The organism is Bacteroides oleiciplenus YIT 12058, assembly GCF_000315485.1.
Lineage (GTDB): Bacteria > Bacteroidota > Bacteroidia > Bacteroidales > Bacteroidaceae > Bacteroides > Bacteroides oleiciplenus.
In genome coordinates this window covers 461373-519043 of the sequence record NZ_JH992940.1, presented here as the reverse complement: position 1 = coordinate 519043, position 57671 = coordinate 461373, and the positions used below count along the sequence as shown (strand labels likewise).

The 57671-nt window shown below is 43.7% G+C and carries 50 protein-coding genes and 1 tRNA gene (2 of these 51 cut by a window edge); 31 read left to right on the top strand and 20 right to left on the bottom strand.

The features are described 5' to 3' along the window. Positions 1-981, bottom strand: partial view of an HlyD family secretion protein gene (locus tag HMPREF9447_RS02065; RefSeq protein WP_009127598.1) — the 5' portion only. The gene continues 12 nt to the left of window position 1, outside the view; only the first 981 of its 993 coding nucleotides appear in the window; the start codon lies at positions 979-981; its stop codon lies beyond the left edge, outside the window. 39 nt (positions 982-1020) lie between these two features. Next, a complete protein-coding gene (locus tag HMPREF9447_RS02060; RefSeq protein WP_009127596.1) occupies positions 1021-2457 on the bottom strand; it encodes a TolC family protein in 1437 nt (478 codons plus the stop codon). A 446-nt stretch (positions 2458-2903) separates the two neighbouring features. On the opposite strand from HMPREF9447_RS02060, the gene HMPREF9447_RS02055 reads away from it, so the two are divergent. The 5 genes from HMPREF9447_RS02055 to HMPREF9447_RS02035 all read left to right on the top strand — a co-directional run bounded on the left by HMPREF9447_RS02055 (position 2904) and on the right by HMPREF9447_RS02035 (position 10467). Further along, the gene (locus HMPREF9447_RS02055; RefSeq protein WP_009127592.1) at positions 2904-4466 is read left to right on the top strand and encodes a cobyric acid synthase; all 1563 of its coding nucleotides are present in this window, start codon (positions 2904-2906) and stop codon (positions 4464-4466) included. Then, complete coding sequence (locus HMPREF9447_RS02050; protein ID WP_009127590.1) at positions 4459-5490, top strand: threonine-phosphate decarboxylase; 1032 nt, start codon at positions 4459-4461, stop codon at positions 5488-5490. The genes HMPREF9447_RS02055 and HMPREF9447_RS02050 overlap by 8 nt, the downstream gene beginning before the upstream one ends. A gap of 10 nt (positions 5491-5500) precedes the next feature. Continuing rightward, on the top strand, positions 5501-6532 hold the full coding sequence (gene cbiB, locus HMPREF9447_RS02045; protein ID WP_044137631.1) for an adenosylcobinamide-phosphate synthase CbiB: 1032 nt from the start codon (positions 5501-5503) through the stop codon (positions 6530-6532). A 102-nt stretch (positions 6533-6634) separates the two neighbouring features. Further along, positions 6635-8506 carry a tetratricopeptide repeat-containing sensor histidine kinase gene (locus HMPREF9447_RS02040; RefSeq protein WP_009127586.1) on the top strand — a complete coding sequence of 624 codons (1872 nt, stop codon included), beginning with the start codon at positions 6635-6637 and terminating at the stop codon, positions 8504-8506. After that, positions 8506-10467, top strand: a complete 1962-nt coding sequence (locus HMPREF9447_RS02035) for a sensor histidine kinase (protein ID WP_009127584.1) — start codon at positions 8506-8508, stop codon at positions 10465-10467. Before HMPREF9447_RS02040 ends, HMPREF9447_RS02035 begins: the two co-directional genes overlap by 1 nt. Here the strand turns inward: HMPREF9447_RS02035 and cobC are convergent. From cobC to cobU, 4 genes are all read right to left on the bottom strand, one after another. Then, positions 10464-11012, bottom strand: a complete 549-nt coding sequence (cobC, locus tag HMPREF9447_RS02030) for an alpha-ribazole phosphatase (protein WP_009127582.1) — start codon at positions 11010-11012, stop codon at positions 10464-10466. The genes HMPREF9447_RS02035 and cobC overlap by 4 nt on opposite strands. Positions 11013-11020: 8 nt before the next feature. Next, positions 11021-11809, bottom strand: a complete 789-nt coding sequence (gene cobS, locus HMPREF9447_RS02025; RefSeq protein WP_009127580.1) for an adenosylcobinamide-GDP ribazoletransferase — start codon at positions 11807-11809, stop codon at positions 11021-11023. A gap of 4 nt (positions 11810-11813) precedes the next feature. Then, the gene (cobT, locus tag HMPREF9447_RS02020) at positions 11814-12851 is read right to left on the bottom strand and encodes a nicotinate-nucleotide--dimethylbenzimidazole phosphoribosyltransferase (protein WP_009127578.1); all 1038 of its coding nucleotides are present in this window, start codon (positions 12849-12851) and stop codon (positions 11814-11816) included. Positions 12852-12915: 64 nt separating this feature from the next. Next, positions 12916-13425 carry a bifunctional adenosylcobinamide kinase/adenosylcobinamide-phosphate guanylyltransferase gene (gene cobU, locus HMPREF9447_RS02015; RefSeq protein WP_009127576.1) on the bottom strand — a complete coding sequence of 170 codons (510 nt, stop codon included), beginning with the start codon at positions 13423-13425 and terminating at the stop codon, positions 12916-12918. 94 nt (positions 13426-13519) lie between these two features. Here cobU and HMPREF9447_RS02010 point away from each other — a divergent pair. Next, a tRNA-Gly gene (locus tag HMPREF9447_RS02010) sits at positions 13520-13592 on the top strand. Positions 13593-13863: 271 nt separating this feature from the next. Here the strand turns inward: HMPREF9447_RS02010 and HMPREF9447_RS02005 are convergent. Both HMPREF9447_RS02005 and HMPREF9447_RS02000 read right to left on the bottom strand, forming a co-directional pair. Continuing rightward, positions 13864-14121, bottom strand: a complete 258-nt coding sequence (locus HMPREF9447_RS02005) for a hypothetical protein (RefSeq protein ID WP_009127575.1) — start codon at positions 14119-14121, stop codon at positions 13864-13866. Positions 14122-14640: 519 nt separating this feature from the next. After that, positions 14641-15762 carry a hypothetical protein gene (locus HMPREF9447_RS02000; RefSeq protein ID WP_009127573.1) on the bottom strand — a complete coding sequence of 374 codons (1122 nt, stop codon included), beginning with the start codon at positions 15760-15762 and terminating at the stop codon, positions 14641-14643. 310 nt (positions 15763-16072) lie between these two features. On the opposite strand from HMPREF9447_RS02000, the gene HMPREF9447_RS01995 reads away from it, so the two are divergent. The 4 genes from HMPREF9447_RS01995 (at position 16073) to HMPREF9447_RS01980 (ending at position 19505) form a co-directional block, all read left to right on the top strand. Next, the gene (locus tag HMPREF9447_RS01995) at positions 16073-16417 is read left to right on the top strand and encodes a hypothetical protein (RefSeq protein WP_009127571.1); all 345 of its coding nucleotides are present in this window, start codon (positions 16073-16075) and stop codon (positions 16415-16417) included. A gap of 12 nt (positions 16418-16429) precedes the next feature. Next, on the top strand, positions 16430-17554 hold the full coding sequence (locus HMPREF9447_RS01990) for a glutathionylspermidine synthase family protein (RefSeq protein ID WP_009127569.1): 1125 nt from the start codon (positions 16430-16432) through the stop codon (positions 17552-17554). A 112-nt stretch (positions 17555-17666) separates the two neighbouring features. Continuing rightward, entirely contained in the window at positions 17667-19160 is a 1494-nt protein-coding gene (gene proS / locus HMPREF9447_RS01985; protein ID WP_009127568.1) for a proline--tRNA ligase, read from the top strand. A 162-nt stretch (positions 19161-19322) separates the two neighbouring features. Continuing rightward, positions 19323-19505, top strand: coding sequence for a hypothetical protein (locus HMPREF9447_RS01980; RefSeq protein WP_009127566.1), 183 nt, complete (start codon positions 19323-19325; stop codon positions 19503-19505). Positions 19506-19580: 75 nt separating this feature from the next. On the opposite strand, the gene HMPREF9447_RS01975 is transcribed toward HMPREF9447_RS01980, so the two are convergent. Continuing rightward, on the bottom strand, positions 19581-20345 hold the full coding sequence (locus HMPREF9447_RS01975) for a hypothetical protein (protein WP_009127564.1): 765 nt from the start codon (positions 20343-20345) through the stop codon (positions 19581-19583). Next, a complete protein-coding gene (locus HMPREF9447_RS01970; RefSeq protein ID WP_009127562.1) occupies positions 20320-21126 on the bottom strand; it encodes a metallophosphoesterase family protein in 807 nt (268 codons plus the stop codon). Before HMPREF9447_RS01970 ends, HMPREF9447_RS01975 begins: the two co-directional genes overlap by 26 nt. A gap of 309 nt (positions 21127-21435) precedes the next feature. Between HMPREF9447_RS01970 and HMPREF9447_RS01965 the strand changes: the two genes are divergently transcribed. Genes HMPREF9447_RS01965 through HMPREF9447_RS01950 form a run of 4 tightly spaced genes read left to right on the top strand, consistent with a single transcriptional unit; the run spans position 21436 to position 29105 of the window. Beyond that, a complete protein-coding gene (locus tag HMPREF9447_RS01965) occupies positions 21436-22113 on the top strand; it encodes an ABC transporter ATP-binding protein (RefSeq protein ID WP_009127561.1) in 678 nt (225 codons plus the stop codon). A gap of 11 nt (positions 22114-22124) precedes the next feature. Further along, positions 22125-24434, top strand: a complete 2310-nt coding sequence (locus HMPREF9447_RS01960; protein ID WP_009127559.1) for an ABC transporter permease — start codon at positions 22125-22127, stop codon at positions 24432-24434. A gap of 14 nt (positions 24435-24448) precedes the next feature. After that, a complete protein-coding gene (locus HMPREF9447_RS01955; protein ID WP_009127557.1) occupies positions 24449-26776 on the top strand; it encodes an FtsX-like permease family protein in 2328 nt (775 codons plus the stop codon). Between the two features lie 28 nt (positions 26777-26804). Further along, positions 26805-29105: an ABC transporter permease gene (locus HMPREF9447_RS01950; protein ID WP_009127555.1), complete on the top strand. Its 2301-nt coding sequence runs from the start codon at positions 26805-26807 to the stop codon at positions 29103-29105. A 176-nt stretch (positions 29106-29281) separates the two neighbouring features. Here HMPREF9447_RS01950 and HMPREF9447_RS01945 read toward each other — a convergent pair whose 3' ends face one another. Next, a complete protein-coding gene (locus tag HMPREF9447_RS01945) occupies positions 29282-30631 on the bottom strand; it encodes an MATE family efflux transporter (protein ID WP_009127553.1) in 1350 nt (449 codons plus the stop codon). A gap of 119 nt (positions 30632-30750) precedes the next feature. Between HMPREF9447_RS01945 and HMPREF9447_RS01940 the strand changes: the two genes are divergently transcribed. The 3 genes from HMPREF9447_RS01940 to HMPREF9447_RS01930 all read left to right on the top strand — a co-directional run bounded on the left by HMPREF9447_RS01940 (position 30751) and on the right by HMPREF9447_RS01930 (position 33287). Continuing rightward, positions 30751-31398 carry an HAD family hydrolase gene (locus HMPREF9447_RS01940; RefSeq protein ID WP_009127551.1) on the top strand — a complete coding sequence of 216 codons (648 nt, stop codon included), beginning with the start codon at positions 30751-30753 and terminating at the stop codon, positions 31396-31398. Between the two features lie 76 nt (positions 31399-31474). Next, positions 31475-32296 carry a 3-methyl-2-oxobutanoate hydroxymethyltransferase gene (panB, locus tag HMPREF9447_RS01935; protein WP_009127549.1) on the top strand — a complete coding sequence of 274 codons (822 nt, stop codon included), beginning with the start codon at positions 31475-31477 and terminating at the stop codon, positions 32294-32296. Further along, on the top strand, positions 32277-33287 hold the full coding sequence (locus tag HMPREF9447_RS01930) for an MFS transporter (RefSeq protein ID WP_009127547.1): 1011 nt from the start codon (positions 32277-32279) through the stop codon (positions 33285-33287). Before panB ends, HMPREF9447_RS01930 begins: the two co-directional genes overlap by 20 nt. A gap of 21 nt (positions 33288-33308) precedes the next feature. Here HMPREF9447_RS01930 and HMPREF9447_RS01925 read toward each other — a convergent pair whose 3' ends face one another. Further along, the gene (locus HMPREF9447_RS01925; protein WP_009127545.1) at positions 33309-33671 is read right to left on the bottom strand and encodes a diacylglycerol kinase family protein; all 363 of its coding nucleotides are present in this window, start codon (positions 33669-33671) and stop codon (positions 33309-33311) included. 151 nt (positions 33672-33822) lie between these two features. After that, positions 33823-36045, bottom strand: a complete 2223-nt coding sequence (locus tag HMPREF9447_RS01920) for a RelA/SpoT family protein (RefSeq protein WP_009127543.1) — start codon at positions 36043-36045, stop codon at positions 33823-33825. A gap of 104 nt (positions 36046-36149) precedes the next feature. On the opposite strand from HMPREF9447_RS01920, the gene HMPREF9447_RS01915 reads away from it, so the two are divergent. Next, positions 36150-37667: a DUF4301 family protein gene (locus HMPREF9447_RS01915; protein WP_009127542.1), complete on the top strand. Its 1518-nt coding sequence runs from the start codon at positions 36150-36152 to the stop codon at positions 37665-37667. 54 nt (positions 37668-37721) lie between these two features. Here HMPREF9447_RS01915 and HMPREF9447_RS01910 read toward each other — a convergent pair whose 3' ends face one another. The 3 genes from HMPREF9447_RS01910 to HMPREF9447_RS01900 form a co-directional block, all read right to left on the bottom strand. Beyond that, positions 37722-40130 (bottom strand): TonB-dependent receptor, encoded by a 2409-nt coding sequence (locus tag HMPREF9447_RS01910; protein WP_167549106.1) that lies wholly within the window; start codon positions 40128-40130, stop codon positions 37722-37724. A 106-nt stretch (positions 40131-40236) separates the two neighbouring features. Further along, positions 40237-40629, bottom strand: coding sequence for an RNA recognition motif domain-containing protein (locus HMPREF9447_RS01905; protein ID WP_009127539.1), 393 nt, complete (start codon positions 40627-40629; stop codon positions 40237-40239). A 22-nt stretch (positions 40630-40651) separates the two neighbouring features. Continuing rightward, the gene (locus HMPREF9447_RS01900; RefSeq protein ID WP_009127537.1) at positions 40652-41101 is read right to left on the bottom strand and encodes a cold-shock protein; all 450 of its coding nucleotides are present in this window, start codon (positions 41099-41101) and stop codon (positions 40652-40654) included. Between the two features lie 329 nt (positions 41102-41430). On the opposite strand from HMPREF9447_RS01900, the gene purT reads away from it, so the two are divergent. Continuing rightward, on the top strand, positions 41431-42597 hold the full coding sequence (purT, locus tag HMPREF9447_RS01890; RefSeq protein ID WP_009127535.1) for a formate-dependent phosphoribosylglycinamide formyltransferase: 1167 nt from the start codon (positions 41431-41433) through the stop codon (positions 42595-42597). 84 nt (positions 42598-42681) lie between these two features. Here purT and rpiA read toward each other — a convergent pair whose 3' ends face one another. From rpiA to HMPREF9447_RS01880, 3 genes are all read right to left on the bottom strand, one after another. Further along, positions 42682-43383, bottom strand: a complete 702-nt coding sequence (gene rpiA, locus HMPREF9447_RS01885) for a ribose 5-phosphate isomerase A (protein ID WP_009127532.1) — start codon at positions 43381-43383, stop codon at positions 42682-42684. Between the two features lie 9 nt (positions 43384-43392). Next, positions 43393-43563: a hypothetical protein gene (locus tag HMPREF9447_RS28685; RefSeq protein WP_009127529.1), complete on the bottom strand. Its 171-nt coding sequence runs from the start codon at positions 43561-43563 to the stop codon at positions 43393-43395. An 80-nt stretch (positions 43564-43643) separates the two neighbouring features. Next, positions 43644-44129 carry a PepSY-like domain-containing protein gene (locus HMPREF9447_RS01880; RefSeq protein ID WP_009127527.1) on the bottom strand — a complete coding sequence of 162 codons (486 nt, stop codon included), beginning with the start codon at positions 44127-44129 and terminating at the stop codon, positions 43644-43646. Between the two features lie 151 nt (positions 44130-44280). Between HMPREF9447_RS01880 and HMPREF9447_RS01875 the strand changes: the two genes are divergently transcribed. Both HMPREF9447_RS01875 and rimI read left to right on the top strand, forming a co-directional pair. Continuing rightward, positions 44281-45747: a RimK family protein gene (locus tag HMPREF9447_RS01875; RefSeq protein WP_009127525.1), complete on the top strand. Its 1467-nt coding sequence runs from the start codon at positions 44281-44283 to the stop codon at positions 45745-45747. 2 nt (positions 45748-45749) lie between these two features. Next, a complete protein-coding gene (gene rimI / locus HMPREF9447_RS01870; RefSeq protein ID WP_009127523.1) occupies positions 45750-46211 on the top strand; it encodes a ribosomal protein S18-alanine N-acetyltransferase in 462 nt (153 codons plus the stop codon). A gap of 261 nt (positions 46212-46472) precedes the next feature. Here the strand turns inward: rimI and HMPREF9447_RS01865 are convergent, their stop codons facing one another. Next, on the bottom strand, positions 46473-47420 hold the full coding sequence (locus HMPREF9447_RS01865) for a Dyp-type peroxidase (protein WP_009127520.1): 948 nt from the start codon (positions 47418-47420) through the stop codon (positions 46473-46475). A gap of 379 nt (positions 47421-47799) precedes the next feature. On the opposite strand from HMPREF9447_RS01865, the gene atpD reads away from it, so the two are divergent. From atpD to HMPREF9447_RS01815, 10 genes are all read left to right on the top strand, one after another. Next, on the top strand, positions 47800-49317 hold the full coding sequence (atpD, locus tag HMPREF9447_RS01860; RefSeq protein WP_009127518.1) for a F0F1 ATP synthase subunit beta: 1518 nt from the start codon (positions 47800-47802) through the stop codon (positions 49315-49317). A gap of 35 nt (positions 49318-49352) precedes the next feature. Further along, entirely contained in the window at positions 49353-49598 is a 246-nt protein-coding gene (gene atpC / locus HMPREF9447_RS01855) for an ATP synthase F1 subunit epsilon (protein ID WP_009127517.1), read from the top strand. Positions 49599-49653: 55 nt separating this feature from the next. After that, positions 49654-50079 carry a hypothetical protein gene (locus HMPREF9447_RS01850; RefSeq protein ID WP_009127515.1) on the top strand — a complete coding sequence of 142 codons (426 nt, stop codon included), beginning with the start codon at positions 49654-49656 and terminating at the stop codon, positions 50077-50079. Next, positions 50063-51214 (top strand): F0F1 ATP synthase subunit A, encoded by a 1152-nt coding sequence (gene atpB, locus HMPREF9447_RS01845; protein ID WP_044137324.1) that lies wholly within the window; start codon positions 50063-50065, stop codon positions 51212-51214. The genes HMPREF9447_RS01850 and atpB overlap by 17 nt, the downstream gene beginning before the upstream one ends. 27 nt (positions 51215-51241) lie before the next feature. Further along, a complete protein-coding gene (gene atpE, locus HMPREF9447_RS01840) occupies positions 51242-51499 on the top strand; it encodes an ATP synthase F0 subunit C (RefSeq protein ID WP_007213986.1) in 258 nt (85 codons plus the stop codon). A gap of 19 nt (positions 51500-51518) precedes the next feature. Further along, positions 51519-52025, top strand: a complete 507-nt coding sequence (gene atpF / locus HMPREF9447_RS01835) for a F0F1 ATP synthase subunit B (protein WP_009127509.1) — start codon at positions 51519-51521, stop codon at positions 52023-52025. 80 nt (positions 52026-52105) lie between these two features. Next, positions 52106-52666 carry a F0F1 ATP synthase subunit delta gene (locus HMPREF9447_RS01830; RefSeq protein ID WP_009127508.1) on the top strand — a complete coding sequence of 187 codons (561 nt, stop codon included), beginning with the start codon at positions 52106-52108 and terminating at the stop codon, positions 52664-52666. Positions 52667-52755: 89 nt separating this feature from the next. Next, positions 52756-54342: a F0F1 ATP synthase subunit alpha gene (gene atpA, locus HMPREF9447_RS01825; RefSeq protein WP_009127507.1), complete on the top strand. Its 1587-nt coding sequence runs from the start codon at positions 52756-52758 to the stop codon at positions 54340-54342. A gap of 126 nt (positions 54343-54468) precedes the next feature. Next, on the top strand, positions 54469-55356 hold the full coding sequence (locus tag HMPREF9447_RS01820; RefSeq protein ID WP_009127506.1) for a F0F1 ATP synthase subunit gamma: 888 nt from the start codon (positions 54469-54471) through the stop codon (positions 55354-55356). Between the two features lie 130 nt (positions 55357-55486). Then, on the top strand, positions 55487-57671 hold the 5' portion of the coding sequence (locus HMPREF9447_RS01815; RefSeq protein ID WP_009127505.1) for an AAA family ATPase. The gene runs 35 nt beyond the window's last position; only the first 2185 of its 2220 coding nucleotides appear in the window; it begins with the start codon at positions 55487-55489; the stop codon falls past the right edge of the window.

The window sequence follows — 57671 nt, the reverse complement described above, 5'->3', positions numbered from 1 at the left end:
AACCGTCAGCAACACCGACATTCCCGGGCGTAAGCCCTCTACAGGTTGTGTCGGGCGAGCGTGTATCTCGAATGTCTGCATATCATAACTTCCCGTCTGTTTCGTTGATTTCCAGGTGGCGAAGCTACCCAGCGGACTGATATAATAGATACAGAACTCTACATTCTTCTTGCCGATAGCCGGAACGTCCGCACGGAATATACCGTCCATCTTGAACTGTGGCATCAAGTCTTCACGCACGTTGAGCACGACGTGCGCATCGTTCATGACGACCAGATTCATGATAGGTGTGCCCGGTGCTACGAGTTCTCCGCGTTTAGGGAATATCGTTGAAATCTGTCCTGCCTCCGGTGCCGTTAGCCGTGCATCAACAAGTAGGGCGGATACTTCGTCGACCGTACTGCGAGCTGCATCAACCATGCTCCGTGCAGAAGCGCGGTCTTCGCTTTGCGCTCCGTCCACTGCCATTTGATATTGTTCGTAGGCGGCACGTTCGGCGGCTTGTGCGGCACGATACATGGCCTCCACTTCATCTTTTCGTTGCGAAGTGACCACACTATCTTTATATAGTGTCAGGATACGCTGGTAAGTTGTTTGTGCCAGTGTCAGGTCGCTCTTGGTTTTATTCCAGAGTTGCTGGGCGGTGGCAACTATTTGTCGGCGCGTGCCGGCATCTATTTTCTTGTTCTGTTCCTGTGCCACTTGTTCCAAGGCATTCACTTGGCGATATTTGGCTTCGATGGTCGGGCTGTTGATGACAACAAGCGTATCGCCTGCCTTTACCCAGTCGCCTTCGCGGACAAGGAATGAATCTACCCGTCCCGGCAGTTTGCCACTGATACGGATTTCGGTAGTCTCTATCTGCCCCTGAAGTATGAGGGGCTGATGGCTCATAAGTACCATCCCGAGGATGGAGACAAGTATAGTGATTGCCAGTATGATGACAAATGCAGTACTAATGCTTTTTTTTGAAATTTCCATGATGCTATATCTTTTAAGTTGATGATCGAAAGGAATAAGTTATTTCTTATAATTCTTGAATTGTTCCGGCGTGCCACAGAGGGCCAACAGGTTCATCAATGTTACGTCATATTCATAATAAGCTGCCAGACGGGCCACCCGGGCAGTGGCAAGCATGGTTTCCGCATCCACTACCTCGGTGCTGGTTGCCATGCCTTCGGTAAAGGACTTCTTACGGATGCGTACAAGTTCTTCACTCAGGGAGATGGTTGAGTTGAGGGCACGAACATTGTCCTGTGCCTTTTGCAACCCGGTATATAACTTGTCTATACCTACCGTCAAATCATCCTGTGCCTTATCTTTGCCCAATGCAAGTGTTTGTTCGGCAATGCGCGACTGGCGTATGCGCTTTTCCCGTGCCAGTCCGTCGAAGAGGTTCCAGGTGAAGCCCACACCGATGATGGTGCGCGGAACAAGGTTGTTTTGTATGCCGTGAGAGTAGAGTGTCTGTTTGCCGAACAGGGCAATGTCCGGCAGATAGCCGCTTTGGTCTATTCGCAATTGTTGCTTGGCTATATTTTGCTGCAACGACAACTGATTCAGGATGTAATTACCTGATCGCATTGTTTGCACAAATTCCTCTTTCATCGGAAGTGTGGCATTGATGAAGAGGGGAGAGGTAGGCTCTATCTTGCAAGTATCTTCCATGTTGAGTAGTGTGCGCAAAGCACTCTCTACAACTGTAGCCTCTTTTTGGGCAGACTCCAATGCGCGCCAAGCTTCATCCATATTGACTTGTGCAAAGAGGCGTCCGGCTTTGTCAATCATTCCGGCAGTTTCCAGTTTGAGGGCATTCTCATAATGTAGCTTCAAACTATTGTAGGTGTCCCGGCGGACGGCAACTACTTCGCGGGCAAGACTGAGGCCATAATAACTTTCTGCAAGCAGCGTTCGTTGTGTGGCATCGGTTTGTGCGCGGTTCTCTTGGGCAATGTCAATCATCCGGTTGCCAATCTTGCTTGCCCGTACACGTTTCCCACCGGAAAAAACAATCCATTCGGCCGTAAGTCCTATGCTGGTCAGGTTGCGGGGGGCGAGGGGGAAAGCAAGTGTATAGCCGCCTATCTGGTCCAATATGCCGCTGATGAATTGGTCGTCCGGTATAATGGTGTGTACAAAATCCTTAGCCGGGTCGGTGAACTGGGAGAGGGGTTGCTTCACTTCTATCTTTTCGGACATGTGAACGTAAGTACCCGCTCCTTGTAGGCTGGGATACCATAAGGCATTCAGTTTATCCCGTTCCGCACGGGCTGTTTCGATGCCTTTGTCGGCAATCTTCAGACTTTGGTTACCGCGTTGCAGCATTTGCAGAGCATCGTCGTAGCTGAGGGAGAGGAGCTGAGGTGCATTTGATGCATCGGCCGGGTTATTGCCGGTGGTTTGTGCCGATGCAGAGAGGCTCGCTCCCAACAGAGCGATAAGTAAGATTTGTTTCATATGTCAACTGGTTCGTTTAGGTTATTGAGCTTTAACGCTCTTTTCTTTCTATTGTTCAATCAGTTTTCCTTTTTGCTGGTTTCTGAAAAGAAAGGAATCAATTTCTCTTTGCGGATAAACTATTTCTGGCTCCGCAAGAAACTAATCTTGCCGCTACGACAAACTAATATTTTCCTTGCATCTTATTATTCTTACAACAGATATTATAATAACTTACAACAACTATATTTCATTCTTACAATAGCTATTGTAAGAAACATTAATAATTTATGTAAGAATAATAAGATGCAAGGAAATTATTAGTTCATCGCATGTTTAATATTAGTTCATCGTATGATTAATGTTAGTTGATTGTGATGTTGGAATTAGTTGGTTATATTCTCGCTTCCTCTTCACCTGCTTAATCGGAATTTTGCACTATCTTTGTCCCCGTTAAAACAGATTATATGAAGAAACTTCATCCTATTATGTTTGCCGGAACTGGTAGCGACGTGGGCAAAAGTATTATTGCCGCTGCTTTTTGTCGCATTTTTCGTCAGGACGGTTATCATCCGGCACCGTTCAAGGCACAGAATATGGCACTCAATTCCTACGCTACTCCTGAAGGACTGGAAATTGGTCGTGCTCAGGCCGTCCAGGCCGAAGCCGCAGGTGTACCTTGCCATACGGACATGAATCCTTTATTATTGAAACCCTCTTCCGACCATACCTCACAAGTAGTGCTCAACGGACGTCCCATCGGCAACCGTGATGCTTACGACTATTTTCGTGTTGAAGGCCGTGATGAACTGCGTCGTGAAGTCTGTACTGCTTACAACCGTCTGTCTGCCCGCTACAATCCTGTTGTGCTGGAAGGTGCCGGGAGCATTTCCGAAATAAACCTTCGCGATACCGATTTGGTCAATCTTCCTATGGCACTGCATGCCGGAGCAGATGTTATCCTTGTGGGAGACATCGACCGGGGCGGTGTTTTTGCCAGTGTCTATGGTTCGCTCATGCTGCTTCGTCCTCACGAAAGGGAACGTATTAAAGGTATCCTTATCAATAAATTCCGTGGTGATATTCGGCTGTTCGAGTCCGGAATAAAAATGCTCGAAGACCTTTGCGGTATCCCGGTGGTAGGGGTGGTTCCTTATTATAGGGATATATATATCGAAGAAGAAGACTCTCTGGCGCTTGCCACAAAATCCGTACAGGCGGAACAGGGTAAAGTGAACATAGCCGTTGTCCTGTTGCGCCACCTCAGCAACTTTACTGATTTCAATGTATTGGAACGCGATCCGCGCGTCCACCTCTTTTATACCAACAACACTGACGAACTGGCAAAAGCCGATATCATTCTCTTGCCAGGTAGTAAAAGCACTCTTGCCGACTTGCACGAACTGCGCCGTAATGGTGTGGCACAGGCCGTCATCCGTGCTCATCGCGAAGGCGCCGTTGTCATGGGCATTTGTGGTGGTTACCAACTGATGGGGCAAGACGTTTGCGACCCCGACCATGTGGAAGGAGAGATAGAACGACTGCCGGGATTGGGCCTTTTGCCCGTCAGCACCCATATGACTGGAGAAAAAGTTACTCGGCAAGTCCGCTTCCATTTGAATGAAGAATTAAAAATGAAGAATGAAGAATCGGGCTGCACCGCCACACCGAATGGTAATTCTCAATTTTCAATTTTCAATTCTCAATTTCTCCAAGGTTATGAAATCCACATGGGTACCACCGTTCCCACTCACAATGCCCCGGCTTCCCCACTGAATATTCTGGAAGACGGCCGCACTGACGGTTATTTTGTTGACCGGACTTGCATGGGAACTTATATTCATGGAATTCTTGACAATCCCTCGTTCATCGACTTCCTGCTGGAACCTTTCGCCGATAAACTTGCTGATGCCGGGAAATCTTTCGATTATCACCAATTTAAAGAAGAACAATACGATAAACTCGCCGACCACGTGCGTAGCCATGTCGACATGCCGCTTATCTATAAAATACTGACAACCCATGATTGAAGGACACGGAGACGACTCCTATAAATATCAACATCCGATAACTGCTAATTTCAGCTCCAATGTCTATAGCAAAGTAGATCTTACTGCACTGAAAGCATATCTGTGCGCACGGATTGACGCTATCGGGAATTATCCTGAACCGGAACCTTATACGCTTGAATCCCGCCTTGCGGACAAGTATCACCTGCCTGCTGATGCTGTCTGTGTGACAAACGGAGCCATCGAAGCCATATATCTTATTGCACAGACTTTCAGAGGGACGAATACCGCCATTTTGCAACCCACCTTTAGCGAATATGCTGATGCCTGCCGTATACATGGGCATCGGGTTACTTCTTTATATCAACTTCCTGCCCCGGAAGACGGATACCTTCTGCCGGAAGAAATACGTATGCTCTGGCTCTGTAATCCTAATAATCCAACAGGGATGGTGGTAAATAAAGAGTATCTGACGGAGTTAATCGAACGTAATTCGCAAGTCTGTTTCATCATCGACCAGTCTTATGAGTACTTCACCTTGCAACCGCTATTCACTCCGCAAGAAGCTGCGGAATATCCGAATGTGCTATTGCTGCATTCCATGACCAAGCGATACGCTGTTCCCGGTCTGCGTCTTGGGTATATCACGGGTGATGCGGGTTTGCTCAGTCGCCTGCGCACTCATCGTATGCCCTGGTCGGTCAACCAGCTTGCCATTGAAGCCGGACTTCATCTTTTGGAATACGATGTACCCAATCCTCTGAATGTTCCTGCCTATTTGCAGGAAACAGCCCGTTTGCGTGATGCTTTGGAGCATCTGGGAAGTCTTGAAATATGGACAACGGAAACTCATTTTATGCTGGTTCGCCTTCGTTTTGGCAAAGCTTCCGCTTTGAAGGAATACCTTGCTAATGAGCACGGCATTCTTATTCGCGATGCCTCTAATTTTGAAGGTTTGGATGAACACTTCTTTCGCGTTGCCACTCAGACATCGGAGGAAAATGACCGTCTTGTAGAGGCAATAGGACAGTGGCTTGAAAATTAATATGGATACAATGGAAGATATACTCATCATTATAGGCATTGTGTTTAATCTCAACCTGCCTCTGCTTGTAGCCTGGCTTCTCGACCGATGTCTGGGTGACCCTGCTTGGTTGCCCCATCCCGTCGTAGCATTCGGCAAGATGATTTCATTCTCCGAACATCTCCTTAACAAAGGGCAAGGCCGAGGCTTGAAAGGTGCATTTGCTGCCATCATCCTTGTGCTTGTTGTTTATTTCGTTGCTTTATATCTGCTTCGCTGGGCTGCCGTATTCTCTCCGGGGCTGCTTCTTTCATTGCAAATACTTGCCATCTTTTTTTGTCTGGCAGGCACCACCCTTGTTCGCGAAGTCCGTATGGTATTCGAAGCTGTAGACCGTTCTCTGGAGGAAGGCAGGACACAAGTCGCCCGCATTGTTGGTCGTGATACTTCTGAGCTGTCTGCCCAGGAAGTGCGTACTGCTGCCCTCGAAACTCTTGCGGAAAACCTCAGTGACGGAGTGATTGCTCCCTTATTCTGGTATATGTTTTTAGGCGTTCCAGGCATGCTTGCTTATAAGATGGTGAATACACTTGATTCTATGATTGGTTACCGTAATGATCGTTACCGCGCTTTCGGTTGCTTTGCTGCCCGCCTGGATGATGTGGCAAATTACATTCCTGCTCGTCTGACTGCCCTGCTTATGATACTTGCCGCTGTCCCCCGGATACGAAAAAACACTCCACTGCATCTCGTCGCTGGAGGTGATTCCCTCCAGCCGGGCGGTTTACCGGCTTTGTTGAAGTTTGTTGGCAGATATGGAAATCAACATGCCAGTCCCAATTCCGGTTATCCCGAAGCTGCTCTTGCCGGTATTCTGGATTGTCGTTTTGGTGGTCCGCACAACTATTTCGGCGAAGAAGTCTGGAAACCTTATATTGGCAATAACGGTCGCCTCTTAACTACGGAAGATATGAAAATAGCAACCCGTATTAACTTCCGTGCCGAAGGACTTATGATAATAATCCTGATATTAACTACTATTTTAGTCTCTTTTTTCATTTAGCTATTTACATTTTTTGGCTCTTTAGAAAATATTGAATATATTTGCCAGCGTATGCGGTGAATGACAACACAAACACCAAACAGCACGAAACAAACAAATTTCATGAGAAACTTACTAAAACATCTCATTCTTCATATCTTATGCTTTGGCTGTATTTTTCCTTTATCAGCAAGGGAGGATAGTCCGGCAGAAAACATACGCGGCACTATACAAAATAAAATGATAGATGCCTTTCATGACAGCATGGGCTTCGACTATCTGACAAAAGAAGAAAGTGAGGTTATCAATCTGGACAGTATCTTCGATTATCTGGAATCTACCAAACAGTATGGAACTTATTTTGAACTGGAGCGCATACTCATAAAATCGTCTCTTTTCCGAGGAGAAATTCGCCTGGCCATTGACAGGAGCGAACAGATGTATTCCAAGGCAAGTGCTCTTTCCCATACTTTGGGAACCGCTCTTGCGCTGAATGCTATTGGTGAGGTTTATTCCTATACCGGGCGTAACAAGGAAGCCGGCGCTGCCCATGAGCAGGCATTGGAGCTGTTCGACCAGATGCATAGTGAAGAAATACACGTCCGCATGTTGCTGGTAGAGCTAATAGAATACAATCTCCGCATCCGTGATTTCCATCAGGCTGCACATTTTATGACTCGTCTGAATCGTTTTCCCGTAGAGAAACTCTCCAGTCAGGAACAAGCAGTCCGGCACATTTTTAATGCTTATTGTCAGCTTTTCAATGGCTCTGTGAAGATAGCCCGCCAACACTTGGATGAGGTGGAATCTATGAAGGGAAAGCTGGTGCCCGGTATAATGCAACATTTTCTGATTGCCGATGCTATGTATTGGGAACGGATTGGTGAGTATGAGAAATCCCTGACTACTTATGATGCTTTTCTCAATACTAACTATGCCGAAATCAACAGTAGCTTGTATAAGGAAGTATTACAAAATAAGGCGGATTTGCTCATAAAGATGGGACGCAAGGAAGAAGCATATGAACAATATGGTGCAGTCTTTTCATATATCAAATCATCATTCGAGAAAAACTATCCTAAAGAGATAGACCAGCTAACTACTCGTTTTCAGGCCGATCGATTGACTTATCAGAATGAGCGTGACCGTTTGTTTTCCTATCGCCTTTACTTGGGAGGTATTGCGGTCTGTACACTTGCTCTGTTACTTTTTCTTTATCTTAGCTGGAAAAAGATTTTCCGCCTGAGAGAATCAAAGCGTTCGCAGGAAGTAATGATACAAAAGGCGGAACGAGCCATTCGGAAGAAGAATATGTTTCTTTCTAATATGAGCCACGAAGTGCGTACGCCACTCAATGCCATTGTAGGTTTCTCCGCTGTGCTGGCTTCGGATGATGATTCGTTCGATGAAGGTTCACGCAAAGAATTTTGTGAAATCATCAAGGTCAATTCTTTCCAGCTTCTGAAACTGATTAATGATATCCTTGATTTCTCCGATTTTGAAAGTGATAATATAACGTTTAATATTCATCCTTATGATGCCGTGAAGCTTTGTAAAGAAGCTACGGAAACCGTGTCCGCTTCTCGTAAACTTGAAGTAGAGTTACGTTTTGATACGGAGCTCTCTGAGTTAATGATAGAGACGGACGATGCTCGTCTTCGCCAAGTCTTGATTAATATATTGGTGAATGCCACTAAATTTACCAAAGAAGGGTCTATCGTATTGAAGTTGGAATTGTCCGATCGCAATACAGCTTTCTTTTCTGTAACCGATACAGGTTGCGGTATTCCACTTGAAAAACAAGGCGTGATTTTCGAACGTTTCGAAAAATTGAATGATTTTGCACAAGGAACAGGTCTGGGACTTTCCATTTGCCAGTTAATCGTAACTCACATGAGAGGGCGGATATGGGTAGACAGTAATTATACGCAAGGTGCGCGTTTCTGCTTTACGCATCCGCTGATGTATAAACTTAAAGCGGAGGGCATTGCATAATGAAGCATATCGTAATTATATTACTTTGTTTGTTGGGCATGTACCCTTATGTACTGAATGCGAAAGATACTAATGCGAAACAATATCAGGATAGTATCCTGAAAATAGCACAAGCCATGCCGAATACGATCGTCAAACTGACATATTTGCGAGATATGGCCTACAGGCATCAGTATGCCCCCTATAACAAGACTTTTTCCGCTGCCTTATATGAAGAAGCACGGACTCAGAAGAACATAACCTATAAGAATCTGGGTGCCTATTACCTAGCTTCTTGCTATGATAAACTGCATGACCCGGACAGTCTGACATATTGGGTGGATAAACTAAAAGCATATGCTCCTGAAGTGGGCACTTATGATTATTATTTGGAGCAGAAAGCAGCTATCAGCCGCGCTTTGGCTTCCAAAAGACAGATAGAAAAGGCTGTATATGTAGCAAAAGAAGCGTTGGAGGAATCTCTGAAATATAATAGCAATAATGGTGAAATAGCATCATATAACAGTTTGGGATGTGCTTATGGCGTATCCAGTAGAGTCGATGAATCTCTGAAAATCTTTCTGAAAGCCTATCAGCGTTTCACTCCTCAGACTAAAACCAACTTACGCGTGGATATTCTCTCACGCATCTCCCAAGTGTATGGAAATTCAGGAAGAGACAGCTTAAGGGCTATTTATTTGCGACAGATGGATGAGGTATTGCAGGAAGTCATCAGACGTGAACCCGAAACACGGAAGAACTGGAGTAATTTTGAAATCGACTGTCAGATAAAGTATGTTCTTTTATATATGAATAAGGGGACTTTTCATATTGCACAGGAACATTTAAACAAGGTAAAATCATTGCTGGAAGACCATGTTGACCCTGTTTTTTGGCTGAACGTCCAGCTTGTGCAGTTACAACATTATGCACGTACGAAGGAGTATGATAAAAGTATTGCACTGGTAGATGAGGTGACGCCTATCGTGCTGAATCATTATGTGTCTACTTTTGCCACGCTTATTAATTATAAGGCGTCCACCCAGATTAATAAGGGTAATATTGACGGAGCAATCGAAACAAAACGTTATCTGATACGGACTCAGGATTCATTGGATAACGCTTTCTCTGCAAACCAACTGCAACAGATGAAGGAAATCTACCACATTAACGATCTCCTTCTGGAAAAACAGAAGATAAAAGATACCAATTATAAGCAGGGCTTTTTGTTCCTTATCACACTGATGGTGCTGGTACTTATCTTTTATCTCTATACACGTTATTTATCCCGGAAGATTGTGACGGCTGAGAAGGTGACGGCTGATGCGGCTATGCAGGCGGAAGCTGATAATGTCACTAAGGACCGCTTGCAGTCTGAAATCAGTCATGATATACGTACTCCGCTAAATGTGGTAGTCGGTTTTGCCGAATTGCTGACGGAATCAAAAGAACTCACTGCGGAAGCAAAAGCGGAATATGGTAAGATGATTCAGGAGAATGCGGAGAATCTTTTGAAGTATGTCAACAGTATTTTGGAACTTTCACGTCTTGAGTCCGGTAAGACGCAATACGTGCAGGAAGAGTGTGAAGTGATAGCTCTGTGCCGGAAAGAAATGTCTATAGCTGAACAAGCTGGCAATGGACATATAAATATTCGTTTAAAGACGGATATTGAAAGTTTAATGATAAGCACGGACAAGAACTGGTTTTCTTCATTGCTATCCAGTCTGCTGGTTCCATCAGAGAATGATGGAGATACATATAACATTGTTATCCGCATCAAGCATGATGAAGAAAAAAATATGCTGTTCTTTAGAGTTATCGGTACACCTCTTGCCAAAATGCGCTTTGAGAACAAGACGGCATTAATTCGTCATGAAATTAATGCGCATTTTATTCATGCCTTTGGCGGGATTTATAAAGTGCAGGCAGATACTTCAGAAGGACCATTGGTGTCGTTTAGTATTCAGGTGAATAGTTAATTAGTCAGTTTCAAGCTAATAATTCCTCCATATGGAGTCAGGGCTTTGAATGCTTCTTCTGTTTTTATTGTCCCTGCATAGAGTTGTGCGCAGATCAATACGCCGCCATGTGCAAAGACAGCTACTTTTTCATAATCTTTTTGTTGCAATTCATTCAAAAAGTTGGCAACACGTTGGTATTGCATGGCAAATGATTCGCCATTTGTAGCACGCACATTCATATAGTCAGCATACCATTCTTTCAGTTTCGGATCGGTTATTTCATCGAATTTCTTCATTTCCCAGTCACCAAAATTAATTTCCATGATGCGGTCGTCGCGTTCGGCATCAGGATAACCACAATAGGTAGCAAGACGTACGCAGCGGGATAGGGGACTGGTATATACATGGTCGAAACTTTTGCTTTTCGGAAGATAACTTTTCAGATTTTCTGATGTGATAGCAGCTTCTTGTTCAAAACTATTGCGTAAGGGAACGTCTGATTGTCCGTAGCATACTCCGAGAGGAACATCGACCGAGGTATGTCTGATTAAAATAACTTCCATAGTATATACTATTTAAAATAAGCGTTGATTAAATCCGGATTACCGTATCTGTTGTATGTATATGTCAGAATCGCAGCACCAAGGTAGAATGAAAGTTCGCAAAGCAGAAACGTAGCCCCGCAGCAATCTCCTGTATAGCCTTGTAAACGGCGTTTCATCAGTCTGCACAATGCGGTGAATGTGAAGAGTGGTAAACAAATTGCCGGCCAGAAAACCATTGGCAGAAAAAGTACAATAGGTAATAGACCACAGACAAAACCTGTCAAGGATTCTTGCCATGTCATACGGTCATAAACCACTTTTGCCTTACTATCTTCTTCTTTTCGGGCATAAGGCAAACTGTTGATGATTTGTGATGCACAGAATTTTGAATAACAATCACCGCAGATGACAAGGGCACAAATCAGTTTCAAAGGCAGATTCTCTAAAAGTAGGAACATCAACAGAAAATAGACAATCAGTCCTATAACGCCATAGCTACCTATATGCGAGTCTTTCATGATGGCAAGTGTCCGTTCCCGCGTGGTTCCTCCACCGAAACCGTCAAAAAAGTCCGCCAGCCCATCTTCATGCAGGCACCCAGTGACGAGTAGCCGGGATACTATTGCAAGAAGCCATGTAATAGATATCGGAAGAACCTGGGCAGTCAGCCATAATACGCCGACCATAATACCACCCGTCAGCCATCCGGTCAGAGGCCAGTAGGGAACGATTCGTTTGAAATATTCCGCTGGAACTTCCCTTATCCTCCAAAAAGGCAACCGCGTGAAAAAGATGAGTGCTGCAAGAATTTTCATATCACTAAAAATATTTTGTTATGGACGCATGTGCGAAGTTATCCATTTCGTTAATCATCCGTATGGCGGACGTCACAATGGGGTACGCACAGATAGCACCGGTCCCTTCTCCTAGGCGGAGTCCTAAGTTCAGAAGGGGCTTTGTACCCATATTATCAAGTAAGAGTTTATGTCCTGTTTCGTCTCCACAATGTCCGAAGATGGCATAATCCAATACTTCGGGATATAGCTTACTGGCGGCCAGGATACAGTTTGTCATGATGAAGCCATCTACCAGAATAATCATTCCTAATTCCGCTGCCTGGAGCATGCCTCCTACGGCCATCACCATCTCCAATCCACCGAAATAACGAATGATGTCGCGGGGAGAATTATCTCCTTTGTAGTTATCTAAAGATTGTTTCAACACTTCATATTTGTGGCGGATGCCCGCATTATCCAGTCCGCTGCCTGCACCTACACACTGTTCCAAAGGAATTCCTGTAAAACAAGTCATCCACATGGAAGAGGAAGAAGTATTCCCAATACCCATTTCTCCGAAACTGAGTACATTGCTGCCTTCTTCGTGGCAACGGCGTACAACCTCTGCACCACGTTCCAGACAGAGTTCCATTTCTTCTTCCGTCATGGCAGCTTCATGCAAATAGTTACGGGTACTTTTACGTACTTTCATATTGATAATACCTTTCTCATAAGGCAAATCGTAATCTACTCCTGCGTCTACTATTTTTAGTGTAAACCCATGCTGGCGACAAAGGAAATTCACTCCTGCACCGCCATGCAGAAAGTTACTGATTTGTTGCCAGGTAATTTCTTTGGGTGAAAGGCTGACACCTTCTTCCACGATACCATGGTCGGCGGCAAAAATGATGTTTTGCGGATGTTGCAGAGTAGGAGACAACGTTTGTTGTATCCATCCCATTTGTAGAGCCAGTTCTTCAAGAGTACCCAATGAGCCTTTCGGTTTGGTCAGGTTATTGATTTTGTCTATCAATGCCGGGCGGATACTCTCGTCCGGTCGCACAATTCTAAATGTTTTCATATGATTATTTCTTTATCGTTTTATCACTTTACTACCTTCATCACTCTATCACCTTACTACTCTTTTATTTCACCTTCACCGGAATTCCCGATACCATCAACCAAACTTCATCTGCTTGTGCTGCGATGTATTGATTCATCCAGCCCTGCATATCGGTAAATTTTCGTTGGATTTCATTATCTGAAGTCGCTCCCATGCCTATTTCATTAGTAACAAATATAAAGGTCGCATCTTGCTTTGTGAAATGGTCGAATTCTTCTTTGGCGGCAGTCAAAGCACTATCTGTATCAGCATTTACATCGAAGAAGAAGTTGGTACACCACAAAGTTACACAGTCTATTAATATGGTTCGTCCAGACAATTGGTGACGGCTTAATTGCTTTTCTTCCTCAATATTTGTCCATTCCTGTCCACGTCTTTGTTGATGGCGGATGACACGTTGACGAAATTCTTCGTCCCAGATGCGTGCAGTAGCCAGATAAACGGGGGTAGAGGAAAGACTTAATGCCATTTTTTCTGCATAAGTACTTTTACCCGAACGGGCACCTCCGGTGATGAGTATAATTCGTTTCATGGATTTTTCACTTTTGTGGCTGTAAAATTACATTTTTATTTTTGAATATAAAAAACTTCTTTTTACCTTTGCACCGTCTTTCTAAGAAAGCAATGCGGCAGTAGCTCAGTTGGTAGAGCATCAGCTTCCCAAGCTGAGGGTCACGAGTTCGAACCTCGCTTGCCGCTCGATTGAAAATGAGGCAGTTACGATATCGTAACTGCCTCATTTTTTTATACTATAACTTGCTGTTCAACTACAAAAGTACATTTGCGGACAATAAACCACATCATTTTGGGTCAAATATGATTCGATTAAATAGGAAAGAAGAAAATTGAATATTATGAACTTGAGCATGAAGACTATAGAGATACATTATATGGCTTTAAAGGCTCTGTAACTTATAGTTATTCCAAAGACTTAATAAAGCTTAATCAAAAAGAAATCAGTAGCTCATCGTTAAGTCAATATAACGATATAAACAATAGCTGAGACAAACAGGCTTATTGTAGAATAGATAGTGGCGACTTTTGGCGATTTTTTTATGAGCTTCACGATGCCCATCAAAAGACCACCCAGTATAGGTATTAAAGTGCCAAGTGTTATTAATAGATTTCCATCACCATTAGGGTCTAATACGATACTCATAACGGCATAAACAGGGACAATGCTTGCCAATAGTGCGAGTGTTATGGTAGTTCTTGATATAGTTTTCATCTTATATAAATGTTTGATTAAGTTTATAGATAAATAATTAAGATGGGCTTCTCCGGTCCATTAAGCTGAACCAGAAAAAGAAGTGATATCACAAAAAAAGGCTATCTATCTCAGACAGCCAATCTTTTTGTTAACCTTAAATCTAATACTATGAAAAACACAGTACAAAGATACGGATTTGTAGGACTTCTGCAAATTTAGGAGATCAAATGGGCAATCTTATAACATGGTTTAAATAATGTATTGAAGTTGTTAACTATTAAGTGTTTAAAAGTTAAATATTAACTGATAAACTTATGAAAAGATAGATCAAATTCAAAGAAGAGAAGAATAAATATATGAATAGGAAAATAAATATGTGGTGAATGCAAGCTATTCATCTATGATGATGCTTAGGATAATAAAACTTACCAGCCACTAATGCGACAGAGTTAGGCAAAATAAAAGGGATGATACATTTTGTTGCATCATCCCTTCCCCTTTTAATCACCTAACTGTATCTTCTATGTATCCTCTTTTTTATTCTTCCCACCAATCAATCTCAGGATTATTCACATAATCCTTAAATTGGGGATATCTATTGTCGATAGCTTGAGTTTCATTGGCCCATTCCACTGTAGTAGGAACACTAAGCTTTCCAGGAGCTTTTCCTGTTTCTGCTTTCAGTGTTATTCCATTTACGGTAATTGGAATGTCGATTATGGTCTTGTTGGCATATCCTGTAAGCCTGAACATTACAGGAGGTATATTCTGATGTTTTCCGACTGCTGTATTCACCATTGTCCCTGTGCTAACACCCAAACGATTGTGAACTTCATTTTCTGCACTCTCTCCTCCAATGTACAAAGGTAAAGTTCCGCCGGCAGCCAGTAAAGTGATTACAGCATCACCACCTTCTACTATTGCGGCATCAAATACAACATCGTTAAAGTCGAAGTCTCCGACTTCCCCAAGATCCTCTGCCATAATTCGTCGGGCATTTGTATATTTTGCAGGAGTGATTTTAACTATCCAGTCGCTATAGTAGCTATCAGCGGCTTCTTGTTGATTAGGGTTTTGTCCGGTTGCTTCAAAGTCAAATCCGACATAATAAGCCCCATCAATATACTGGATGGTGTAGTTATAGTGTATTTTGCCATCTAAGGTGTTATTATATCCAAACTTAGATGTTCCGCTTTTTTGTATTAACATGATTACTCCATTACTGGAATTGAAGTTGTTGATGTGGTCATTATCACCATTTGGCAACACTGCAACCAAATAGTCCATATTAGCATGTGAACTACTTACATGCTGCACAAAAAAGTCTGACCAATTAATGGCGATAGATGTAGGGTTTTTATGTGTTTTAAACCACTCAGTTACCTTTTCCTTTTCTGCTGCTGTAATATCCTTTGGTACCTCAGTAAAGTCTTTCCATTGATTACTGTTAGGGTTGGCCACGCGTGTAGTAGGATTTTCACCGAACCCCCAGTCCTGGTCAGGCGAAATAGCTCCGTACTTCTTGATAAAAGCCGCTTCATACTGCGCCTTTTTCGAGTCTGCCGCTTTGGTGGGATCGTATACATCATTGTTGGAACAAGAAGAAAAGAATGCCACCATGACAGTTACTAAAACTAAAAAGTTGATTTTCCTGTTCATATCTCTTGCTTTTAATATTGTAAATGACTGAGATTTTCTATAATGCATCTTTAAAAGTTGTATCATGTGATACGAATATATAAAATTCTATTCATAAAACAAAGTAGCCGACTAAAAAATACAACTTTTTAAATATAAATAAGGAAGTATTCGCTCAGAAGGATAAAATGTCTCGATGTAGAATATAGTAAATACTGTCTAAATAAACACCCGATAGCATTTATTGTTCTGAAATTATATTGTGAATATCTGCATTAATTCTCTCTTTTTATATACTTTTGCCACTGCAAAAACAAGAGGATATAAGATCATGAATAAACGACAATTTCTTGCTGCAGCGATTTGCCTGATGTCACTTGCCGGATGTACACAAAAAACAGAGTTACCCGACAATCCCAAAGATAAGGAAGAGTACCGTGACAATCAAGGAAATAGCTGGATATACAATGCTATGCTGATGCGCTGGGCACTGATGCCTTCGATATCTAACGGACTCGCCACTACACATTATTATTATCCACAATCAGGTACTTGGACCGATGTGAACGGAGCACGTGTAAAGTCTCCTTCTAAAGTAAGTGTAAAGTCTCCGAAATCAAAATCAAGCGGAAGCGTATTTGGAAAGACACGCCGTTCATCCGGTGTTCATAGTTAACAAGTTGCATAGATGAAAAGAATACCTGTTATTCCGCGCATTGATTACAAAGAGAAAATAGAGGCGTTGGGATTTGATTTTCATGGCGATTATTGGCGTGAGGAGGCGTACTATTGCTTCACTGTAGATGAGATAAACAGTCTGGAAGAAGCTACTAGGGAAGCTTATCGCATGTATTGTGAGGCGGTTCAACATATCCTTGAATATAGATCAGGGTTTATGGAGCACATTCTGAATATCCCGGAAGAAGTATGCGAGCGCATTCGTGAATCATGGGATGCGGACGAACTGAGCTTATACGGGCGCTTCGATTTTATGCTGGCTAAAGACGGAACTCCCAAAATTCTGGAGTTCAATGCTGATACGCCTACTTCGCTACTGGAAGCTGCTATCATCCAATGGCAGTGGAAAGAAGATGTATTTCCTAATTGCGATCAGTATAATGGCATTCATGAAGGACTGGTACAATCGTGGAAGGATATTTTTCCGGAAGGAGGAGATATCCATTTCGCTGGAGCATTGGAGAATAATGAAGATACCGGTACTTTGCAATATTTGGCGAGTACGGCAATGGAAGCCGGGTTCTCTACCCGTGTGTTGGATATGGATGCCCTCAATCTGCAAGATGGGCGTTTTTTTGATCCGGCAGGTGAACCGGTGAAACGTTGTTTTAAACTCTATCCTTGGGAATGGATGGCGGATGAAAGTCCCGATGGCTGTTTGGCCGACGTAAAGTGGTTGGAACCTATTTGGAAACTTCTTATGTCGAACAAGGCTATTCTTTGTGTGTTATCCGACTTGTTTCCTACTTCTCCTTATGTACTTCCTTGCTATATGTCACGTCCGCAATCTGGACTCTTCTGCAAGAAGCCGATATTCTCACGTGAAGGTCACAATGTAAGTGTGCAAGAAATACGGAATTGGGAAGAACGGGTATATATTGCTGAAACAGAGGGGGACTATAATACTGGTGGCTATGTCTATCAGGAGTATGTATCCCCAACACCTTATGGTGGACGTTATCCGGTCATCGGTTCATGGGTAATAGGAGGGGAGCCTGCCGGTATAGGTATTCGTGAAAACCGTATGGAGATAACAGACAATATGTCGGAGTTCGTGCCACATGTCATCATGTAGTTGCAGCTTTTTTTAAATAGTGTGTTTATCAAACACACTTTTCGCACAAAATTTTGTACTTTTGCCGACTGTTTAATGGATATACCCGAAAAACTTAAAAAAACGATATAAAATGGCAGTAGAATTAAAAGACCTGACCAAACGCAGCGAGAATTATTCGCAGTGGTATAATGAATTAGTGATAAAGGCCGATTTGGCAGAACAGTCGGCTGTGCGTGGTTGTATGGTGATTAAGCCTTACGGATATGCTATCTGGGAGAAGATACAACGTCAGCTTGACGATATGTTCAAGGAGACAGGACACGTGAACGCTTATTTCCCTCTGTTGATTCCGAAGTCTTTCCTCAGCCGTGAAGCGGAACATGTGGAAGGTTTTGCAAAGGAGTGTGCAGTTGTTACACATCATCGCCTGAAGAATGCTCCTGATGGTAGTGGTGTGATTGTGGATCCGGAAGCTAAATTGGAAGAAGAGCTGATTATCCGTCCTACTTCCGAAACCATCATTTGGAACACATATAAGAACTGGATTAATTCTTATCGCGACCTGCCTATCCTGTGCAATCAGTGGGCTAATGTGATGCGTTGGGAAATGCGTACCCGCCTTTTCCTGCGTACGGCCGAGTTCCTTTGGCAGGAGGGACATACTGCGCATGCTACCCGCGAAGAAGCAGAAGAAGAAGCTGTACGTATGCTGAATGTATATGCTGAATTTGCCGAAAAATATATGGCTGTTCCTGTAGTGAAAGGTGTGAAATCAGCTAACGAACGTTTTGCCGGTGCACTGGATACTTATACTATCGAGGCTATGATGCAGGATGGAAAAGCTTTGCAAAGCGGTACGTCCCATTTCCTTGGACAGAACTTCGCCAAAGCATTTGATGTACAGTTTGTGAATAAGGAAAATAAGATGGAATATGTTTGGGCTACTTCATGGGGGGTATCTACCCGCTTGATGGGTGCGCTCATCATGACTCATTCTGATGATAACGGATTGGTATTGCCACCACATTTGGCTCCGATACAGGTTGTTATTGTTCCTATTTATAAGAATGCAGAGATGCTGCAGAAGATTGACGAGAAGGTTGCAGGTATCGTTGCTAAACTGAAATCTATGGGTATCTCAGTTAAGTATGATAATGCTGACAACAAACGTCCGGGCTTCAAGTTTGCTGATTATGAACTGAAAGGTGTGCCTGTTCGTCTGGTAATGGGCGGCCGCGATCTGGAAAACAATACAATGGAAGTGATGCGCCGCGACACGCTGGAGAAAGAAACCCGTTCTTGCGATGGCATCGAAGAATATGTAAAAGACCTGTTGGAAGAGATTCAGACTAACATCTACCAGAAAGCGCTTGACTACCGCAATGCTCATATTACGAAAGTGGATAGCTACGATGAGTTCAAGGAGAAGATTGAGGAAGGTGGCTTTATCCTGGCTCACTGGGATGGAACGACTGAAACAGAAGAGAAAATCAAGGAGGATACAAAAGCGACCATTCGTTGTATCCCCTTCGAAACATTCCTGGATGATGATAAAGAACCGGGTGTTTGTATTGTAACCGGTAAACCGTCGGCTTGCCGCGCTTTGTTTGCTCGTTCATATTAAGAAAGAGAAATAAAATAAAAGGGAAAGGGCTGCACTTCGTAATAAGAAGATGCAGCCCTTTTTACATAATCATGATTTTACAATTTTGTCATACTGTTTACATGCCTCCGTAACACCGAATTCCCATCTTTGCAACGTAATAAAAAAAGAAAGGAGATTGATATGAAACTAAATAGAAACGATTATGCTATTGAGGCAACTGACGATGGCGGATATTACGCCTATCTGAAAAGTAATATCATGTGTAGCGCTTACGGTGAAACTTCCGACGAAGCCTGCGAGAACCTTAGCGACATTGTCGACGATTTTGTCAGCGACATGTATATGGTCGAAGAGTTCGTATAACATGTATTAAACTCTATAAATTCTCTTGAGGTCATATCTGCGTGATGCAGACATGATTTTGTATATATAACATGGTTAAAATAACTGTGTTTTCAGACCGAATGATAGACTGAGGTAATCTTTTGGTTTCAGATATTTGTTAACAAACGCACTTACCACATACAAGTCGCAGGTACTTATTTCATAGAAAAAGGTAACTGCTCTGGCACCCAATCGCCAATGTGGCGGAATGTCATACGTCAGTCGCTGTCCGAGGAAGACATGGATACGTACCCTGGATGAAAAGCCATAATATCCTTTGGGATAACGGTCGGGTTCATGTGTCCAAAATTCACTACCGAATACGGTGTTGAAATATACTCCACAGGCAAGTGGTTCTACCGAGAAATCTTTTCCAAGGTCAATGCTCCAAGGCATATAATTTTGCTTCAAGGTCATGGTGATCTTGTTACGTTTAGAATTATATTTAGGCAAGAAACCAAGAAATATATCTGTTTCCCATTGGTTACGTTTTCCGTAATCCCATCCGGTGCCTAAAGATAACAATCCCATATTACCGGCAAATTGTAGTTTCGTATGTGTGGGAATCAGACTTTCCCAGTGCTTCCGATAGCGATGAATGCGTTTGTCGTAACGACTGTAACGTTTATTGCTAACATCGGCACTATCTATTTTCACCCTCTCTTTTTCCATCCACACAGTATCATATTTCGTAATGATAACGGTATCTCTGAATACCTGGTGTGCTTCAATTGTTTTGGTTTCTTGTGCATAGCTCACTGATGAGCAAGCAAGGAGGGAACACATCAGTATTTTAGTAATAGACCACTTCACGCTCATATCCGTCAGGTGTTACAGTGAATATATAGTAGGTGCGGTTTTTCATACAGTCGTTCATGTAATACATCACGCCATCCTGAAATAGATCTTCTTCAAATAAACGATGTTCATGACCTGCCGTGCAGAATAGTAATCCGGGAAATTGTGTAATACTATACTGGAAAACCTGGGCTACATTGTTGTTGAATTCATAGCAGAAGGGACGAATGTGCATAGAGAATATAGTGCGGTCATACTCTTCACGACGATCTTCAAGTTGACTGGAGATAAAATCAAAGTCCGGAATAGGGCGTGAGTAATCATACTCAATGGCATTGGTATTCAGGCAGACAAACTTGATGCGTCCGGCAATAAAGGCAAAGTTGGGGTCACCAAAAATGGCACGAAAAGTGTCTTCCCCCGTACCGATGCAGTCATGATTGCCAATCAGGCCGACATAGGGAACTTTCAGCTTGTTCAATATGTCCCGTTGCCACAGGAATTCATCCGTGACTCCGAAGTCGCTAAAGTCTCCATCGTGGATAACGAAATCAATATCGTTTCGTTTATTGAGGTGGTTAACGAAATCTACGGTTTCATCATACCAACGTTGTGAGTCACTTAGGGTGGCAAAACGGATAGTGGTTTTATCCTTGCAACTTGCCTCTATCCTTTGAATGTTATAATTATTTATATCCGTCTGACCACTGATGCGCACATCATAAGGATGATAATCTATCATATCACAACCGCTCATGCATAGCCCTATAAGCGGGATGAATAGGAGTTTAGATAGTCTCATGTGTTACAATATTAACGTTATTAGTACCTTTTTGAAAACTGCGGGCAAATATAGAGTTTTCTTTTTGATAAATACCTGTCTTATCTTCTTTTTTTCTGTTCCTTTCGTATGAGGTTTCTCTTTACCGGCTGTCTAATTTTTGGACGGAGGTGTCTAATTATTAGACAGCAATGGTGGACGTTTGAAAAGCTAATTTATTGATAATAAACAGACTTTGTGCTTTGGCACGCTTTCTGTCCTAATATAAACAGGATATAGTAAAACTGTGAACAGTATAAAGAAATAGTAAATAATATAACAAAAAACATTATGATTGAAATTAATGACATCAGCAAAGTGTTCCGTACAACGGAAGTGGAAACAGTAGCATTGAACCACGTGAACCTCGAAGTGAAAGAGGGAGAGTTTGTAGCCATTATGGGGCCATCAGGTTGTGGCAAATCTACCTTGTTGAATATTCTGGGATTGTTGGATAATCCGACAGAAGGTTCATATAAGCTTTTAGGACAGGAAGTTGGCGATTTGAAAGAAAAAGAGCGCACACGTGTTCGCAAAGGTAAGTTGGGGTTTGTATTCCAGAGCTTTAACTTGATAGATGAACTGAATGTGTACGAGAATGTGGAGTTACCTTTAACTTATCTCGGCATCAAAGCTTCCGAACGTCGCCGAATGGTGGAAGATATTCTAAAACGTATGAATATCAGTCATCGCGCCAAGCACTTCCCGCAACAACTTTCCGGTGGCCAGCAACAGCGTGTGGCCATTGCCCGTGCGGTGGTTACCAATCCGAAGCTGATACTTGCCGATGAACCGACCGGTAACCTGGACTCCAAGAATGGCGCGGAAGTGATGAACTTGCTGACAGAGCTGAACCGGGAAGGAACCACTATTATCATGGTGACGCACTCACAACACGATGCAAGTTTTGCTCACCGCACTGTGCATCTTTTCGATGGTAGTATTGTGGCAAGTGTTGCAACGAATTAATAAAAAATGTGATGAAACAAATCTACTACGTAATACAAACTCTGCTGCGCGGACGTGGCTCAAACATCATCAAAGTCGTTTCCCTCGGGTTGGGACTGACAATGAGTATTTTGCTGTTTGCCCGTGTAGCTTTCGAGCAAAGTTACGATACTTGCTATAAAGATTATGATAATCTGTATCAGATATTTTCTATATTCTCTGCTGACGGAAAACAACTGGAACCTCAAAAACAGAATTGTGGCCCGGTAGCGGGTGCCATTCTTGAGAACTTCCCAAAGGAAGTGGAGGCAGCTACCAGTATTGCTTATTTCATTGGCGGACCGCTGTATAATGGCAACGTTCGTTTCGATGATGGAAAACTGCTGGCCGACTCGCTTTTCTTCCGTACTATGGGCATTGAAGTGCTGAGTGGAAATCCGGAAAAGGAATTGGTACAGCCGGATGTCATTTTTCTGAGTGACCGTTTAGCACAGAAAATTTTTGGTGATGAGGACCCCATCGGGAAAGTGTTAAGTTACAACAAAGAGCTACAATTTACAGTGAAGGGCACCTATGCTGCCTTGCCGGAAAACGCCACAATGCGTCCAGAGGGAGTTGTATCCATGCCCACTGCCTGGAGTCGTGGTTGGGGTAACTATTCTTGGCGCGGAGGTGACAGTTATTACGAATATATCCGCTTCCGTCCGGGAGCCGACAAAGAAGTAGTGAATGCCCGTCTGGATGCCATGATTCAGAAATATCGTCCGGAAGAAGACAAGAAAGCTTATGGCTACACTGCCTTTGTGAAGCCTATTCGCGATGTGTATCGTAACGAAGACCAAGTGAAACGTATGGACAGTATCATGAGCATTCTTGCCCTTGCTATTCTTTTTATTGCAGCGCTAAACTATGTGCTGATATCCATTTCTTCGCTTACTTACCGCGCTAAAGCAGTGGGCGTGCATAAGTGCAGTGGTGCAAGCGAAGGCACAGTATTTTCCATGTTCCTGTTGGAGACAGGTATCATTATCATACTTGCCCTGATGCTGATGGGGCTGATATTGCTTAACTTCCAGGAGTTCATCGAAGATACCACTGCTGCCAAACTAAGTGTACTCTTTGCACTAGATCGTATCTGGGTACCGCTTGCCGTAGCTTTGGTTCTGTTCATAGTGGGTGGGGTGTTGCCAGGTAGGTTATTTGCCCGGATACCCGTGTCACAAGTCTTTCGCCGCTACACGGAAGGAAAGAAAGGCTGGAAACGTCCGTTACTTTTTGTACAGTTTGCAGGCGTGGCTTTTATCTGCGGACTGATGTATGTGGTGATGGCGCAATACAATTATGTGAAAGATAAAGATATGGGCTACAACCCACGCCGTGTAGCAGTGGGGGGAGCTTATTTTGGTAAAGGCGAAGAAAGTGAACCAGCGTTGCAGTTCTTTCGTGGACTACCTTATGTGGAAGAAGTATCTTGTGCCGTCAGTACCCCTATCTGGAGTTATAGTGGCTCGATGATTCAAGGTGAGAGTGGACAATCGCTTTTCTCAACTCGTACCAGCCATGCGCCTGAAGATTATTTTAAGATGATGGGTATGACCATGAAGGAAGGTCGCCCTGCACGTGCTACGGATGAAATCGTAGTGAACGAGGCTTTTGTGGAGCGGATGCGTTGGGGAGATAAAGCTCTGAATCACTCGTTGCGTATGGAAGGTGAAAATTATAAAGTGGTAGGTATACTGAAAGACTTTCATATAGGTTCCTTTTACCAACCGCAGGATGTCATTATCTTCGGTTATACCCGTACCTTTGGCAACACCGTTCACGTACGGCTTAAGGAACCTTTTGCAGAGAATCTGCGTCGCCTGAATAAAGATGTATCTGAGGCATATCCGGACAAAACAATAGATTTCGACGGAATGGAGCAACAGATACTGGAGGGATATAATGCTGTGCGCGTGTTTAGTAATGCCACCATATTGGCGGCAGTGACTATGTTCTTTATCATGCTGATGGGCTTGATAGGTTACACCACAGACGAGGTGCGCCGTCGTTCAAAGGAAATTGCCATTCGCAAGGTGAACGGGGCGGAATCTATGGGCATATTGGAATTGCTCTCTAAAGACATACTTTATGTAGCCGGACCTGCCGTTATCATTGGTACGCTTGCTTCGTGGTATATTAATGGGATGTGGATGGACCAGTTTGCCACACAAGTGCCGCTTACCTGGGTTGTATATGTGCTGATTGCATTAGTCATTTTGATTATCATAGTCGCTTGCGTCATCTGGAAATCTTGGAAAATTGCGAATGAAAATCCGGTGAACAGTATCAAGAGCGAATAAAGAAATTTTAGAGTATGAAGCAAATCTATTATGTCATTCAAACGTTGCTGCGCGGTCGCGGTTCTAATGTCATCAAAGTAATTTCCCTTGGGTTGGCTCTGACAATGAGTATCCTGCTTTTCGCTCGCGTGGCATTTGAGAAGAGTTGTAATACCTGCTACAAGGACTATGACCAACTCTATCAGGTGCTTTCCGTCTGGACTGTAGATGGAGAACGTGACGACGAACCCAACGAGATGAACTTACCGGTAGTGGCAGGATTCATTCTTGAGAATTTTCCGGATGAAGTGGAATCTGCCGTCAATGTCTGCAAGTACATGGTCTTCGGTCCGTTGTATAATGGTAGTGTACGTTTCAGTGACTATAAGGTTATGGCTGATTCTCTTTTCTTCCGTACTATGGGGATTGAGGTGTTGACGGGAGATGCTGTACGGGAACTGCAACAGAAAGATGTTGTCTTCCTCAGTGACCGCTTGGCCCGGAAAATGTTCGGTGATGAAAATCCCATCGGGAAAGTGATAAATTATGATAAACAGATACAACTGACAGTGAAGGGCACATACGCAGCCCTACCGGAAAACGCAACCATGAATCCTGAAGCTGTCATCTCCATAGCCACAGGATGGAGCCGCGAGTGGGCGGAGAATACTTGGCAAGGCGGAGATTCTTACTTCCAGTATATCCGCCTGCGCCCGGGCGTGAAAATAGATGTTGAGAAGTTCAATGCCCGTCTGGATGCCGCTATCCAGAATTATATTCCACAGGAAGAAAAAGAGAGTGTGGGGTACACGGCTGTGATACAGCCTATTCGTGAGGTATATCTCAATAGCGATACGGTGAAGAGCATGATTTCTATCATGAGTCTTCTTGGTTTTGCCATTCTCTTTATAGTTGCGTTGAATTATGTTCTCATCTCTGTTTCTTCGCTTTCCTATCGTGCTAAAGCTGTGGGGGTACATAAATGTAATGGTGCTTCGGGTGGTTCGGTTTTCGGTATGTTCCTATTGGAAACAGGTGTCATTATTTTACTATCGATAGGGGTGATGGTGTTGTTGTTGCTCAACTTCCGCGAAATGATAGAAGAGGCTATGGAAGTTCAGCTAACCTCCCTTTTTGTACTGGGGCGCATTTGGGTGCCGATGCTGGTGGTGCTTGTGTTATTCGTCATAGGTGGTGTATTGCCCGGACGAATGTTTGCCCGTATACCGGTATCTCAGGTATTCCGCCGATACACCGAAGGTAAGAAGGGCTGGAAACGTCCGCTACTTTTTATTCAGTTCATGGGAGTAGCCTTCATCTGCGGACTGATGTGTGTGGTGATGGCACAATATCACTATGTGCTGAATAAGGAGACAGGTTACAATGCAAAGCATGTAGCTGTTGACGATCTACAGTTTGCCGATGATGCGGAACGGGATGTAGCCCGTCAGTTTTTCCGTGGTTTGCCTTATGTAGAAGTTGTCGAATCGGCAAGCTATCCGCCATGTATCGGAATGAGTGGTATGATGATACTGAATGAAAGCGGTAAATCTATCTTTTCGTCACGCTATTGCGTGGAGACCGAAGGCTATCCGCAAATGATGGGAATGGTGCTGAAAGAAGGACGCATGGCGCGTGAACGTAATGAAGCAGTAGTGAATGAGACTTTTGCCCGGATAATGCGTTGGGGAGATGAAATTCTGGGGCGTGTGGTACACAATGGTCATACCAGCCTTGGCGACCTCAAGGTAGTGGGAGTGTTGAAAGACTTTCATACAGCTTCTTTCTATGTTCCGCAACAACCGCTTATTGTCCGGTGTGGTAAGTTTGGCAATAGCATTCATATTCGCCTGAAAGAGCCTTTTGTCGAGAACCTGGGTAAACTGAACAGTCAGGCGTCCGAAGCCTTTCCGGGTAAAACCGTTGACTTTTATCCGTTGGAACAGGAGATGCAGGAGGCGTATAGCATTGTACGTGTCTTCCGTGATGCCATCATATTGGCAGCCGTCGTGATGCTTTTTGTAATGCTGATGGGATTGATAGGTTACACTACCGACGAAGTACGTCGCCGTTCCAAAGAAATTGCTATCCGTAAGGTGAATGGTGCTGAAGCATCAACTATATTGGAATTGTTGTCGCGTGACGTGCTTTATGTGGCAGGACCGGCAGTTATTATCGGTGCCGTAAGCTCGTGGTATGTCAACAGGATATGGATGGACCTTTTTGCGGTGCAGGTACCGTTGGGCTGGCCTGTATATGTATTGATAGTAATTGCCAATCTGGCAATAATCACGACATGCGTCATTTGGAAAGCCTGGTATATCGCCAATGAAAATCCGGTGAACAGCATCAAGAGCGAATAAGTCATAATTACAGATAAACGTTATTGCTATGAGACACTTCTATTATACCTTGCAGACCTTGCTTCGTGGACGTGGGTCAAACGTCATCAAAGTTATCACTCTGGCATTGGGATTGCTGATGTCCGTCTTCCTTTTTGCCCGTATTGCTTTCGAACTGAGTTTTGATAATTTCTATCACGAGCCGGAGAATCTTTATATTGTAAAAACCGGATGGTTGCAAGAAGGTGTGCTGAAAGGTGGTGAGGGTTACAATACCATCCAAGTCATCCCTGCTACCATTGCTGATGAATTTCCTGATGAGGTGGAGAGTGCTACGACCAGTTGTTCACTTTTTGGTGGTAACTATCATTTGGGGGAGCGTAAGTTCAATTTTACTACTGTAATGGCAGATACCCTTTATTTTGTTACACTCGGTCTCAAGGTGTTGGAAGGAAACCCGCAGGAATTGGGTAATCCGGATGTTATCTTCTTGTCTCGCACGGCAGCGCGGACCATCTTTGGCAGTGAGTCTCCACTGGGAAAAACATTGAACTATCAGATGGGTGGTGCTGGTATCCCTATGCTTGTCAAAGGCATTTATGATGATGTACCGCTGAATACAGAATTATATTCCCGTCCGGAAGCTATTGTTTCTTTCCCCAGCATTGAACGCCATACCCAGTGGAGGTTAGGGTGGAACAGTGGAGGTAATTATGATGGTTACCTACGCTTACGCACTCCTGCCGATGCTGACATACTGAATGAACGTCTTTCGGCCGCCATCGCCCGCCATATACCGGAAAATAGCAGACTGGAACTGAAAGTGAGCATTGAACCTATGCGTAGCATTCATCTTTCCAAACCAAGCGTGCGGAAGATGATTTGGATAATGGCATTGTTAGGTGCCGTATTGCTCTTTACTACAGCACTGAATTATGTATTGGTCTCTGTCGCTTCATTGACACAGCGTGCCAAGGCTATCGGAGTACACAAGTGTAGCGGTGCATCCGGACGCAGCATTTTATCCATGTTCCTGATAGAGACCGCCGTAGTGATTATGCTGGCATTGTTCTTTATTGGTTTATTAGTATATGTTTTCCACGAAAAGATGGAAGAATTGGCCTCTATTCCACTGGGTGTACTTTTTGCTTGGCAAAATCTATGGGCACCGTTATCAGTGGTAGTTCTGCTGTTCTTGTTGGGAGGATGCTTACCAGGCACATTATTCTCGCGTATACCGGTAACACAGGTTTTTCAGCGCTACACTTCCGGTCGTCATGGTTGGAAAAGGATTTTATTATTTGTTCAGTTCGGAGGTGCAGCATTCATACTGGGTATGATGTTAGTCGTCCTTATGCAGTATAATTATGTCACCGGTCGCGACCGTGGTTTCCGCCCCGAGCGCGTCGCTTACGTTTATCAGCGGTTGGAGAATCCGGATAATCTACGCAGCGTCCTCGCAGGACTGCCGTATGTAGAATCCGTAGCTTCTGCCAGTGCAACCATGCTGGGCTTTTATGCTCCGTATATGATAACGGACAATCAAGGCAACCGGCTTTTTTCACCTCGCAGTTCGGCGTTCGATGAGGATTACCTTGATTTTATGGGTATGAAACTTGCAGCCGGACAAAGATTGTCGGGCAGTGGGCAACTGCTTGTGAACCGTACTTTTGTTGAGAAGATGAAATGGGAAGGTACCGGAGTAGGCGAACGGGTAAATGATTTTGGTACGGTTGTCGGTGTGTTGGCTACGTTCAGTTTTCCACTTGCACCGGATGATCGCAATCCGGTAATGATAACTTGGGCAGAGGGCACAGCCGGTCATGTACATGTCCGTTTGAAAGAGCCTTTTGATGATAACCTAATCCGCTTGAATGAAGAAATGCGGCGTGCATATCCTCAGGATGAGTTATTATTCCGTTCAATGGAAGGAGAGATGCTGAGTTATTCCGAATCTGTCCGCGTGTTTCGTGACGTTACGCTATTGGCATCCATCACTATCTTGTTTATCATCCTCATGGGACTCGTCGGTTACGTGAATGATGAAATACGTCTGCGTTCCAAAGAGATTGCTATTCGCAAAGTGAATGGAGCGGAAGTTAGCGGAGTTTTACGCTTGCTTTCGCGCGATGTGTTGTGGCTGGCCGTTCCGGCGGTCGTAATAGGTACAATCGGAGCATTCAAAGCCGGTGAGGTTTGGATTAGTCAATTCAATGACACAGTACATTTGTCTGTGGCATGGTACATTGTTGTCGCTCTTTGCCTGATTTTATTTATTGTGTCTTGTGTGATAATCAAGGCTTGGCGCGTAGCTAACGAAAATCCAGTACATAGTATTAAAAGCGAATAAGTTCATTTAATCGTTTTTACCTTGCCTACAAGTATCTGTAGGGCAGAATAAAAAGGGTGTAGCCTTCCGGGCAGGATGGCTACACCCTTTGATAAGGATGGTGTAGCCCTTTGGTGCTTAGGGCTACACCCTTTTTATTTAATGGTTATACCCTCTATTGAGATGGTGCAAATTACTTACGAAATACCCTCTTTGTTTTTCTTCCGGATGTATATCCCCAGTACAATTAGGGCTGTCACAAAAGCAAAGAAGTCGGCTACGGGCATGCTGGTCCATATACCATCCAGTCCAATGAACTGGGGGAAGAAAATCAGGCCGGGAAGCAAATACAGCAGTTGTCGGGTGAGCGAAAGGAAGATACTGATTTTCGCTTTCCCGATGCTTTGGAAAAAGTTACCGATCACAATTTGGGCGCCTACCAGCGGGAACATCAGTACACAGATACGTACACCCCGTGAGGCAATATCGATTAATTCATTGTCATTCGTGAAGATGGCGGAAACGGCATGCGGAAATAGTTCGCAAATCAGGAAACCGCTACTGGTAATGCAAACACCCGTCAGGATGCTCAGCTTCAATGTCCGCTTCACGCGGTCGTGTTTCTGTGCACCGAAATTGTATCCCACAATAGGTTGCATGCCCATAGTCAGGCCAAGCACAATCATCACATAGAGCGTAAGCAAACGGTTGATAATACCGTAAGCTCCGATAGCCATATCGCCTCCGTAGCGTTGCAGCGAGTTATTGATGATAATCACAATGGCGCAGGCACATACGTTCATCAGGAACGGAGACATGCCGATGGAGAAGATACTACTGATGATGCGCTTCTTCAATTTCCAAAATTCCGGACCGAAATGAACGAAACTATCCTTGTTGAGGAAGTGCTTCACTACCCATACCATACCGATGAACTGCGAAATCACTGTTGCTGTAGCTGCTCCGCGTATTCCCCAGTCGAAGTGGAAAATAAAGATAGGAGCGAGGATGATGTTGCAAACCACGGTCACCATGGATGTCAACATTGCTTTCTTGGGGTATCCCGTGGCACGCATGATGTTGTTCAGTCCGATCATCGTATAAGTAATAGGTGTTCCCGCCAGAATGATTTGCATGAAATCGCGTGCATAAGGCAGTGTATCCCGACTGGCACCGAAGAACTTCAATATATCGTCTAGAAAAACAAAAGAAAGTCCGCCGAATACGACCGCGTTAATCAGACAGAACATCAGTGTATTTCCCAGCACTTCTGTTGCTCCGTCCAAGTCTTTTTGTCCCAGGCGGATGGAAGAAATGGTAGAACCGCCTGCCGATACCAGCGTACAGAATGCTACCACAAGATTCATCAGCGGAAAGGTGATTGCTAATCCGGCAATACCCATCGCACCTACGCCGTGGCCGATGAAAATACTGTCGATGATGTTATATAGCGAAGTAATCGTCATACCTATAATAGCAGGAATGGAATACTGTAATAGCAGTTTGCCTATGCTTTCAGTGCCTAATATATGAGGGTTGTTATTCATAATGATGTTATTTTAGGGGGTAGCAAAGTTACTCATTTATTTGCTCGGTTCAAGTATTATTCTGACCTTTGTGTCGTAATTCATAAGGTATTAACATAATAAGGTAAAAGAAAGTTTATATGGCTGAAACAAAAAACATCGCTGTTCTATTTGACTTCGACGGTGTCGTTGTCGACACAGAAACGCAGTACAGCGTCTTCTGGCATAAGTTGGGAGTAGATTACTTGGGTATGGAAGACTTGGAGAACCGTGTGAAGGGACAAACCCTGATGTATATCTATGATACCTTTTTTCCCGGCATGATGAAAGAGCGGGAAGAAATCACCGCCGGACTCGACCGTTTTGAACAGGAAATGTCGTATGACTTTGTACCCGGTGTAGAGTCCTTTATCGCCGACCTCCGCCGGAACAATGTCAAAATGGCTGTGGTCACCAGCTCCAACGATAAAAAGATGGAAGCTGTGTATCGTGCCAAGCCTGAGATTAAAACCATGTTCGACCGTATTCTTACGGCAGAGATGTTCACCGCATCAAAACCTGCACCGGATTGTTTCCTGCTGGGTATGGAAGTCTTCGGCACCACACCGGAAACAACTTATGTCTTCGAAGATTCTTTCAACGGATTGAAAGCCGGCATGGCTTCCGGAGCTACCGTTATCGGTCTGGCCACTACCAACTCACGCGAAGAAATAGCCCCGTTATGCCATCATATCCTGGATGATTTTGAGGGCTTCACTTACGATAAATTAACTCAATTGCACAAGTAACGGGAAAAAGTTATACCTTTGCGCCCGAAAATTGAGAAAGAATAACTCATAACTAATAACTTATAACTAAAGAAATATGGCTGGTTATATTTCAGATGACACTCGTAAAGTGACTACTCATCGCCTGATAGAGATGAAACAGAGAGGCGAAAAAATATCTATGCTGACATCTTATGATTATACTATGGCACAGATTGTGGATGGTGCAGGTATGGATGTAATCCTCGTAGGCGATTCTGCCAGTAATGTAATGGCGGGCAATGTGACAACCCTTCCTATCACTCTCGACCAGATGATTTATCATGCTAAGTCCGTAGTTCGCGGTGTAAAGCGCGCTATGGTAGTGGTAGATATGCCTTTCGGTTCCTATCAAGGCAATGAACTGGAAGGTCTCGCTTCCGCCATCCGCATTATGAAAGAGAGTCATGCTGATGCATTGAAACTGGAAGGTGGCGAAGAAATTATAGGTACGGTGAAGCGTATTCTCAGTGCCGGTATACCCATCATGGGACACCTCGGGTTGATGCCGCAGTCCATCAATAAATATGGCACTTACACCGTTCGTGCCAAGGATAATACGGAAGCTGATAAGTTGATAAGTGACGCCCATATGCTGGAAGAAGCCGGTTGCTTTGCTATCGTACTGGAGAAAATCCCTGCCGCTCTGGCAGAACGTGTGGCAAGTGAACTCACCATCCCTATTATCGGCATCGGTGCTGGTGGCGGAGTAGATGGTCAGGTCTTGGTTATTCAAGACATGCTGGGTATGAATAATGGATTCCGTCCCCGTTTCTTGCGTCGCTATGCCGACCTGCATACGGTGATGACTGACGCTATCAGCCGTTATGTATCTGATGTGAAGAACTTAGATTTCCCGAATGAGAAAGAGCAATACTGATAATCTTTGGTCACTGGGCTTTATACGGATGTGCTTTGCCAATTTCCTGCTTTTTGCATCCATATATGCACTTCTTCCGGTACTTCCTTCGGTAATGGTGTCACGATTGGGCATCTCTACCGGACAGGTGGGTAGTATGTTTCTGGTATTTGCAGCAGCAATGTTTCTTGTAGGACCGTTTCATGCATACTTGGGAGATGAGTATAAAAGAAAACGTGTGCTTGTATATTCCACATTTGTGATGTTGGGAGCAACTTTAGGCTACATCTTTGTCGACACTTTCCCGAAGTTACTGTTGCTTGCAGCCGTGCAAGGAGGAGCCTTTGGATTGGCTACGACGGCAGGTATCACAGTGGCCATTGACATCACTGCTTCTTCACGCCGCAGTGCCGGAAACATGGGCTTTGCGCTGGCCGCGCGTCTGGGAATGTTGATAGGAGTAGGGACGGGAGTTTGGATGTTCTACCTCAAAGGTTTCAGTATGGTGGCATACCTTTCTATATTGTGTGGCATATTTAGTATTCTGTTTGCCATGCGGGTATATGTGGCTTTCCGTGCCCCGATAGGTATGAGCCGTTGCAATCTCGACCGTTTCCTGCTGGTGCGGGGATGGCTTCCTGCTTTCAATCTGTTGCTGATAGCCTTTATTCCCGGGGTAGCGTTGCCGCTAATCAAACAGGGGGATTATAGTGTATTATTCTTCCTTGTTGTTTTAGTGGTGCTTACGATACCTTTTACGAAGATATTCGTTAAGCTGTCGCAACATTGCCAGCGGGGAACTGCAAATACTACTTGCCATCTGTCCATGGATACGGGTATCCTGATGGGTATTGCAGTTTGCTGCTTTCTGTCGGACAGCGGAAATGAACACCTTCATTTTTATACGGATTTCCAGTTGATTTACAAAGTCATTGGCATTGCTATCTTGGTAGCTTTGGCTGTTTACTTCTTGCTGACGTACTCTTATTTCAAGAAGAAACGGGTGAGATAAAAAGTTTTTCAAATAAAGGTTTTAACTGAATACATACGGAAAAAAGATAATAACCCCGATGGTTGCCGCCGCAACAGCGCACACTAGCACTGCTCCGGCGGCAATGTCTTTTACCTGTCCCGCAATGGGATGGCGTCCGGGTGAAACCAAATCCACCAATTTCTCAATAGCCGTATTGAATAGTTCTGCAGCTATCACCACACCTATGCAAAGCACAATGATGAGCCATTCCGTGCGTGTGATGCCGAAGAAGAATCCTGCGGCTATTACCACTACCGAAGTAATGAGATGAAAACTCAGGTTCTGCTCTTTACCTACACACTGCCTGATGCCTTTCCAAGCATAGCCAAAACTGCGGATTTGTTTCTTTAAATCGTATTTCACGTGAATAAGTGATTAGGGGTTAGTGATAAGTGATTAGTGATTAAGGGTTAGTGATAAATGATAAGTGATTAAGAGTTAGTGATAAATGATTAGCACTTGCACCATTGTTCCGCATGGCATTAATCACTAATCACTAACCCCTAATCACTAACTACCCCCTAACCACTTGTTTCACTCCCTTCACCGTTCTAAGTTTCTTGATGAGCGTTTCCAGTCGGCCCGTATCACCCACCATAATCGTCATTGTTCCGGAGAACAATCCGTCATGCGAGTCAATGCCAATGGAGCGCAATGTGATGTCATTCTCTTTTGAAATAATGGAAGTGATGTTCGTTACGATGCCGATGTCATCATGTCCCACAACACGGAGCGTAATCGGATATTGCGTACCTTTCGACTTACCCGCCCACCGTGCTTTCACAATCCGATAGCCGAACCGCTCGCGCAACTGCGTGGCATTGGGACAGTCACTTCGGTGTATCTTGATACCTCCGGTCACTGTCACGAAACCGAATACGTCATCCCCATAAATCGGATTACAGCAACGTGCCAGCTTGAAATCCAACCCTTTCAGGTTCTGGTCAATAACCAGCACATCCTCTTTCGAACGGGTGATGTCGTCGTTCTGCGTCTGTTGCAGATTATATCCCTCGGCACTACGATATGTGATGTCATCATGCGCATCATTCTCACGCCTCTGCTGTTCCAGATATTTATCTATGATTTCGTTTACATCCAGCGTTTCGTCCGCAATGCTTTGATAAAACTCCGTCACCGTCTTGAAACCAAGCCGCTTGATAAGGCGCATCATTACCGCTTCATCGTATTCTATCTTCCGGTTCTTGAATTTCCGTTCTATGGTTTCTTTGGCGAAAGCATGCTGCCGGGCCACCATTTCCTTCAATGCCTGCCGAATTTTGGTGCGCGCTTTAGAAGAAGTCACAATGTTCAGCCAGTCCTGCTTGGGTGTCTGCGTGTTCGATGTCATTATTTCCACCTGGTCACCGCTATTCAACACCTGCCGCAACTGTGCATTCTTGCCGTTTACCTTAGCACCGATACACTTGCATCCCAGCTTACTATGAATATGAAAAGCAAAGTCGAGCACCGTGGCCCCCTTGCCCAATTTAAATAAGTCACCTTTCGGAGTAAATACGAATACTTCATCCTCATATAAGTCCAGTTTAAACTGGTCCATTGCCTCCAGACCGTTGCTATCCGAGTTCTCTAAAGCTTCGCGTACGGAAGTCAGCCATTCGTCCAGCCCCGTTTCCCCCTTTACGCCCTTGTAGCGCCAGTGAGCGGCAAGACCACGTTCGGCAATATCATCCATGCGCTCGGTACGTATCTGCACCTCCACCCATTTACTCTCAGGCCCCATCACAGTGATGTGTAGTGATTCGTAGCCGTTGCTTTTAGGTACTGACAGCCAGTCGCGCAATCGTTTCGGATTGGGTTGGTACATATCCGTCACAATGGAGTATGCTTGCCAGCACTCCTGTTTCTCTTTCTCTACTTGCGAAACCAGAATAATGCGGATGGCAAATAAGTCATATACACCTTCGAACGGACATTTCTGTTTCTTCATCTTCTGATAGATGGAGTGAATGGATTTAGTTCGTCCTTTTATGTGAAAATGCAACCCCGACTCTTCCAGCTTCTTCTGCATCGGAGCGATGAAGGCTGCGATGTATTTGTCACGGGATGCTTTGGTTTCGTTCAGTTTATCCTTGATATGATAATAGACATCTTTCTCCGTGTATTTCAGTGAAAGGTCTTCCAGCTCCGATTTCAGTTTGTATAAACCCAGTTTATGGGCAAGGGGAGCATAGAGGTAGGCAGCCTCATTGGCCACTTGCCGACGCGCCTCGTCATTCTTACTGTCCTTTATCTGTCGCATGATGTTCACGCGGTCTGCAATCATTATCAGGATGACACGCATATCCTCCGCAAAGGAGAGCAACAGGTTGCGGAAGTTCTCCGATTCGATGGTGGGGCTTTTGGAATAAAGCTCGTTTACACGTATCAATCCGCGAATGATGCCGGCCACATCTTCACCAAAAGCAGCCTGAACCTCCTCGGTGGTACAAGCTCCGTTTCTCACGCTCTCATGCAGCATGATGCCCAGAATAGATGCCCGTTTCATTCCGATTTCTTCGGCAACGATAACGGCAGTCTGCATATCCTTAACCAGCGGGTTCAGTCCGAAAGTATCGCGTTGAACACGGTTATCTTTTATAGAGTTGATAAGATGTGTTTTCAGTTTCCTACAGTCACCTTTCTGTAATGTTTCTCCGGTCAACTGCAATAATTTTCTGTAGAGAGAGAAGAGCAATTCCTTCTCATCAGTAGTGAAAAATTCATCTCTTTCCATAATCGTCCATTTTTGTTGCTCAAAGGTAGTTTTTTTCTTCTTTTTCTTGATAGGGCTTGCGGTTTTTTTGTATTTTTGGGCATCAATTAATAAATAAAGATAGTATGATAACACCGCAAGACAAAGAGTTGCTTACCCAAAAAGGTATTTCAGAGGAACAGATAACCGAACAACTGGCCTGTTTTGAGAAAGGTTTCCCGTACTTGAAGTTGGCTGCAGCCGCTTCTATAGAAAAAGGTATTCTGGCACCTGCAACCGACGAGCAGAAGCTCTATCTCGATGCATGGGATGCATATACACGGACAGATAAAGTAGTGGTAAAGTTTGTTCCGGCATCAGGTGCGGCAAGCCGCATGTTTAAGAATTTGTTTGAATTTCTCGGAGCTGATTACGATGTACCCGAAACCAAATTTGAAAAAACTTTCTTCGAACAAATTGAAAAGTTTGCTTTCTATGATGACTTGAATGCCGCTTGTGAGAGTATGTCTGGAAAGGGAATTCCTGCACTAATAGCTGAAGGGAACTACAAAGCTGTTGTGGCAGCATTGCTCGAAGCTGCCGGACTGAACTACGGTGCACTGCCCAAAGGATTGCTGAAGTTCCATAAGTACGAAGACGGAAGCCGTACGCCACTGGAAGAACATCTTGTAGAAGGTGCGCTCTATGCAGCCAACAAGAATGGAAAGGTGAATGTACATTTTACCGTTTCTCCCGAACACCGGCGTCTGTTTGAAGCATTGGTGGCCGACAAGGCTACTGTTTATGCCAAGAAGTACGGAGTGGATTATAATGTTACTTTCTCCGAACAGAAACCTAGCACGGATACCATTGCCGCCGATATGGACAATCAGCCTTTCCGCGACAACGGCAAGTTACTATTCCGTCCGGGCGGTCACGGTGCGCTGATTGAGAATCTGAACGACCTCGATGCAGACATCATCTTTATTAAGAATATCGATAATGTGGTGCCCGATAAGTTGAAGGGTGACACAGTGTTGTATAAGAAGTTGATTGCCGGAGTGCTGGTTGCGTTGCAGCAACGTGCGTTTGCTTATCTGGAAATTCTGGATAGCGGCAGATATACTCACGAACAGGTGCTCGAAATTCTGCAATTTCTGCAAAAGAAACTGTTCTGCAAGAATCCTGAAACAAAGAATCTGGAAGATGCCGAGCTGGTGCTTTATTTGAAAGAGAAACTGAATCGTCCGATGCGTGTATGCGGTATGGTGAAGAATGTAGGCGAGCCGGGTGGCGGTCCGTTCCTGGCATATAACAGCGACGGAACTATTTCTCTGCAAATTCTTGAAAGTTCTCAGATTGATATGGATGATCCGGAGAAGAAGGAGATGTTTGAGAAGGGAACGCACTTTAATCCCGTTGACTTGGTTTGTGCCGTACGCGACTATAAAGGTCATAAATTCGATCTGGTTAACTTCGTGGATAAAGCTACCGGTTTTATCTCCTACAAATCAAAGAATGGCAAAGACCTGAAAGCACTCGAACTCCCCGGTTTATGGAACGGTGCCATGAGCGACTGGAATACGGTGTTTGTAGAAGTTTCCCTGAATACATTCAACCCGGTGAAAACGGTAAATGATTTGCTGAGAGAACAACATCAGTAAATGATATTTCAATAAAAAAGTGCCGGAGGATTTTACTTCTCCGGCACTTTTCTTTTAAAATTCTACAGTCACCCCAATTGATGGTAATATCGTTCCGCTCTCCTGTTTCAGGTTCTTCATCTTATATCTTTGTTCCTCGATAGGAGAGGAGGGATTCTCGATAACTCCCGTACTCATAATCACATCCTGCTGTTTCAACTTACTTCCCGTGATGTTCTGTATATCAATATAAAGCCCTACCATGCAGCGATGAAAGTAAAAGGATTTATCTACGCGTATATCAAGCTGGGCAAAGTTGGGTAAGCGTTCTGTGTTATATTTTGAATAATCATAGTACGGGCGTCCTTGTGCATTCCATGCTTCCACCAATGATGACTTTTCTTCATCATAAGGAGTGTAGGGGGCGCCACCGATATAACTCAATTTTCCTCCGATACTCCAACGGCGGGGAAGATTATACGTTCCGCTCACATTAAGGATAAAGCGATTGTCCCAGGCAGAAGAGATATATTTCGTATCGGAAAGAGTATCGCTATTATCATCGTTTCCATTGCGGTATTCACTGCGAAAAATAGTAAGGGAGGATACAAAATTGAAACGTCCAGACATTTGCCAACGCAACATTCCTTCTATCCCATAGGCGCGTCCGTCAGCAATAGGGATAAGCGCTTCGTTACCTACCGTGCCGTAATCATCTCCTTTGCATGCCAAAGGAATATTATCTTGCAGGGAAAGAGGCATGCGTCCGTATTGCTTGAAGAACCCCTCTGCTGAAATCATTAACCTATCTTGCAGATGCCAGTCAAGTCCGAGGCAGGTCTCCATGACCTGCATATATTTCAAATCCTTATTTATATAGTTTCCGCCATTATCTTTGAATCCTAATGCTGTGTAAGGAGGGAGTTGGTAATATAATCCTGCATTTCCACTTAGTGTCCATTGCTTGGTAAGCTCGTAAGATAGGGAAAGACGGGGGGAGAGTTGTTTCCACAATTCTTTCATCTCCCGGTTGTAGTTGTTTCCATCCGTACGGATACCTGCGGAAGCAGAGAAACATTTGTCGGCGCTGATATAATCTGTGGAAAAGAAGCCACCCCAACTGAATATATTCAAATCAGTCCGGTAATTAGAAAGTGTGGTATAGCCGAATATCCGTTGCCTTGTCTGGTTAGTATAATTGGAATAATTCAGTTCTACACCTTCCTTCAAAGTCCATTGCCCCAATCTTGTCTGATTCTCGAAACGAAGGGTGGTTTTCTGTTCCACTGAGCGAAGCCGGAGCGTCAGGTTATCATCGGAAGACTCATCGTTATTCAGATATTTCACATTACGGTTGTTCAGATAGTTGTGACTTAGTGTTAGTGTCTGTACATGCTTTCCTGCATAATGGCGGTATGAAGCACCTATGGTAAATGTTTCCTGATGAATGGTGGGTGGATAACTCAATATATATTCTGCATCTTCTCCTTTCTCGTCGGTATTCAGTTTCATCTTATCGATACCTACCAGTCCGAGTATAGTCAACTCATCATGTGCCGAGAGTTTTGTTTTCAATTTGAATTGCCCGTCAATGAAGTTGGGCAAAAAAGGAAGTCCCAAAGCTTTGAACAGTAATTGGAGATAAGATTGGCGTAGAGAGAATAAATACGTTGTCTTATCGCTCAGGTGTCCGTTGCCGCTAAAAGAAACTTCCGATGCTCCCAATGTTGCTTTAAAAGTCTGTTTATCCGGGTTACCATCTCTCAGACGGAAGTCCAGCACGGAACTCATCGCTCCGGAACGATTGGCCGGGAATGCTCCGGTATAAAAACTGATTTCCCGTATCAAATCTGCATTAACAATGCTGACCGGTCCGCCCGATGCTCCCTGAGTGGCAAAGTGATTGATATTTGGAATTTCTATCCCATCCATATAGAAGCGGTTTTCGGAAGGTGAGCCACCCCGCACAATCAAATCGTTCCTGTATCCGATAGGAGAGAACGATACCCCCGGATATGCCCTTACGATACGCGAAATATCCCGGTTTCCTCCCGGACTCTTTTCTATTTCCTGCAAACCTATGATACGCATGCTTACCGGACTTTCCACTGTCTTCCGGAAAGGAGAGGGGGTGACCACCACTGCCGCCAACATGTTTTCATCTTCTTCCATTTCTATTTCAATAAAAGGTGTGGAAGAAGAAACTACGTATTCAGGAGTCACTGCACTCTTATAGCCTATAAGTGTTGCTTCGAAGCGATAAATACCTGGTGGCATCTGCTCTATACGAAACATGCCGAGTGAATCGGTGGATGTTCCTTTACCGGGAATACCTACAACTACGACATTGGCATAGGCCACTGGTTGTCGTGACTGTTTATCGATAATCTTTCCATGCACGGAGTAGCTGATTGCAGCGGCATAGATACAGACATTGCATAACAGCAATGCGAGAGTCAATAATATGTGTTTGGTTCTTATCATAATATACAAATATAGATATTATTGATATATATAGGTGTGATAAGGACATAAAAAAACTGCCCGGGAATCATCCCGAACAGTTTTCATTGTCTTAGCTAATGTAAGATTAATATCTTCCACCGCGATCACCGCCGCCATAGCCACCGCCACGATTACCGCCGCCGTAACCACCACCGCCACGGTTGCCACCGCCATAACCGCCACCACGGTTACCACCGCCATAGCCACCACCACGGTTGCCGCCTGCAGGTCTCTCTGTTCTTGGGCGAGCCACGCTTACTGCAATGGTTTTGCCTTCGAAGTCAGTTTCGTTAAGTCCATCGATAGCCTTCTGACCGTCTTCATCATTCGGCATTTCTACGAAGCCGAAACCGCGTGAACGTCCCGTCTCTCTGTCGTTAATAATGTAGGCTGAAGTTACTTCGCCATACTGTGTGAATAATTCCTGTAAGCTGTCACTGTTTGTGTTCCAGCTTAAGTTTGCAACATAAATGTTCATTTCTTTTTGTAAGTTAAAATTGTTATTTATTAATGATTGAGATCCGCACGGCGTTCATACCCCGCGTACCGCGTTCAATTTCGAATGTAACACTGTCTCCTTCGGTTATTCCTTCGGGAGCGGACGTGATATGGAAGAAGTATTTCTCACCGCTTCCTAAATCTTTTATGAAACCATAACCTCTTGATACATTAAAATGTTCAATACGCCCGTTTAATGGCAAAATCTCTTCTGCCTCGCCCTTCTTAGGAACAGATATTTCTATTTCAGAAGCATCCACCTCTTCCTTAGGTTTCACACCTTCGGGCGTAGAATGAAGAATTCCATTTTCATCCACATAAGCCAGCATCTCTTCGAAGCTACGGCTACCAGTGCTAAGGCGTTCTTCTTTTCTCTTTTGTTTTTCTTCTCGTTTACTCTGTTTCGCTTTTTCTCTGTCTCTTTTACTTGATGTTACTCTTTTTACTGCCATTCTTAATTTAATTATATATTATGCAGCTTAAAAACACTGCATTTAGTTTCCTACTGACTAACTGCCGTATGGAACCATAGGATGATGGCATACTTGCAATTGAATCTGAACAAAGGAGCTGATTATGAGGTCATTTTGGGGATGGAGCAATTTGCGAAGTTCCGCAAAAATAAACATACACAAAGAAGAATTCAGAATAAACCCTATTGTTTATGGTACAAAGATACAGATAAAAATGAGCTATCCATCCGTTTTTTTAATTATTTAAAGGGCAGGCTACTTATTTTTTTACGTACATTTGCGCTTCTTAATGTAAACACATAGTAAAAATGAAGAAGATTTTATTGTTAGGTTCCGGTGAACTGGGCAAAGAATTCGTAATTTCAGCCCAACGCAAAGGCCAATATATCATAGCCTGCGACTCGTATGCCGGAGCGCCTGCCATGCAAGTGGCTGACGAATGTGAGGTGTTCAGCATGCTTGATGGCGATGCTTTGGAACGTGTAGTACGTAAGCATCAGCCGGACATCATTGTGCCGGAAATAGAAGCCATCAGGACGGAGCGTCTTTATGATTTTGAAAAGGAGGGCATTCAGGTTGTGCCCAGTGCCCGTGCCGTAAACTTTACGATGAATCGCAAAGCTATACGTGACCTTGCGGCACAAGAGTTAGGATTGAAAACTGCTAAATATTTCTATGCCAAATCTTTGGATGAGCTGAAAGCTGCTGCCGAAAAGATTGGTTTCCCTTGTGTGGTGAAGCCGTTGATGTCTTCTTCGGGTAAAGGCCAGTCTTTGGTGAAGGGCGCTGACGAGTTGGAACATGCTTGGGAATATGGTTGCAATGGAAGTCGTGGCGATATAAAAGAATTGATTATTGAAGAATTTATTAAGTTTGATAGCGAGATAACTCTGCTTACGGTGACGCAGAAAAATGGACCTACGTTGTTCTGTCCGCCCATTGGCCATGTACAGAAAGGGGGGGATTATCGTGAGAGCTTCCAGCCTGCACACATTGATCCTGCCCATTTGAAGGAAGCACAGGAAATGGCGGAGAAAGTGACATGTGCTTTGAGGGGTGCCGGCCTTTGGGGAGTTGAATTCTTCCTGAGTCATGAAAATGGGGTGTATTTTTCGGAACTGTCTCCACGTCCGCACGATACAGGAATGGTGACTTTGGCAGGTACACAGAACCTGAATGAATTTGAGCTTCATCTGCGTGCTGTGCTTGGGCTGCCTATTCCAAATATCAAGCAGGAACGCATAGGGGCAAGTGCTGTGATTCTTTCGACTATTGCCAGCCAGGAGCGTCCGGATTATCGGGGTATTGAGGAAGTAACGAAAGAAGAAAACACATATCTTCGGATTTTTGGCAAGCCAACAACGCGCGTCAACCGCCGCATGGGAGTTGTATTGTGCTATGCACCATTGAACTCTGATTTAGATGCGTTGCGGGATAAGGCAAAGCACATTGCTGAAAAAGTAGAGGTATATTAAGCTACTTCTACTATTATATAAAACTAGGAGGCTTTAAATATATTTTCAGGCGCGAATTACGAGAACTCGCGCCTGATTTATTTTTTATCTGGCTACTATTACTTCAACGCCATATCCTATAAAGAGCCCGCTTTCGATTACCCCGGTGATTGCTTTCAGATTTTGTTCAAGAGAAGGGTCTATATAACTGAAACGGGTGTCGAAAATAAAGTTGCCGTTTTCTGTCAGGACAGGACCGTCCTTTCCACCAGCAAGACGTAATACAATCTCTGATGCCCCTAATCTTTGCATTTCACTCTCCACGAGATTCAATGCTCCCGGGAATACTTCTACAGGTATTGGGAAGCGACTACCCAATTGCTCAACCAATTTGCTGTTATCAACAATGATGAAACTCTTGCTGCTGCTTTTTATCAGAAGTTTCTCCTTGAACATGGCTCCGCCACGTCCTTTTATCAGACTCCGATTGGGATCTACCTCATCCGCCCCATCAAATGTCCAATCCGGACGTTTAGCCCAAAGCGTAGTTTGCGGTATGCCCAACTGTATACAAGCCATAGAAATCTCCTTGGAAGCAGGAATTACCTCTATAGACAATGATTCCCGGCGAATCCGCTCTGCGAGTGCAAATAAAGTCAGATAAACCGTGGAACCGGAACCGGCTCCAATCACGTCACCATCTGTTGCCATTGCTGCAATTTCCCGCGCCACAATTTCTTTGCCTTCACGGTTGATGATTGTATTCGACCATTGCAAATGGTCTATCAGTTGATTATCCCATTTCATAGCATAATGTTAATCGTTATTATCCTCTTCGTCGTCGGTCAGATTATTCAACTCTACTTCGAGGTCAACCAACTCTTGTTCCCAGATTTTTCTGATATTTGCTGGCGTATTCTTGGGAGCATCTTTGATACGCTTTTGAGCCAATGATACTTCATGCTCAAGCTGTGAACGTCTACTCATAAGTCTTGTTATTTATAATTATTTTTATAATTAACACATAGCCTGATAGTATTGTTTTAGTGTTTGGCGGGAACTTCGCCTTATCCGAATAATTCGGGATATATTTCGCTGCTACCACCAGTTACATCATAACTTTTTAATAATGTACCATCTGGGGCATAAAACAACTGGATTTCCTTGTCGGAATTTTCTTCTTCTATATCAATGATAATGACGGTGGGCATTTTAGGGAAAGTTATGATCTTTATATATCTGATTTGTATAGGTGGTGTTTCACTTTTCATAAATGCTTTGGCTACTGGCGCAGGAACTTTCTCAAGACTTTCTACATCGGTTTCCGTCATTATCCACTGTGCATCTTTGCTGAACCATACGTCCTTTACCTGATTATCCGAGACAAATCCGGCAATGTGGTAATCACTTTTACGAAACCATTCTATGTTCGTTACTTTGGAATACATCTTTTTAAAGGCTTCCTGTACTTTTACGGGTGGGGTACCAGCAAAAACAGAAGCTGATATTATCAGCAACAAGCCTGCCAATAAACTGAGTTTAAACTTTTTCATAATCAAGGTTTGCTTTAGTTTTAGTTGTTGTTAGAAACAACGTTGGAAGGCTTTTGTTTATCGCTTTTTTGCTCTCTAAAATAATTATTGACCTTGCGATATCACGTATCATTTAATTCACTACTTTCGGGCACTTTTTTTAAAAGATGAGATGAATAATGTATTGATTCTTGTAGACAGCTTGGACGATTGGAAACCATATTCCAAAACAAACAGCATTTTGACGGTGTCCGACTACCTGAAGTATAAATCACCAGGGAAGGACCGTAAATTAGTAATCAACCTGAGCAATGATTATAGCTATAACTCCGAAGGCTATTATTGCTCGTTATTGGCCCAGACGAGGGGGCATAAAGTTATTCCCGGAGTAGATATTATTAATAAGGTAGAAGCGGGTACTGGTATCCGTATGGATAGCAGCCTACAGAAACTCTGTTACCAGTGGATACAGAAGAATAACATAACCGATGATTTATGGTATTTTAATGTTTACTTCGGTACCTGTAAAGAGAAAGGATTGGAACGTATTGCCCGTTTTATTTTCGAGAATTATCCGGCTCCGCTATTAAGGGTTACGCTGAATACACGTCATAAGAATCAGATAGAGAATATCCAATTTCTGCCTCTGAGTTCGATGAATAGTGAAGAAGAGGACTATTTTGCTAATGCGTTGGATTTGTTCAATAGAAGGGTATGGCGTAATCCTCAAACTTCAAAATCGGCCCGATACAATCTGGCCGTACTGTATGACCCGGAAGAGAAGTTCCCGCCAAGTGATAAAAAAGCACTTCATAAACTGCTTGAATTAGCCAAGAAGATGGACATCAATGCTGAGTTGATAACAGAAGAAGATGCCACGCGCCTGATGGAGTTTGATGCTTTGTTCATCCGTACTACTACTTCGTTGAACCATTACACGTTCCGGCTTTCACAACTGGCTACACAAAATGGTTTAGCTGTTATTGACGATCCACAATCCATTATTCGGTGTACTAATAAGGTATATCTGAAGGAATTATTTGAAAAAGAAAAGATTCCGGCACCACTTTCCATGCTGTTGTTCAAGTCGAATCTTAATTCATATGAGGAAATTACAGAGCAACTTGGAAGCCCTTTTATACTGAAAATTCCAGATGGCTCTTTCTCTATCGGCATGAAAAAAGTTAATAATGAGGCAGAGTTAGACGAAGCCTTGAAGATATTGTTTGATAAGTCGTCAATTCTCTTGGCACAAGAGTTCACTCCAACAGATTTTGACTGGCGCATTGGAATCTTGAATGGAGAACCTTTGTATGCGTGCAAATATTACATGGCCAAGGGGCATTGGCAAATCTATTGCCATTATGCTTCCGGACGAAGTCGTTGCGGGTTGGTGGAGACTATCCCTATCTATCAGGTACCGCGTAAGGTATTGGATACGGCGTTGCGTGCTGCTTCCTTTATCGGGAAGGGATTGTATGGGGTAGACTTGAAAATGGTGAACGATCGGGCTATTGTTATTGAAATAAATGATAACCCCAGCATAGACCATGGACTGGAAGATGCTATTTTGGGTGACGAACTCTATTACAGACTGCTGAATCACTTCTGGCGTATGCTGGATATTAAACGTTTCTGATAATGAAACGGGAATTTGGATTTCGGCTGGCTACGGTAGCTGATATTTCGTCAATTATGGAGATAGAGCTAATTTGTTTCGGGCAGGATAGTTTTTCAAAGCGACAGTTTATCTATCTTATCAGCCGTGCACAAGGACGTTTTTTGGTGGTAGAATCTCAGGGGAAAATAGCTGGGTACCTCAGTTTGCTGATTAATAAACGTGCGCACAGCCTGCGTATCTATTCACTTGCTGTCCATCCCGTTTTTCGTGGAAAAGGGGTGGGGCAGTTGCTTATAGAGCGGGCTGTGGCTGTGGCATACAAGAAAAGCTTGGGAAAGATAACTTTAGAGGTGAATGTTTCCAACTTCTCTGCTATCCAGCTGTATGAAAAGAATGGGTTTGAATGCGTGGGTATCCGAAAGAATTATTATCATGATGGGACAGATGCACACTATATGCAAAAGTCGGTTGCGAATACATAGTTTTATAGACAAACAGAGAGGTTATAACCCCTCTGTTTCACATTATTCTTAATTCCTGTTTAAATAGATAGCGAAATTTCGCATTTTTGCTGTCAAATTGTTAACAAGGTCAACATATCTATTAAACCTTGTTGTAAAATGCCTCGAATTGGCTCTAAAATTTGGAGAAATCAAGAAAAGCCGTACCTTTGCAATGTGTTTTTCATAGTATTAGATTTAAGGTTAACAAAAGATTGGCTGTCTGGGATAGATAGCCTTTTTTTATGCCTCTTCCCCAAGCATATCATACGATGGTGCAAAGAAAAGGGTTCCTGTTACAGCAGTGCTGAAATCCAGCAAACGATCGGTGTTGCCTACCGGACTACCAACAAACATATTCTCCAACATTTGACGCGTAGTGCTGAATGTACTTGCATATCCTATAAAATAGGTGCCATATTCTCCCTTTGAAGTATTAGCAAATGGCATATTAGCCCGCACTATTTTCAAATCATCACCGATGTTTGTGACAGCATTATGTGCATTGGCCGGCTTTTCTTCGTCCGATAGTTCCACATCATTGAATTTTCGTCGGCCTATAACTTTTTCCTGTTCCTCTACTGGAAGCGCATTCCAAGCATTCATATCATGGATGTATTTCTGTACAAATACATAACTGCCTCCTGCAAATTCCGGATCTTCCTCGCCAACTACAGCAAAATGATAAGGATTTTCATCTACTGCCGGAGATTCTGTTCCATCTACAAAACCGATGATTGCTTTGCCATCCATATACCTGAAACCGTGGGTTTCGTCAATTGCTTCAACTGCTCCTTTGAGTTTTCCGTCAATGATAGAGGCGAATTCATAGCACAGTCCCATCTGCTTGGCGCGAATGTGAAACAATATATCTCCCGGAGTGGATACAGCCGTATACTTACCACCTTTTATTTCTTTGAAAGTTTCCAGTTCTTTGGGTTTGCCTTTACCGGGGAAGATACGTTCCCATGCATTGGCACTGAAGCTGATTGTGCTGCTGAATTGTGCATCGGGAAAACGATTGCGCATGCTACGTATCAACGCTGAGAAATTGGCGCATACGTCTTTTACTTTATCAATGGCATCGGGGGCTTGAGTCAAGCCGTAGACGATGAAAATGGCATTTTCGCCTTGTCTTTCAGTTACATCCTGTGGGGTATTGCCTGCGAATGGATTTTGATTTGAATTCATAATCTTATCTTTTCATTAAATTTATACTTTAAGATATAACTTATCAAATGCTGTTTTGTTCATGACAAAATAGCGGGAATCCCTGTTTCTATCTGTTATTGAATGTTTAAGCAACGTTAAATAAGAGTGGCTTTTTTGTTCTGATTGTAGTAATAATAGTTCAAAAGGGTATAATTTATAGAAAAAAAGTTTCATAAGAGTACAACCTGAAAGTTTTTGTTTCTACATTTGCAAAGTTGTTTATGTAACTATTCTGCAAAAATAGGCTTTAGGGAGTTGAACAAAACTTAACCAACAAGTGTTAAGCTCATAGCAGCGGAATGACAGAAACGCGACCAGCTGAATTTAGAAAAAGAGAAATTATATAAAAAGATTGCTTATGTCACAAATTATCGGACATATCTCTCAGGTCATCGGACCGGTAGTAGACGTCTATTTTGAAGGTACGGATGCCGAATTGATGCTTCCAAGTATCCATGACGCACTGGAGATAAAAAGACCAAATGGAAAAACATTAATCGTGGAAGTACAGCAACACATCGGCGAAAATACGGTGAGAACCGTAGCCATGGATAGTACGGACGGTTTGCAAAGAGGTATGAAAGTGCATCCCACAGGCGGACCTATCACAATGCCGATAGGTAACCAGATTAAAGGCCGGTTGCTGAATGTAGTGGGTGACTCCATTGACGGTATGAAAGAACTGGATCGTGCCGGAGCCTATCCCATTCACCGGGATCCCCCTAAATTTGAAGATTTGACTACTGTACAAGAAGTACTCTACACGGGTATCAAGGTTATTGACTTGCTGGAACCATACAGCAAGGGTGGTAAAATTGGTTTGTTTGGTGGTGCTGGTGTGGGTAAGACAGTGCTCATTCAGGAGCTTATCAACAACATTGCTAAGAAACAGCATGGTTTCTCTGTGTTTGCCGGAGTAGGAGAGCGTACCCGTGAAGGTAACGATCTTCTACGTGAAATGATTGAGTCCGGCGTTATCCGCTATGGTGAGGAATTTAAGAAAAGTATGGAAGAAGGGAACTGGGATTTATCAAAAGTGGACTACAGCGAAGTAGAAAAATCGCAGGTATCTCTGATATTTGGTCAGATGAACGAGCCTCCCGGCGCACGTCAGTCAGTAGCATTATCCGGGCTGACAGTGGCTGAAGCTTTCCGTGATCAAGGTGCCGAGACGGATGGTTCACGTGATATTCTGTTCTTTATCGACAATATTTTCCGTTTCACACAAGCAGGTTCCGAGGTTTCAGCCTTGCTGGGACGTATGCCTTCGGCTGTAGGTTATCAACCGACTCTAGCCACCGAAATGGGTGCTATGCAGGAACGTATTACTTCTACTCGCAATGGTTCTATTACCTCTGTACAAGCTGTGTATGTCCCTGCTGATGACTTGACTGACCCGGCACCTGCCACTACTTTTACGCACCTGGATGCTACGACAGTATTGAGTCGTAAGATTACCGAGCTGGGTATTTATCCGGCTGTTGATCCACTGGAATCCACCTCTCGTATTCTTGATCCGCACATCGTGGGAGAAGAGCATTACGAAGTGGCACAACGTGTGAAACAAATCTTGCAGCGTAATAAGGAATTACAGGATATTATATCTATTCTCGGTATGGAAGAGCTCTCAGATGCCGACCGTACACTGGTGAATCGCGCACGCCGCGTGCAGCGTTTCTTATCGCAGCCGTTTGCCGTTGCTGAACAGTTTACGGGTGTGCCGGGAACGATGGTTTCTATAGAAGATACCATCAAGGGCTTCAAAATGATTCTGGATGGCGAAGTGGACTATCTGCCCGAACCTGCTTTCTTGAATGTGGGCACAATTGAAGAAGCGATAGAGAAAGGTAAGAAGTTACTGGAACAAGTGAAATAGAATTGATAATTAAAAATTAAAGAGGGAAAGAGGCTATGAAGAATTTGTCTTTGAACATAGTGTCTCCTGAAAAGGAAATATATAATGGAGAAGTGGAAAGTGTAACACTACCCGGTACGATAGGTACTTTTACCATCTTGCCGCAGCATGCACCTATCGTGTCTTCACTTAGTGAGGGCAAGGTGATGTATGTGCCAAAGGGAGGTGAGGAGCAGACCCTCGACATTAAGGGCGGTTTTGTAGAGTTGAGTGGTGGAGTCATTTCTGCCTGTGTAGACTGATCATCCGACCGCCTTTCATTCTTTAACTCTTTCATTCTTAATTTCGAATAATACTATGAGTATCAGCATAACAAAACGCAATTTCTTATACCAGATTACCTTGTTGTCATTAATTGCAGGCTGGTTAGGAGCGGGAATTTTTCACTATGCGTTGCCCGGGCACTATTTCGGAGGATACCCTTTTATTCCGGTGTATTTCTTCTTGTTCGGGCTTTTTGAAATATCAATGTTCGACGCATGTCGGAAACATACCCCGCAAAAGATGTTGCTGCTATACATGGCAATGAAGGTGATGAAGATGTTGCTCTCTGTGATACTCTTAGTGGTGTACTGCCTGGCAGTGCGAGAGGAAGCCAAGTTGTTCTTGCTGACATTCATTATTTACTATATAGTCTATCTGATATATGAGACTTGGTTCTTCTTTACTTACGAAGTGACGAAGAAACAGAAAAAAGAAAAGAAAAATGAAACAAATGCGTAATCTATTGACCGGAATATTCCTGATGCTGGGAATGCTACTCGTCACCCTACCTGTTCAGGCGCAGGGTGTTGAAGCAGAACTTGACAGCTTAGCTAAACAGGACGACGTCACTGCTGCCGAACAGAAAGAAAATACGGTAGACGTGAAAGAAATCGTCTTCGGACATATTGGCGATGCTTACGAGTGGCACATCACTACATGGGGAAAAACGCACGTCACTATTCCGTTGCCTATCATTGTATATAGTTCGCAGAGCGGCTGGCATGCTTTTCTCTCTTCGCGATTGGAAGAGAACGAGGGTGTTTATGAAGGATTTTCCATAGCGCCGGCCGGGAGCAAGTACGAAGGTAAACTGGTGGAACATGATGCGGCCGGAAACGAAATACGCCCTTGGGATATTTCTATTACCAAAGTGACATTGTCATTGCTAATCAATAGTGTATTGTTACTTATCATCATTCTGGCTGTTGCCCAGTGGTATCGTAAGCATCCACAAGGTAGTGCGGCTCCTGGTGGGTTCGTAGGATTTATGGAGATGTTTATCATGATGGTGAATGACGATATTATCAAAAGCTGTGTAGGACCGAAGTATCGCAAGTTTGCGCCCTACCTGTTGACGGCATTCTTCTTCATCTTCATAAACAACATGATGGGATTGATTCCTATCTTTCCGGGTGGTGCTAATGTGACGGGTAACATTGCCATTACAATGGTATTGGCACTTTTTACCTTTGTTGCAGTCAACCTGTTCGGAACGAAAACGTATTGGAAAGATATCTTCTGGCCGGACGTGCCTTGGTGGTTGAAAGTACCTATACCGATGATGCCTTTTATAGAATTCTTCGGCATTTTCACCAAACCGTTCGCTCTGATGATTCGTCTTTTTGCCAATATGCTGGCTGGGCACATGGCTATGCTTGTGCTGACATGTCTGATTTTTATTTCTGCCAGCATGGGACCTGCGCTTAATGGAACGCTTACAGTGGCATCTGTGCTGTTCAACATTTTTATGAACGCATTGGAGTTACTAGTAGCATTCATCCAGGCTTATGTGTTCACCATGTTGTCTGCAGTGTTCATCGGACTGGCGCAAGAGGAGCATAAAGAAGTAAAAGTGAAAGAAAACAATAATTAATAATAAACCATTTAAAAACAAAAGATTATGTTACTATCTGTATTATTGCAAGCTACTGCAGCTGCTGCCGGAATTAGTAAATTGGGTGCAGCAATAGGTGCCGGACTTGCCGTTATCGGCGCAGGTTTGGGTATTGGTAAAATTGGTGGTTCGGCTATGGAGGCTATTGCCCGCCAGCCTGAAGCATCAGGAGACATTCGTATGAACATGATTATCGCTGCTGCGTTGATTGAGGGTGTTGCCCTGTTGGCAGTAGTTGTGTGTCTGTTAGTGTTCTTCTTATAATTAAAAATGTAAATAAGTTATGTCATTGTTATTACCCGATAGTGGTTTGCTGTTCTGGATGCTTTTGTCGTTCGGCGTAGTATTCGTGGTGTTGGCAAAATACGGTTTCCCTGTCATTACCAAAATGGTAGAGGGCCGCAGAACCTACATCGACCAATCGCTGGAAGTGGCAAAGGAGGCCAATGAGCAACTCAAAAGGCTGAAAGCCGAGAGTGATGCATTAGTTGCCGCAGCCAACAAGGAGCAAGGACGCATCCTGCGGGAGGCGATGCACGAGCGTGACAAGATAATCGTTGAAGCACGCAAGCAGGCGGAAGTCGCCGCGCAGAAAGAGCTGGACGAAGTGAAAAAGCAGATACAGCAAGAGAAAGAAGAGGCAATACGCGATATCCGTCGCCAGGTTGCTGTGCTTTCAGTGGATATTGCGGAGAAAGTAATCCGTAAAAACCTGGATGAAGAGCACGAACAAATGGAGATGATAGATCGGATGCTGGATGAAGTGCTAACGGCCTCAAGGAGCAATTAAAGAATGAAAGAGTTAAAGAATGAAAGCTCTTTTGTGATGCTTTTCATACTTTAATTCTTTAATTATTAATTTTCAAAGAAATGGATATAGGAATTGTTTCGATGCGATATGCCAAAGCGTTGATAGAGTACGCGAAAGGTACGGGGACAGAAGACCGCGTATACGGTGAGTTGCGTATGCTGGAACGTAGTTTCCGCAAGCATCCTGATTTACGTGATGCATTGGATAACCCCATTCTGAAAATCAAGGAGAAATTTGCACTGATTTGTACCGCTGCTGTAGGCAACGGAGAAGTGAGTCGGGAGTTTTCCCGTTTCATTATCCTTGTGTTGAGAAACCGACGGGAGTACTATTTGCAATACATTGCTCTGACTTACCTTGACTTATACAGAAAGCTGAAGCATATTGGTGTAGGAAAGCTGATTACAGCCGTACCCGTGAGCCGGGAGGTGTGGGAACGTATTCGAGACAGTGCCTCCGCCTTGCTACATGCCCAGATGGAGTTGCAGACTGAAGTAGACCCTGCTATTGAAGGAGGTTTCATCTTCGATATCAACGATTTCCGGCTGGATGCCAGTATCGCCACACAACTTAAGAGAGTGAAACAACAGTTCATTGATAAGAACAGAAGAATCGTATAACAGTTATTAGTGATTAGTTATCAGTGATTACATAGCTATGTAACGGAACCGCTAATAACTAATCACTAATAACTAATAACTAAAAAAACATGTCTGAAAATATAAAAGTAAGCGAAGTTTCCGATATTCTCCGTCACCAATTAGAGGGGATTGATACTCGTGTGCAGTTGGATGAAATCGGTACGGTGCTACAAGTCAGTGACGGTGTGGCACGTATCTACGGACTGCGCAATGCTGAAGCAAACGAACTGTTGGAGTTCGACAACGGCATCAAGGCGATTGTGATGAACCTGGAAGAGGATAACGTGGGAGCTGTATTGCTGGGGCCTACGGATAAAATTAAAGAGGGTTATGTCGTGAAACGTACCAAGCGCATCGCTTCCATCATGGTGGGAGAAGGTATGCTGGGACGTGTTATCGATCCACTGGGAGCACCGCTGGATGGTAAGGGACTCATTGGCGGAGAGCTATGTGAAATGCCTTTGGAGCGTAAAGCACCGGGGGTAATCTATCGTCAACCTGTAAACCAACCATTACAGACGGGATTGAAGGCTGTAGATGCTATGATACCTATCGGTCGCGGACAGCGTGAGTTGATTATCGGTGACCGCCAGACGGGAAAGACAGCTATCGCCATTGACACGATTATCAACCAACGTGCTAATTTTGAGGCAGGCGACCCGGTATATTGTATCTATGTAGCTATTGGGCAGAAAGGTTCTACAGTAGCATCCATTGTGAATACACTGCGTGAATATGGTGCAATGGATTATACAATTGTGGTTGCTGCTACAGCGGGTGACCCGGCTGCATTGCAATATTATGCTCCGTTTGCAGGAGCTGCCATCGGTGAATATTTCCGTGACACCGGCCGCCATGCATTAGTAGTCTACGATGACCTTTCCAAACAAGCTGTAGCTTATCGTGAGGTATCATTAATTTTGCGTCGTCCGTCAGGGCGTGAAGCTTATCCGGGAGATATTTTCTATCTGCATTCTCGCTTGCTGGAACGTGCGGCACGTATCATCAATCAAGAAGAAGTGGCACGCGAAATGAACGACTTGCCCGACAGCTTGAAAGGTAAAGTCAAAGGTGGCGGTTCGTTGACCGCATTGCCCATCATCGAAACGCAGGCAGGTGATGTATCCGCCTATATCCCGACGAACGTGATTTCCATTACCGACGGACAGATCTTCCTTGACACTGACTTATTCAATCAAGGTAATCGTCCGGCTATCAATGTAGGTATCTCTGTGAGCCGCGTGGGCGGTAACGCTCAAATCAAAGCGATGAAGAAAGTGGCCGGTACGTTGAAGATAGACCAGGCACAGTATCGTGAACTGGAGGCTTTCACGAAGTTCAGTGGTGATATGGATCCTGTGACGGCACTGACCATTGACAAGGGGCAAAAGAATACCCGCTTATTGGTTCAGCCGCAGTACACTCCGATGTCAGTAGAGAAGCAGATCGCTATTCTCTATTGTGGTACGCATGGTTTATTGCGTAATGTTCCGCTGAATAAAGTGACTGAGTTTGAGCGTAGTTTCCTTGAATCGCTTGAAATGAATCATCGTGCTGATGTGCTTGATGTTCTGAAGGGTGGCGTCATTGACGATGATGTCTGCAAAAAAATAGAGGAAACTGCGGATATGATGTCTAAACAATATATATTATGAGGTTCTAAATATAAAGTATAAGGTATGAAGTATAAAGTATGAAATCAATTCATACCTGATACTTTATATTTCATGCTTTATATTTTATACTTAAAATTTTATATTTACCCTTTAATATTTAAGTAGATGGGTTCTTTAAAGGAAGTAAAAAACAGAATAAACTCCGTCAAGAGTACGCGTCAGATTACATCGGCGATGAAGATGGTAGCATCTGCCAAGTTGCATAAGGCACAAGGGCGAATTGAGAATATGCTGCCCTATCAACAGAAACTGAATGAGATTCTGACAAACTTCTTGTCTACTGATGCTACGTTCGAGTCGCCTTATACTGAGGTGCGGCCCGTGGTGCGGGTAGCAGTAGTGGTTTTCTCGTCCAATAGTTCGCTGTGCGGTGCATTCAATGCGAATGTGGTGAAAATGCTTGGTGAAGTATTAGAAGAACATAAATCACTTGGAAAGGAGAATATCTTGATATATCCTGTAGGAAAGAAGGTGGAGATGGCAGTGAAGAAACTGGGCTATACACCACAGGGAAGTTATCAGGAGATGGCAGAGAAACCATCGTACGTGCAAGCTTATGAGCTTGCCGCACTACTTATGCATGAGTTTGTAGAAAAGCAAATTGACCGTGTGGAGCTGATTTATCATCACTTCAAATCAATGGGCTCGCAGATATTGACTCGTGAGGAGTATCTTCCCATTGATTTGAGTAAAGTAGAGGCAACGGCTGCAACAGAAGGCTCTGGGAAACGTGGTTTCCAGAATGACTATATTGTGGAGCCATCCGTAGGACAGTTGATTGCAGATTTGTTACCGAAAGTATTGAGTCAGAAGCTTTTTACAGTGCTTCAGGATTCTAATGCCTCCGAACATGCGGCTCGTACGCTTGCCATGCAGACAGCAACGGATAATGCAAATGAGTTGATACAGGATTTAACGAAGCAATATAATAAGAGTAGACAACAGGCAATTACAAACGAGTTGTTGGATATTATTGCAGGAAGCCTGAAATAATAATAAGCTACGGGCTACAAGTTACTTAGCCCATAGCTTATTATTATTTCTGCAAAAAGATGTTGTAACGGAAGTTTTACTGTTTTATTTATATTACCTTTACACCTCCGTAACCAACATTGATGAACTAATGGAACAGAATCCAGAATTGTCACTTGCATGGCAATTTATTGAAAATACAGGCACCCATCTATTTCTGACTGGTAAGGCAGGTACCGGAAAAACAACTTTTCTGCGGAAACTGAAAGCTGAAAGTCCCAAACGTATGATTGTTCTTGCCCCAACCGGCATCGCAGCCATTAATGCAGGTGGTGTAACTATACATTCCTTTTTTCAACTTCCCTTTGCTCCTTATGTGCCCGATACCTCATTCAGTGCCGATGGCAAAGCACAGTACCGTTTTCGTTTCGGAAAAGACAAGCTCAACATCATGCGCAGTATAGACTTGCTTGTGATTGATGAAATCAGTATGGTGCGTGCTGACTTATTGGATGCGATAGATGATGTATTACGACGTTTCCGTGACCGCGGTAAACCTTTTGGCGGTGTGCAGTTGCTGATGATTGGTGACTTGCAACAGCTTTCTCCGGTAATAAAGGATGAAGAATGGCAGATGCTGAACCGCTATTATGATACCCCTTATTTTTTTTCCAGTCGTGCATTGCGACAATCGGAATACTGTACCATTGAACTGAAAACTGTGTATCGTCAAAGTGATACCCATTTTCTGGATATGTTGAACCGCATCAGGGAGAATCGTTGCGACCAGGCTTTGCTGGAAGAACTGAACCAGAGATACATACCGAATTTTAATCCATCCAAAGAAGAAGGATATATTCAGTTGACCACTCATAATTATCAGGCACAGCGCATCAATGAGTATGAGCTGGCACAATTGCCTGGCCGTTCTTTCACGTTCCGTGCCCAGATAGAAGGTAAATTCCCCGAATATTCTTATCCAACGGACGAAGTGCTAGAATTAAAGCGTGGTGCACAAATTATGTTTGTGAAGAACGACTCATCCGGTGAACACCGTTATTATAATGGTATGATTGGTGAAGTAGTGAACGTTTCAGCTTTAGGCATCGAAGTGCGGAGCAAGGGAAGTGACGAAGCTTTTATGTTGCAAGAAGAAGAATGGACAAATGCCAAATATGTGCTGGATGAAGAAACGAAAGAAATTACAGAAGATATAGAAGGTGTTTTCAAACAATTTCCTCTGAAACTGGCATGGGCAATTACCATTCATAAAAGTCAAGGACTGACGTTTGAACGAGCCATCATAGATGCCAGTGCATCTTTTGCACACGGGCAAACATATGTGGCATTAAGTCGCTGTAAGACATTGGAAGGCATGGTACTGAGCGCTCCATTGTCAGCAAGAGCAGTTATCAGCGATAGTGCGGTAGATGCCTTCACGGAAGACGCACGTAGAAATGAACCCGACGAAACGCGGTACCGGAGATTACAGCAATCCTATTTTCTGGAACTACTTTCAGGGTTGTTCGACTTCGTGCCACTGGAACAGGCTTTGAAGCGGTTTGTGAGATTATTGGATGAGCATTTGTATAAACTCTATCCGAAATTATTGGCGGAGTATAAGTCGGAAACCGAACGTTTCCATGAAAAGGTGACGAAAGTTGCTCAGAAATTCAGTCTTCAGTATACACGTTTAGTTGATGCAGCAGAAGATTATGCGACGGATAAAGGCCTGCAAGAACGCATTCATCTGGGAGCAGAATATTTTAAAGAACAATTAGCTCCACTAGATGCTATCAGAAGCAATACAATGGTGGAAACAGACAATAAGGAGCTGAAGAAACAACTGAAGATAGCTAATGAAGAATTGGATGATATATTTTTGTTGAAAGCAGATTTATTGGAATTTGTAGTCAGTAATAGTTTTCATGTCGGAGAGTATTTAAAGCAAAAAGCAATACTTTCCATCGATGATACTGCACCAACGAAAAGCAAAGGGGACAAACGCTCCGATAACTCTTCCGGGAAAAGAAGACGGAAGGAAGAAGTTGAAGAAGGCAGAGGTAACTCTTCACGGAAAAAAACAGCAGCTGTGGAAGTGCCTTCTGATATTTTGCATCCGGAACTATATAAACGTCTGGTAGCTTGGCGTAATGCAGAAGCGTCTCAATTAGGATTGCCGGTATATACAGTTATTCAGCAGAAAGCAATTTTGGGTATTACCAATCTATTACCGGAAGATAAAGCCGCTCTTCTTCGGATACCTTACTTTGGCAAAAAAGGAGTGGAGAAGTACGGAGATGAACTTTTGGAAATGGTGAGAAAATATATGAAAG

Bases quoted from the DNA above. Each gene is read 5' to 3' on its own strand.
- HMPREF9447_RS01955 (WP_009127557.1), top strand. From the start codon at position 24,449: ATGAAGCAAATCTATTATGTCATTCAAACGTTGCTGCGCGGTCGCGGT.
- HMPREF9447_RS01900 (WP_009127537.1), bottom strand. From the start codon at position 41,101: ATGGCAGTAAAAAGAGTAACATCAAGTAAAAGAGACAGAGAAAAAGCG.
- cobC (WP_009127582.1), bottom strand. From the start codon at position 11,012: ATGGAAGTTATTTTAATCAGACATACCTCGGTCGATGTTCCTCTCGGA.
- HMPREF9447_RS01875 (WP_009127525.1), top strand. From the start codon at position 44,281: ATGAATAATGTATTGATTCTTGTAGACAGCTTGGACGATTGGAAACCA.
- HMPREF9447_RS02055 (WP_009127592.1), top strand. From the start codon at position 2,904: ATGAAGAAACTTCATCCTATTATGTTTGCCGGAACTGGTAGCGACGTG.
- HMPREF9447_RS01910 (WP_167549106.1), bottom strand. From the start codon at position 40,130: ATGATAAGAACCAAACACATATTATTGACTCTCGCATTGCTGTTATGC.
- HMPREF9447_RS01945 (WP_009127553.1), bottom strand. From the start codon at position 30,631: ATGAATAACAACCCTCATATATTAGGCACTGAAAGCATAGGCAAACTG.
- HMPREF9447_RS01880 (WP_009127527.1), bottom strand. From the start codon at position 44,129: ATGAAAAAGTTTAAACTCAGTTTATTGGCAGGCTTGTTGCTGATAATA.
- HMPREF9447_RS02000 (WP_009127573.1), bottom strand. From the start codon at position 15,762: ATGAACAGGAAAATCAACTTTTTAGTTTTAGTAACTGTCATGGTGGCA.
- HMPREF9447_RS02035 (WP_009127584.1), top strand. From the start codon at position 8,506: ATGAAGCATATCGTAATTATATTACTTTGTTTGTTGGGCATGTACCCT.
- HMPREF9447_RS01865 (WP_009127520.1), bottom strand. From the start codon at position 47,420: ATGAATTCAAATCAAAATCCATTCGCAGGCAATACCCCACAGGATGTA.
- HMPREF9447_RS01970 (WP_009127562.1), bottom strand. From the start codon at position 21,126: ATGAGACTATCTAAACTCCTATTCATCCCGCTTATAGGGCTATGCATG.
- atpD (WP_009127518.1), top strand. From the start codon at position 47,800: ATGTCACAAATTATCGGACATATCTCTCAGGTCATCGGACCGGTAGTA.
- HMPREF9447_RS01930 (WP_009127547.1), top strand. From the start codon at position 32,277: ATGAGAAAGAGCAATACTGATAATCTTTGGTCACTGGGCTTTATACGG.
- HMPREF9447_RS01940 (WP_009127551.1), top strand. From the start codon at position 30,751: ATGGCTGAAACAAAAAACATCGCTGTTCTATTTGACTTCGACGGTGTC.
- HMPREF9447_RS01830 (WP_009127508.1), top strand. From the start codon at position 52,106: ATGGATATAGGAATTGTTTCGATGCGATATGCCAAAGCGTTGATAGAG.
- HMPREF9447_RS01960 (WP_009127559.1), top strand. From the start codon at position 22,125: ATGAAACAAATCTACTACGTAATACAAACTCTGCTGCGCGGACGTGGC.
- atpE (WP_007213986.1), top strand. From the start codon at position 51,242: ATGTTACTATCTGTATTATTGCAAGCTACTGCAGCTGCTGCCGGAATT.
- cbiB (WP_044137631.1), top strand. From the start codon at position 5,501: ATGGAAGATATACTCATCATTATAGGCATTGTGTTTAATCTCAACCTG.
- atpF (WP_009127509.1), top strand. From the start codon at position 51,519: ATGTCATTGTTATTACCCGATAGTGGTTTGCTGTTCTGGATGCTTTTG.
- HMPREF9447_RS01995 (WP_009127571.1), top strand. From the start codon at position 16,073: ATGAATAAACGACAATTTCTTGCTGCAGCGATTTGCCTGATGTCACTT.
- atpC (WP_009127517.1), top strand. From the start codon at position 49,353: ATGAAGAATTTGTCTTTGAACATAGTGTCTCCTGAAAAGGAAATATAT.
- panB (WP_009127549.1), top strand. From the start codon at position 31,475: ATGGCTGGTTATATTTCAGATGACACTCGTAAAGTGACTACTCATCGC.
- cobS (WP_009127580.1), bottom strand. From the start codon at position 11,809: ATGAAAATTCTTGCAGCACTCATCTTTTTCACGCGGTTGCCTTTTTGG.
- purT (WP_009127535.1), top strand. From the start codon at position 41,431: ATGAAGAAGATTTTATTGTTAGGTTCCGGTGAACTGGGCAAAGAATTC.
- HMPREF9447_RS01850 (WP_009127515.1), top strand. From the start codon at position 49,654: ATGAGTATCAGCATAACAAAACGCAATTTCTTATACCAGATTACCTTG.
- HMPREF9447_RS02005 (WP_009127575.1), bottom strand. From the start codon at position 14,121: ATGAAAACTATATCAAGAACTACCATAACACTCGCACTATTGGCAAGC.
- atpB (WP_044137324.1), top strand. From the start codon at position 50,063: ATGAAACAAATGCGTAATCTATTGACCGGAATATTCCTGATGCTGGGA.
- proS (WP_009127568.1), top strand. From the start codon at position 17,667: ATGGCAGTAGAATTAAAAGACCTGACCAAACGCAGCGAGAATTATTCG.
- HMPREF9447_RS01920 (WP_009127543.1), bottom strand. From the start codon at position 36,045: ATGGAAAGAGATGAATTTTTCACTACTGATGAGAAGGAATTGCTCTTC.
- HMPREF9447_RS02050 (WP_009127590.1), top strand. From the start codon at position 4,459: ATGATTGAAGGACACGGAGACGACTCCTATAAATATCAACATCCGATA.
- HMPREF9447_RS01950 (WP_009127555.1), top strand. From the start codon at position 26,805: ATGAGACACTTCTATTATACCTTGCAGACCTTGCTTCGTGGACGTGGG.
- HMPREF9447_RS01820 (WP_009127506.1), top strand. From the start codon at position 54,469: ATGGGTTCTTTAAAGGAAGTAAAAAACAGAATAAACTCCGTCAAGAGT.
- cobT (WP_009127578.1), bottom strand. From the start codon at position 12,851: ATGAAAACATTTAGAATTGTGCGACCGGACGAGAGTATCCGCCCGGCA.
- HMPREF9447_RS01980 (WP_009127566.1), top strand. From the start codon at position 19,323: ATGAAACTAAATAGAAACGATTATGCTATTGAGGCAACTGACGATGGC.
- atpA (WP_009127507.1), top strand. From the start codon at position 52,756: ATGTCTGAAAATATAAAAGTAAGCGAAGTTTCCGATATTCTCCGTCAC.
- HMPREF9447_RS01965 (WP_009127561.1), top strand. From the start codon at position 21,436: ATGATTGAAATTAATGACATCAGCAAAGTGTTCCGTACAACGGAAGTG.
- HMPREF9447_RS01975 (WP_009127564.1), bottom strand. From the start codon at position 20,345: ATGAGCGTGAAGTGGTCTATTACTAAAATACTGATGTGTTCCCTCCTT.
- HMPREF9447_RS28685 (WP_009127529.1), bottom strand. From the start codon at position 43,563: ATGAGTAGACGTTCACAGCTTGAGCATGAAGTATCATTGGCTCAAAAG.
- HMPREF9447_RS01905 (WP_009127539.1), bottom strand. From the start codon at position 40,629: ATGAACATTTATGTTGCAAACTTAAGCTGGAACACAAACAGTGACAGC.
- rpiA (WP_009127532.1), bottom strand. From the start codon at position 43,383: ATGAAATGGGATAATCAACTGATAGACCATTTGCAATGGTCGAATACA.
- rimI (WP_009127523.1), top strand. From the start codon at position 45,750: ATGAAACGGGAATTTGGATTTCGGCTGGCTACGGTAGCTGATATTTCG.
- HMPREF9447_RS02060 (WP_009127596.1), bottom strand. From the start codon at position 2,457: ATGAAACAAATCTTACTTATCGCTCTGTTGGGAGCGAGCCTCTCTGCA.
- HMPREF9447_RS01915 (WP_009127542.1), top strand. From the start codon at position 36,150: ATGATAACACCGCAAGACAAAGAGTTGCTTACCCAAAAAGGTATTTCA.
- HMPREF9447_RS02040 (WP_009127586.1), top strand. From the start codon at position 6,635: ATGAGAAACTTACTAAAACATCTCATTCTTCATATCTTATGCTTTGGC.
- HMPREF9447_RS01990 (WP_009127569.1), top strand. From the start codon at position 16,430: ATGAAAAGAATACCTGTTATTCCGCGCATTGATTACAAAGAGAAAATA.
- cobU (WP_009127576.1), bottom strand. From the start codon at position 13,425: ATGAAACGAATTATACTCATCACCGGAGGTGCCCGTTCGGGTAAAAGT.